At 69.4% G+C, this 54,377-nt stretch carries 56 protein-coding genes (2 of these 56 running past the window's edge); 30 read left to right on the plus strand and 26 right to left on the minus strand.

Annotated elements, in window-relative coordinates; all coding sequences use genetic code 11:
• The 3 genes from menC to CVO96_RS06065 form a co-directional block, all read left to right on the plus strand.
• Positions 1-722 carry the 3' portion of an o-succinylbenzoate synthase gene (menC, locus tag CVO96_RS06055; protein WP_103311438.1) on the plus strand. 388 nt of this gene lie to the left of the window's left edge, so the window shows 722 of its 1,110 coding nt (coding positions 389-1,110); its start codon lies beyond the left edge, outside the window; it ends in the stop codon at positions 720-722.
• Complete coding sequence (locus CVO96_RS06060; protein ID WP_103311439.1) at positions 722-1,540, plus strand: acyl-CoA acyltransferase; 819 nt, start codon at positions 722-724, stop codon at positions 1,538-1,540. Before menC ends, CVO96_RS06060 begins: the two co-directional genes overlap by 1 nt.
• 104 nt (positions 1,541-1,644) lie before the next feature.
• Positions 1,645-2,217: a single-stranded DNA-binding protein gene (locus CVO96_RS06065; protein ID WP_103311440.1), complete on the plus strand. Its 573-nt coding sequence runs from the start codon at positions 1,645-1,647 to the stop codon at positions 2,215-2,217.
• Between the two features lie 71 nt (positions 2,218-2,288).
• On the opposite strand, the gene CVO96_RS06070 is transcribed toward CVO96_RS06065, so the two are convergent.
• On the minus strand, positions 2,289-2,702 hold the full coding sequence (locus tag CVO96_RS06070) for a pyrophosphohydrolase domain-containing protein (protein WP_103311441.1): 414 nt from the start codon (positions 2,700-2,702) through the stop codon (positions 2,289-2,291).
• 512 nt (positions 2,703-3,214) lie between these two features.
• Positions 3,215-3,877 carry a metallophosphoesterase family protein gene (locus tag CVO96_RS06075; RefSeq protein ID WP_243398183.1) on the minus strand — a complete coding sequence of 221 codons (663 nt, stop codon included), beginning with the start codon at positions 3,875-3,877 and terminating at the stop codon, positions 3,215-3,217.
• A 113-nt stretch (positions 3,878-3,990) separates the two neighbouring features.
• On the opposite strand from CVO96_RS06075, the gene CVO96_RS06080 reads away from it, so the two are divergent.
• Positions 3,991-4,515 carry a GNAT family N-acetyltransferase gene (locus tag CVO96_RS06080; RefSeq protein ID WP_103311442.1) on the plus strand — a complete coding sequence of 175 codons (525 nt, stop codon included), beginning with the start codon at positions 3,991-3,993 and terminating at the stop codon, positions 4,513-4,515.
• Between the two features lie 143 nt (positions 4,516-4,658).
• A complete protein-coding gene (gene rocF, locus CVO96_RS06085) occupies positions 4,659-5,570 on the plus strand; it encodes an arginase (protein ID WP_103311443.1) in 912 nt (303 codons plus the stop codon).
• An 89-nt stretch (positions 5,571-5,659) separates the two neighbouring features.
• Here rocF and CVO96_RS06090 read toward each other — a convergent pair whose 3' ends face one another.
• A complete protein-coding gene (locus CVO96_RS06090; RefSeq protein ID WP_103311444.1) occupies positions 5,660-6,235 on the minus strand; it encodes a DinB family protein in 576 nt (191 codons plus the stop codon).
• Entirely contained in the window at positions 6,232-7,251 is a 1,020-nt protein-coding gene (locus CVO96_RS06095; RefSeq protein WP_103311445.1) for a tRNA dihydrouridine synthase, read from the minus strand. The genes CVO96_RS06090 and CVO96_RS06095 overlap by 4 nt, the downstream gene beginning before the upstream one ends.
• Before the next feature lie 159 nt (positions 7,252-7,410).
• Here CVO96_RS06095 and CVO96_RS06100 point away from each other — a divergent pair, with 159 nt between their 5' ends.
• Both CVO96_RS06100 and CVO96_RS06105 read left to right on the plus strand, forming a co-directional pair.
• Positions 7,411-7,947 carry a GNAT family N-acetyltransferase gene (locus tag CVO96_RS06100; protein WP_103311446.1) on the plus strand — a complete coding sequence of 179 codons (537 nt, stop codon included), beginning with the start codon at positions 7,411-7,413 and terminating at the stop codon, positions 7,945-7,947.
• 79 nt (positions 7,948-8,026) lie between these two features.
• Positions 8,027-8,494, plus strand: coding sequence for a DUF488 domain-containing protein (locus CVO96_RS06105; RefSeq protein WP_103311447.1), 468 nt, complete (start codon positions 8,027-8,029; stop codon positions 8,492-8,494).
• A 19-nt stretch (positions 8,495-8,513) separates the two neighbouring features.
• Here CVO96_RS06105 and CVO96_RS06110 read toward each other — a convergent pair whose 3' ends face one another.
• Entirely contained in the window at positions 8,514-9,290 is a 777-nt protein-coding gene (locus tag CVO96_RS06110; RefSeq protein WP_103311448.1) for an SDR family oxidoreductase, read from the minus strand.
• Between the two features lie 77 nt (positions 9,291-9,367).
• On the opposite strand from CVO96_RS06110, the gene CVO96_RS06115 reads away from it, so the two are divergent.
• The 3 genes from CVO96_RS06115 to CVO96_RS06125 are packed head-to-tail and all read left to right on the plus strand — an operon-like array spanning position 9,368 to position 10,334.
• Positions 9,368-9,613 (plus strand): hypothetical protein, encoded by a 246-nt coding sequence (locus CVO96_RS06115; RefSeq protein ID WP_103311449.1) that lies wholly within the window; start codon positions 9,368-9,370, stop codon positions 9,611-9,613.
• 50 nt (positions 9,614-9,663) lie between these two features.
• Positions 9,664-9,921, plus strand: a complete 258-nt coding sequence (locus CVO96_RS06120) for an AbrB/MazE/SpoVT family DNA-binding domain-containing protein (protein WP_103311450.1) — start codon at positions 9,664-9,666, stop codon at positions 9,919-9,921.
• Positions 9,915-10,334, plus strand: a complete 420-nt coding sequence (locus CVO96_RS06125; RefSeq protein WP_103311451.1) for a PIN domain-containing protein — start codon at positions 9,915-9,917, stop codon at positions 10,332-10,334. Before CVO96_RS06120 ends, CVO96_RS06125 begins: the two co-directional genes overlap by 7 nt.
• A 111-nt stretch (positions 10,335-10,445) precedes the next feature.
• On the opposite strand, the gene CVO96_RS20720 is transcribed toward CVO96_RS06125, so the two are convergent.
• From CVO96_RS20720 to CVO96_RS06135, 3 genes are all read right to left on the minus strand, one after another.
• On the minus strand, positions 10,446-11,078 hold the full coding sequence (locus CVO96_RS20720; protein WP_133161749.1) for a hypothetical protein: 633 nt from the start codon (positions 11,076-11,078) through the stop codon (positions 10,446-10,448).
• Between the two features lie 27 nt (positions 11,079-11,105).
• Positions 11,106-16,397, minus strand: coding sequence for a DNA polymerase III subunit alpha (gene dnaE, locus CVO96_RS06130; protein ID WP_103311452.1), 5,292 nt, complete (start codon positions 16,395-16,397; stop codon positions 11,106-11,108).
• 66 nt (positions 16,398-16,463) lie between these two features.
• On the minus strand, positions 16,464-17,558 hold the full coding sequence (locus tag CVO96_RS06135; RefSeq protein WP_103311453.1) for a bifunctional nicotinamide-nucleotide adenylyltransferase/Nudix hydroxylase: 1,095 nt from the start codon (positions 17,556-17,558) through the stop codon (positions 16,464-16,466).
• A gap of 148 nt (positions 17,559-17,706) precedes the next feature.
• On the opposite strand from CVO96_RS06135, the gene CVO96_RS06140 reads away from it, so the two are divergent.
• The 3 genes from CVO96_RS06140 to CVO96_RS06150 all read left to right on the plus strand — a co-directional run bounded on the left by CVO96_RS06140 (position 17,707) and on the right by CVO96_RS06150 (position 19,744).
• Complete coding sequence (locus tag CVO96_RS06140; protein WP_103311454.1) at positions 17,707-18,231, plus strand: YbjN domain-containing protein; 525 nt, start codon at positions 17,707-17,709, stop codon at positions 18,229-18,231.
• A 189-nt stretch (positions 18,232-18,420) separates the two neighbouring features.
• Positions 18,421-19,290: a DUF1206 domain-containing protein gene (locus CVO96_RS06145; protein WP_103311455.1), complete on the plus strand. Its 870-nt coding sequence runs from the start codon at positions 18,421-18,423 to the stop codon at positions 19,288-19,290.
• A 25-nt stretch (positions 19,291-19,315) separates the two neighbouring features.
• Entirely contained in the window at positions 19,316-19,744 is a 429-nt protein-coding gene (locus tag CVO96_RS06150; RefSeq protein WP_103311456.1) for a methylglyoxal synthase, read from the plus strand.
• A gap of 60 nt (positions 19,745-19,804) precedes the next feature.
• Here CVO96_RS06150 and CVO96_RS06155 read toward each other — a convergent pair whose 3' ends face one another.
• The 10 genes from CVO96_RS06155 to CVO96_RS06200 form a co-directional block, all read right to left on the minus strand.
• On the minus strand, positions 19,805-21,112 hold the full coding sequence (locus tag CVO96_RS06155) for an O-antigen ligase family protein (RefSeq protein WP_103311457.1): 1,308 nt from the start codon (positions 21,110-21,112) through the stop codon (positions 19,805-19,807).
• Between the two features lie 109 nt (positions 21,113-21,221).
• On the minus strand, positions 21,222-21,596 hold the full coding sequence (locus CVO96_RS21685) for a type II secretion system protein (RefSeq protein WP_103311458.1): 375 nt from the start codon (positions 21,594-21,596) through the stop codon (positions 21,222-21,224).
• Between the two features lie 289 nt (positions 21,597-21,885).
• Positions 21,886-22,257 (minus strand): type II secretion system protein, encoded by a 372-nt coding sequence (locus tag CVO96_RS06165; protein ID WP_243398184.1) that lies wholly within the window; start codon positions 22,255-22,257, stop codon positions 21,886-21,888.
• 62 nt (positions 22,258-22,319) lie between these two features.
• A complete protein-coding gene (locus tag CVO96_RS21690; RefSeq protein WP_103311460.1) occupies positions 22,320-22,694 on the minus strand; it encodes a type II secretion system protein in 375 nt (124 codons plus the stop codon).
• A 568-nt stretch (positions 22,695-23,262) separates the two neighbouring features.
• On the minus strand, positions 23,263-23,628 hold the full coding sequence (locus tag CVO96_RS06175; protein ID WP_103311461.1) for a hypothetical protein: 366 nt from the start codon (positions 23,626-23,628) through the stop codon (positions 23,263-23,265).
• Between the two features lie 283 nt (positions 23,629-23,911).
• Positions 23,912-24,574, minus strand: coding sequence for a ComF family protein (locus CVO96_RS06180; protein WP_341476184.1), 663 nt, complete (start codon positions 24,572-24,574; stop codon positions 23,912-23,914).
• Positions 24,571-25,122, minus strand: a complete 552-nt coding sequence (locus tag CVO96_RS06185; protein ID WP_103311463.1) for a hypothetical protein — start codon at positions 25,120-25,122, stop codon at positions 24,571-24,573. Before CVO96_RS06185 ends, CVO96_RS06180 begins: the two co-directional genes overlap by 4 nt.
• A 167-nt stretch (positions 25,123-25,289) precedes the next feature.
• Positions 25,290-25,748, minus strand: coding sequence for a hypothetical protein (locus CVO96_RS06190; RefSeq protein ID WP_103311464.1), 459 nt, complete (start codon positions 25,746-25,748; stop codon positions 25,290-25,292).
• Entirely contained in the window at positions 25,745-26,272 is a 528-nt protein-coding gene (locus CVO96_RS06195; protein ID WP_243398185.1) for a DinB family protein, read from the minus strand. Before CVO96_RS06195 ends, CVO96_RS06190 begins: the two co-directional genes overlap by 4 nt.
• Positions 26,273-26,304: 32 nt before the next feature.
• Positions 26,305-28,311: an endonuclease gene (locus CVO96_RS06200; protein WP_103311465.1), complete on the minus strand. Its 2,007-nt coding sequence runs from the start codon at positions 28,309-28,311 to the stop codon at positions 26,305-26,307.
• A gap of 201 nt (positions 28,312-28,512) precedes the next feature.
• Between CVO96_RS06200 and CVO96_RS06205 the strand changes: the two genes are divergently transcribed.
• On the plus strand, positions 28,513-29,700 hold the full coding sequence (locus tag CVO96_RS06205; protein ID WP_165795219.1) for a GGDEF domain-containing protein: 1,188 nt from the start codon (positions 28,513-28,515) through the stop codon (positions 29,698-29,700).
• 49 nt (positions 29,701-29,749) lie between these two features.
• Here CVO96_RS06205 and serS read toward each other — a convergent pair whose 3' ends face one another.
• Both serS and gatC read right to left on the minus strand, forming a co-directional pair.
• Positions 29,750-31,027 carry a serine--tRNA ligase gene (gene serS, locus CVO96_RS06210; protein WP_103311467.1) on the minus strand — a complete coding sequence of 426 codons (1,278 nt, stop codon included), beginning with the start codon at positions 31,025-31,027 and terminating at the stop codon, positions 29,750-29,752.
• Between the two features lie 70 nt (positions 31,028-31,097).
• Entirely contained in the window at positions 31,098-31,388 is a 291-nt protein-coding gene (gene gatC, locus CVO96_RS06215) for an Asp-tRNA(Asn)/Glu-tRNA(Gln) amidotransferase subunit GatC (RefSeq protein ID WP_103311468.1), read from the minus strand.
• Between the two features lie 85 nt (positions 31,389-31,473).
• On the opposite strand from gatC, the gene CVO96_RS06220 reads away from it, so the two are divergent.
• From CVO96_RS06220 to CVO96_RS06240, 5 genes are all read left to right on the plus strand, one after another.
• Positions 31,474-33,036 carry a serine hydrolase gene (locus tag CVO96_RS06220; RefSeq protein WP_103311469.1) on the plus strand — a complete coding sequence of 521 codons (1,563 nt, stop codon included), beginning with the start codon at positions 31,474-31,476 and terminating at the stop codon, positions 33,034-33,036.
• 76 nt (positions 33,037-33,112) lie between these two features.
• Positions 33,113-33,910: a hypothetical protein gene (locus tag CVO96_RS06225; protein ID WP_103311470.1), complete on the plus strand. Its 798-nt coding sequence runs from the start codon at positions 33,113-33,115 to the stop codon at positions 33,908-33,910.
• A gap of 239 nt (positions 33,911-34,149) precedes the next feature.
• Positions 34,150-35,370, plus strand: a complete 1,221-nt coding sequence (locus CVO96_RS06230) for a toxic anion resistance protein (protein ID WP_103311471.1) — start codon at positions 34,150-34,152, stop codon at positions 35,368-35,370.
• An 83-nt stretch (positions 35,371-35,453) separates the two neighbouring features.
• The gene (locus tag CVO96_RS06235; protein ID WP_165795220.1) at positions 35,454-36,239 is read left to right on the plus strand and encodes a phosphotransferase family protein; all 786 of its coding nucleotides are present in this window, start codon (positions 35,454-35,456) and stop codon (positions 36,237-36,239) included.
• 228 nt (positions 36,240-36,467) lie between these two features.
• Complete coding sequence (locus CVO96_RS06240; protein ID WP_103311473.1) at positions 36,468-37,370, plus strand: Ig-like domain-containing protein; 903 nt, start codon at positions 36,468-36,470, stop codon at positions 37,368-37,370.
• 58 nt (positions 37,371-37,428) lie between these two features.
• On the opposite strand, the gene abc-f is transcribed toward CVO96_RS06240, so the two are convergent.
• Positions 37,429-39,312, minus strand: a complete 1,884-nt coding sequence (abc-f, locus tag CVO96_RS06245; protein ID WP_103311474.1) for a ribosomal protection-like ABC-F family protein — start codon at positions 39,310-39,312, stop codon at positions 37,429-37,431.
• Positions 39,313-39,369: 57 nt separating this feature from the next.
• Between abc-f and CVO96_RS06250 the strand changes: the two genes are divergently transcribed.
• From CVO96_RS06250 to CVO96_RS06290, 9 genes are all read left to right on the plus strand, one after another.
• Complete coding sequence (locus CVO96_RS06250) at positions 39,370-40,974, plus strand: FecR domain-containing protein (protein WP_103311475.1); 1,605 nt, start codon at positions 39,370-39,372, stop codon at positions 40,972-40,974.
• Positions 40,958-42,442 (plus strand): sensor domain-containing diguanylate cyclase, encoded by a 1,485-nt coding sequence (locus CVO96_RS06255; protein ID WP_103311476.1) that lies wholly within the window; start codon positions 40,958-40,960, stop codon positions 42,440-42,442. The genes CVO96_RS06250 and CVO96_RS06255 overlap by 17 nt, the downstream gene beginning before the upstream one ends.
• A gap of 41 nt (positions 42,443-42,483) precedes the next feature.
• Positions 42,484-43,416 carry a pyridoxal kinase PdxY gene (gene pdxY / locus CVO96_RS06260; protein WP_103311477.1) on the plus strand — a complete coding sequence of 311 codons (933 nt, stop codon included), beginning with the start codon at positions 42,484-42,486 and terminating at the stop codon, positions 43,414-43,416.
• Positions 43,417-43,562: 146 nt separating this feature from the next.
• Positions 43,563-44,201 (plus strand): hypothetical protein, encoded by a 639-nt coding sequence (locus CVO96_RS06265; RefSeq protein ID WP_243398186.1) that lies wholly within the window; start codon positions 43,563-43,565, stop codon positions 44,199-44,201.
• A 134-nt stretch (positions 44,202-44,335) separates the two neighbouring features.
• Positions 44,336-45,514 (plus strand): phosphopentomutase, encoded by a 1,179-nt coding sequence (locus CVO96_RS06270; RefSeq protein WP_103311478.1) that lies wholly within the window; start codon positions 44,336-44,338, stop codon positions 45,512-45,514.
• The gene (locus tag CVO96_RS06275) at positions 45,514-46,212 is read left to right on the plus strand and encodes a hypothetical protein (protein WP_341476166.1); all 699 of its coding nucleotides are present in this window, start codon (positions 45,514-45,516) and stop codon (positions 46,210-46,212) included. Before CVO96_RS06270 ends, CVO96_RS06275 begins: the two co-directional genes overlap by 1 nt.
• 142 nt (positions 46,213-46,354) lie before the next feature.
• On the plus strand, positions 46,355-47,734 hold the full coding sequence (gene hisD, locus CVO96_RS06280) for a histidinol dehydrogenase (RefSeq protein ID WP_103311479.1): 1,380 nt from the start codon (positions 46,355-46,357) through the stop codon (positions 47,732-47,734).
• 24 nt (positions 47,735-47,758) lie between these two features.
• A complete protein-coding gene (locus CVO96_RS06285) occupies positions 47,759-48,007 on the plus strand; it encodes a hypothetical protein (protein WP_133161750.1) in 249 nt (82 codons plus the stop codon).
• A gap of 165 nt (positions 48,008-48,172) precedes the next feature.
• Entirely contained in the window at positions 48,173-48,991 is an 819-nt protein-coding gene (locus CVO96_RS06290; protein ID WP_103311481.1) for a phosphodiesterase, read from the plus strand.
• On the opposite strand, the gene CVO96_RS06295 is transcribed toward CVO96_RS06290, so the two are convergent.
• Complete coding sequence (locus CVO96_RS06295; protein WP_103311482.1) at positions 48,981-49,775, minus strand: SDR family NAD(P)-dependent oxidoreductase; 795 nt, start codon at positions 49,773-49,775, stop codon at positions 48,981-48,983. The two genes, CVO96_RS06290 and CVO96_RS06295, sit on opposite strands and share 11 nt — an antisense overlap.
• 109 nt (positions 49,776-49,884) lie before the next feature.
• Here CVO96_RS06295 and CVO96_RS06300 point away from each other — a divergent pair, with 109 nt between their 5' ends.
• Both CVO96_RS06300 and CVO96_RS06305 read left to right on the plus strand, forming a co-directional pair.
• Positions 49,885-50,457 (plus strand): 5-formyltetrahydrofolate cyclo-ligase, encoded by a 573-nt coding sequence (locus tag CVO96_RS06300; protein WP_103313328.1) that lies wholly within the window; start codon positions 49,885-49,887, stop codon positions 50,455-50,457.
• Positions 50,450-51,697 (plus strand): MFS transporter, encoded by a 1,248-nt coding sequence (locus CVO96_RS06305; protein ID WP_243398187.1) that lies wholly within the window; start codon positions 50,450-50,452, stop codon positions 51,695-51,697. Before CVO96_RS06300 ends, CVO96_RS06305 begins: the two co-directional genes overlap by 8 nt.
• A 493-nt stretch (positions 51,698-52,190) precedes the next feature.
• Here CVO96_RS06305 and CVO96_RS06310 read toward each other — a convergent pair whose 3' ends face one another.
• From CVO96_RS06310 to CVO96_RS06325, 4 genes are all read right to left on the minus strand, one after another.
• Positions 52,191-52,835, minus strand: a complete 645-nt coding sequence (locus CVO96_RS06310; RefSeq protein ID WP_243398188.1) for an SDR family NAD(P)-dependent oxidoreductase — start codon at positions 52,833-52,835, stop codon at positions 52,191-52,193.
• A 125-nt stretch (positions 52,836-52,960) separates the two neighbouring features.
• Positions 52,961-53,581 carry an NUDIX hydrolase gene (locus tag CVO96_RS06315; RefSeq protein WP_103311483.1) on the minus strand — a complete coding sequence of 207 codons (621 nt, stop codon included), beginning with the start codon at positions 53,579-53,581 and terminating at the stop codon, positions 52,961-52,963.
• A gap of 69 nt (positions 53,582-53,650) precedes the next feature.
• A complete protein-coding gene (locus CVO96_RS06320; protein WP_243398189.1) occupies positions 53,651-54,151 on the minus strand; it encodes a 2'-5' RNA ligase family protein in 501 nt (166 codons plus the stop codon).
• Positions 54,152-54,198: 47 nt separating this feature from the next.
• A protein-coding gene (locus CVO96_RS06325) for a PaaI family thioesterase (protein WP_103311485.1) crosses the window boundary here: on the minus strand, positions 54,199-54,377 show its final stretch. It continues 244 nt past the right edge of the window; 179 of the gene's 423 nt are visible here — the last part of the coding sequence; the start codon falls outside the window, past its right edge — the gene reads right to left on this strand; it ends in the stop codon at positions 54,199-54,201.

A 54,377-nucleotide genomic window follows, 5' to 3' on the forward strand; every position in this document is an offset into this window, starting at 1 on the left:
GCGTCGAGGTCGGCGTGAGCCTGGGCATCCAGGCTGATCAGGCCGCCACCGTGGACGTGGTGCGCCGGCATGTGGAGCAGGGCTACCGGCGCCTCAAGCTCAAAATCAAACCCGGCTGGGATGTGCAGCCGGTGCGCGCGACCCGCGAGGCCTTTCCCGACATCCGCCTGACCGTGGACGCCAACTCGGCCTACACGCTGGCCGACAGCGGGCGGGTGCGCGCGCTGGACGATTTCGACCTGACCTATATCGAGCAGCCGCTGGCCTGGGACGATCTGGTCGACCACGCCGAGCTGCAGCGCCGCGTGCTGACCCCGCTGTGCCTGGACGAGAGCGTGGCGAGCGCGCAGGACGCCCGCAAGGGCCTGGCGCTGGGGGCCGGACGGGTGATCAACGTGAAGGTGGCGCGGGTCGGTGGTCACGCCGAGGCCCGGCGCGTGCATGACGTCGCGCAGGCGTTCGGCGTGCCGGTGTGGTGCGGTGGGATGCTCGAAAGCGGGGTGGGCCGGGCGCACAACATCCACCTCTCGACCCTGCCGAATTTCACGCTGCCGGGCGATACCAGTTCGGCCAGCCGCTACTGGGCCACCGACGTGATCAACGAGCCGCTGGAAGCCGAGGACGGCCTGATGCAAGTTCCGACGGGGGCGGGCATCGGCGTAAGCCTGAACCGGGAGTTCATAGGGCAGGTGGCCGAACTGCACGAGGAGATGCGCCCCTGATGCCGGAGGGGGAGGCCGCCGCGCCCCGTCCTCACGCCACCGGGCCCTACGTCATCCGGGACGTGACCGATCCCTGGGCCCTGCGGGCGCTGGAGGGGGTTCAGGTGGCGGCGTGGGGCTACGCCGACCGCGAGGTCACGCCAGGCACGCTGCTGCGGATCAGCGCCGTGACCGGCGGGATCGTTCTGGGGGCCTACCCGGCGCAGGGAGAGGATCAGCAGACCCCGGTCGGGCTGGCCTTCGGCTTCCCGGCGCTGGCCGGCGGGCAGGCGTGGCACCACTCGCACCTGCTGGCGGTGCGGCCTGGGTGGCGGGGCAGCGGGCTGGCGGTGGCCCTGAAGCTCGCCCAGCGGGAACGGGCGCTGGCCCAGGGCCTGACGCGCATGACCTGGACCTTCGATCCGCTGCTGGCGCGCAACGCCCGCCTGAACCTGGGCAAGCTGGGCGCGGTCGCGGTGAGCTACCACCCCGACTGGTACGCGCTCTCGGACGACCGCGACTCGGCCTTCCCCGCCGACCGCCTGATGGTGGAGTGGGATCTGACCCGGCCCCACGCCGGGCGCCCCGCCCCGCCGCCGGACGGGCGGGTGGTGCTGGAGCGGCAGGGGGCCGGGCCGGGAACACCCCGCCTGGATCACGGGGGCGGGCCGCTGCTGGCCGAGGTGCCGACCTCGCTGGAGGCCCTCGACGAGGAGCAGCAGCGGGCCTGGCGCCTGGCCCTGCGCGGCGTGCTCATGGCCGCCCTGGAACGCGGCTACGCCGTGAGCGATCTGGCCCGCGAGGGCGACCGGGCCTACTACGTGCTGTCTCGCCGCTGACCCCTCCGACCCGGCCGCCCTGCCCGGCTGCCCTGTCCGGAGGGCGGTCAGTCCACCCCCATCCACCTCCCGGATGTGTTATGTTATTTACATAAGGAGGGCCTGTGTTACATATCGAATTCATCACGGATCTGGGGGCGCGAGTCATTGTGGATGTGGACAGCGCCGACAAGCTGCTGGATGTCCAGCGTCAGTACGGCCGGCTGGGCTGGACGAGCGGCGAGATTCCCAGCGGCGGCTATCAGTTCCCACACGACAACGAGCCCGATTTCGACTGGTCGCTGATCGGCGCCCGCAGGTGGACGAGTCCCGACGGCGAGGAGCTGGTGATCCACAGGGGCCACGCCTACCGCCGCCGCGAACTGGAAGCCGTGGACAGCCGCAAGATGAAGCTGCCGGCCGCCGTCAAGTACTCACGCGGCGCCAAGAGCACCGATCCCGAGCAGGTGCGCGAGAAGTCCGACGGCGAGTTCGAGTACGTGACGCTGGCGATCTTCCGGGGCGGCAAGCGCCAGGAGCGCTACGCCCAGCCCGGCCAGGGCCGTCCGGCCACCGGGCCGGCGCCGCGCCCCGCGCCCGCCCGCGCTCCCCAGGCGGCCGCCCCGCCAGCCGGGCCGGCCCCGGCCCAGCGCACTGCCGTCCTGGAGGCCCCCCCCGAGGACGAGACGCCGTTCTGAGCTCCGTGGCCTGACCACGCTCCGCCGCCGCCTGGAGATCACCCCAGGCGGCGGGTTCTCCTTTTCCTGGTCTACTCTCCCTGCCGCGACAGCACGCCTGCGACGTCGGCGGGCTGCCAGCCCTCCGGCTTGAGCAGTTTGCCGTCGGCGCGCCGGGGGCCGCTGACCTTGCTCAGATTGGCGCGGTGAACCTCGGCGAACACGGCGTCCGCATCTACCCCCAGCGTATCGAGCGCTCCGTAGGTGACATATAGCAGGTCGGCCAGCTCATGCGCCAGCGCCGCGAGGTCGCCGGGTTCCGCCCCCTCGCCCGCGTCCAGACGGGCGGCCAGCGCCGCAAACTCCGCCCGCACCTCGGCCACTTCCTCGTCGATCAGGGTGCGGCGCAGGGCCAGCTGCTGCGGGGTGGGCAGCGCCGGGCGCTCGGGCGAGGGCAGGCCGATCAGGCGGTGGAAGTCCCGCAGCTTCCGGGCGTTCGAGGTCATGGGCCATGCTAGGGGATCGGGCCTCCGTACCGGGGAGGGCGCGGACGGCGCAGGCGCCAGGCACGGCCTCCGTGCCCCACTCCATGCCCCCCAACAGAAACAGCGGCCAGGATCGCTCCTTGCCGCTGGACACTTCTGGAGTCGGCGGGTGGAGGGACTCGAACCCCCCAGAGGCCAGCATCAGCCCGCTCGCACGCCCGTTGGTAAAGGGGTGGGCGTCTCCCCCTCTGGCGTCCTGGCCGCGCCCCCCGACGCTCTGGTCAGGTGCGGGACAGGTTGCTTGCCAGGCGGAAGTATGGCCCGCTGGACGACTTACAGCGTGTGTTCTGTCCACAGCTAATCTTTAGCCACCTGAAGCAGACCCTTCATGCGGCGGCCGCGCCGGCTTCCACCCCCCAGGCTCCAGCCTGACCCGGACGCCTCCGCGCCACATGAGGGGTTCCCTGTCGACCCAGCGCTGGACATCCCGGCCCAGACGGTTCTGGACAGAGGGCAGGGGGCCGGAACGCGCTTCAGACCTCAATGACCCGGTAGCCGTAGGCGTTGATCACCCGCGCCCCCGAGGTCTCGTCCTGGTATTCGAGCTTCTTGCCCTCGTACTCGTGGATGTGGCCGTGGACGACCAGACCGGGCCGGCGGCGGTTCATGAAGCGGGTGATCTCCCGGCAGCCCCGGTGGGCGAAATCCGTGCCCGCATGTGGCCCCAGGGGCGGGGCGTGCGTGAGCAGCACGTCCACCCCCCGGCGTGCCCGCAGCGCCAGCAGGCCCAGCCCCCGCCAGGCCTCGAACTCGCTGTACTGTCCCTGTCCGTCGCGGCGGTAGCGGGGCGCGCCCCCCCAGCCCGCGATCCGCAGCCCCGCCTCCTCGACCACCCGGCCGTGTGCGGGAATCACGCCGCGCGGGGGAATGCGGCCATCGCCCTCGTTGACGTACTCGTTGGCGTGGTTGCCGTGCACGTACACGATGGGCACGGTGAGTTTGCTGGCCAGGAATTCCAGGTAGTAACCCGGCAGGTCGCCGGCCGCCAGCACGGCGTCCACGGGCGGGGCGCCCTGCGGAAACCCTTCCCGGTACACGAAGGGGTGCACGTAATCCGCCAGCAGCATCAGCCGCTTGCCCAGCGGCGGCGAGGCGTCCGGGCGGATCGGGGAGGGCTGGGGGGCAGGATCGGTCATGGAGGGGGGGCGGGCACCGGGGCAGGGCGGTGATTGACCCTACCGCATCTGGCCGGAGGGGGCCCGTGCGGGGCGCCAGCAGGTCGGCGAAAGACCGAGTTTATCCTGCGCCTGTGCCCCCGCTCTTTACACCCCGTTTAGTCCTGCTGCCCCTGAGCCGCGCCATGCTGGAGCAGCGGCTGATGCGGCCGTCGTTCGACCTGCGCTGCGAGACGCCTCAGGGCGCGCTGGACGTGCACTTCCCGCCCCAGTGGCCCGGCGACCCCCTGCCCCTCTACCCGGCCCTGCTGGCTGGCCTGCCCCCAGATCAGGACGAACTCCGCCTCACCTTCGCGGTCGTGACCCGCGCGGCCCCGGAGGCCATCGGACAGATCGGCACCCACGCGCCGCCCGACGATACGGGCGCGGTCGAGATCGGCTACGGCCTGAGCCCCTCCGCCCGGGGCCGGGGCTACGCCACCGAGGCCGTGGGTGCCCTGGTGCAGCACCTGCACGGCCAGGAGCGTATCCGGACGGTCACGGCCCAGACGGCCCTCGGCAACCGCGCCAGCGAGCGCGTGCTGGAAAAGCTGGGCTTCGTGCAGACCGGACTGGGCTGGAGCCCGGAGGACGGCGACCTGACGCTCTGGGCGCACTGAGGCTCTGGGCGAACTGAGGCTCTGGACACACCGGCCAGCATGAATATTCACCTGAATATCGGCGCCGGCGTGACACGCAGACGGCCAGAAAATATTGATGCAGCCGTAAGGCATAGCCCGGGCCAGCCCCTAAGCTGGTATTCATGGACATCTCCATTCTCGGCATTCCGATGGATCTGGGCGCGGGTCGGCGCGGCGTGGACATGGGCGCCTCGGCCCTGCGCAACGCCCAGCTGGCGCGCACGCTGCGCGACCTGGGCCACTCGGTCAGCGACCTGGGCGACGTGGGGGTCGCCATTCCCGAAACCCTGGACAAGCACGCCAACGGCGGCCTGGTCTTCCTGGAGCCCATCGTGGACGCCTGCCGCAGCGCCGCCGAGCGGATCGCGGCGCTGCCGGAGACCGCCTTTCCGCTGACGCTGGGCGGCGACCACAGCGTCAGCATGGGCACGGTGACGGGCAACGCCCTGCGCGGCGCTCCGGCAGGCCAGGGAGCGGGCACGCGGCTGGGCCTGATCTGGGTCGACGCCCACACCGACTACAACACGCCGACAAGCAGCCCCAGCGGCAACATCCACGGGATGCCGGTCGCGCACCTGACCGGCCTGGGCGACCCGCGCCTGACCGGCCTGGGCGGCGGCTGGCACATGCGGCCCGAGGACATCGTGATGATCGGCATCCGCTCGGTGGACACCCGTGAACGGGAGGCGCTGCGGGAGGCCGGGATCCGCGCCTACACCATGAAGGACGTGGATCAGCTGGGGATCACGCGGATCGTGGCCGAGACGCTAGAACGCCTGGGCGGCGTGGAGCGCCTGCACGTGTCCTTCGACGCCGACGCCCTCGACCCCGGCGTGTGCCCCGGCGTGGGTACCCCGGTGCCCGGCGGCCTGACCTACCGCGAGGGCCACCTGCTGATGGAACTGCTCTCCGAGTCCGGCCGCGTGACCTCGATGGACATCGTGGAGGTCAACCCGATCCTCGACACCCACAACCAGACGGCCGAGGTGATGGTGAGCATGGCCGCCAGCCTGCTGGGCCAGCGGATCCTGTAGGGAATGACGACAGCCGCCGGAGGCGCGTTCCCGGCGGCTGGTGCTAGAGGTGTGGGGAGCGAACCCGACTCCGCCCCCCCTGTGCAGGCTCAGCCCTCGTCGTCGGGGTCGTCCAGGCCCAGGCCCTCGACGCCGCCGCTCTGGGCGGCCGTGACGTGCGGGCGGGCGTAGCGCATGTAGTCCAGCCAGGGCGGCGTGTGGCCGAGCTGCCGGATCATCAGGGCGATCTGGGCGGTGTGGCGCACCTCGTGGGTCATGACGTGCCACAGCAGCTGATCGAGCGAGACCGTGTCGCTGGCGGGGTCGTCCTGCACCAGCTTGACCGAACGGTTCATGTCGGGTTCGCTGTCTAAGAAGGCCTGCGTCCGTTCGTTGACCTCGCGGCCGTAGTCGATGATCCAGGCCAGGTCGTACTGCGCCGCGTTCGGGGTCACCCAGTCGTGCGAGAAGCGGCCCTCGCGGGTCACGCCGTCGCCCCGCGCGATGTTGTGCACCCAGTGATCCTCCACGTCGGTCACGTGCAGCACCAGATCCTTGATGGTGTGGAAGCGGTCGCCGGACTCGATCAGGTCGCGGTCAAGATCGGCGGGCGGCAGGGCCCGCAGGAAGTTCCACAGTTGCGTGCGCGCAGCGGACAGGTAGGCGTAATACTCGCGGACGTTCATGAGTGATGCACAGCATACCCCGGCGCGGGCGGGCTGGCCGTCTCAGGTCCAGTTGGGGCTGCTCGATCTGCATCGTCCAGCAGCGGCGCCAGCACCCGGCGCACGTCCCCGGCCGTCACGACCTGCACCAGCGCGTCCCGCAGCTCGGGGAATTCGGGCAGGTAGGCGGGCAGCACCTTGCGCAGCGGGCGCAGGGTCAGACGGCCGCTCTCGTCGTCGTAGAAGGCGGTCTGCAGTTCGGCGTGGCGCAGGGCGGTGCGGGCGCGGGTGCGGGCGTCCGGCCAGGCGTCCTCGCCCGTGGCGAGCGTGCGGAAGATCCAGGGGTTGCCCACCGCGCCGCGCCCGATCATGACCGCCGCCACGCCCGTCTTCTTCCGTGCGTTGGCCTGGGCGGCGGTGGTCACGTCGCCGCTGCCCACCACCGGCACCGGTACGCTGGCGGCCACCCGCGCGATCGCGTCCCAGTCGGCCTCGCCCGTGTAGCGCTGGGCGCTGGTGCGGCCGTGCACCGTGATCAGCGCCGCGCCGGCCTCGGCCAGCCCCTGCGCGACCTCCAGCGAGCGGTCGCTGTCCCAGCCCAGGCGGATCTTGGCGCTCACGTCCAGCCCGGTCGCTTCCCTCATGGCGCGGATCAGCGTGAAGGCGACCTCCGGGGTCTGGAGCAGGCAGGCGCCGCCCTTGCCCCGGATCTTGGGCACCGGACAGCCCATGTTGAGGTCGATGGCCGCCGGGGCGAACCAGGCCTCGGCCCGCGCCACCGCCGCCGCGAGCACCTCCGGCTCGGCGCCGAAGAGCTGCACCACGCGGCCCTGCTCGCCGGGATAGGGGCGGCCCAGGTTCAGCTTCTCGGTGTCGCCGCCGCCCATCAGCCCGCGCGCGCTGATCATCTCAGAGACGGTCCACAGTGCTCCGTGTTCGCTGGCGAGCTGCCGCATGGGCGCGTCGGAGTAGCCCGCCATGGGGGCCATCACCGCGCCGGCGCGGGTCAGTCGGGAGGCGTAGAAACCAGCGGTCATCCCGAGAGGGTAGCGTACCCCCTCCCCCCGGATGTGAACCCAGTCTCAATCCCCCCGAACGGCGGATTTCACCGATGCCTGACCCTGGCGGGCGTATGCTCAGAGACGTCCAGTCATGACCACATCACAGACCGCTTTTGCTGGACGGGAGGCTCGCCCTTGATCGCCACCCCGCTGGCGCTGCACCACGCGCCACTGCTGCACGCCCTCTACACCGCCACTCCCGGATACTTCGCGCTGCTGGGCACCCGCGTTCCCAGCCTGAGCGACGTGCAGCGCGACGTGGAAATCGCCCTGCTCGATCCCCGCCGCCACCTTGAACTGCTGCACGACGACCAGGGTGAGCTGATCGGCAGCCTGGATTCCAAGGTGGATTACCCCGAGGCCGGCGACCTGACCATCAACCTGCTGCTGATCCGCGAAGACCACCAGTCGCGGGGCCTGGGCAAGCAGGCCGTGAGGCACCTGGAGCGGCGCGTGCCCGCCCGCACCACCCGCGTCCTGGCCTCCGTGCTGGGCGACAACCCGCGCGGCGCCCGCTTCTGGGAACGCCTGGGCTACGCCTTCACCCTGGACGCCCGGCCCGCCATGACCTGGTACGCCAAGTCCGTCAACCAGCTCGCCCGCCGCCCCGACGAGAAGCGGCCAGCAGAAAAACGGCCCGGCGACAAGCAGATCCGCGTCGCCAGCGACTGAACCGCCCGGCACCAGGGGCCAGGGGCCGCCCCGGACGACCACCACGGTCATCCCGAGCGGCCCCCGTTACTTTGGAGTCATGACCGAGCCCCCGCAGACCGCGCCCACCCTGCTCACCATCGGCTACGAGAACGCCGACCTGCACGCCTTCCTGGCGACCCTGAGCGGGCATGGCGTGACCCTGCTGGTCGACACCCGCGAGCGTGCCCAGAGCCGCCGCCGGGGCTACAGCAAGACGGCCCTGGGCAGCGCGCTGCAAGAACAGGACATCGGCTACCGCCACCTGCGCGACCTGGGTACGCCGCCCGGCATCCGCAAGGCGTACAAGCTGGACAAGGATTTCGGCGCGCTGAAGGCCGGCTACACCCTGCACCTCGCCACACAGCAGGCCGCGCTGGAGGAACTGGGCGCCCTGGCCGCGCGGGAACGGGTCTGCCTGCTGTGCTACGAGGCCGACCCCCAGGAATGCCACCGTTCGCTGATCGCCGCGCGGCTGCGCGAGCTGGGGCTGGTGGGCGCGGTGGAAGACCTGACGGTAACGGGCTAAGCGCCCGCCGCCCCGACGCTCACGGCCAGCCGCCCTCGTTCAGCGGGGTCACGATGACCTCGTTCAGGACGAGTTCAGAGGGTGCGGCGCACATCCAGACCAGCAGGGCCGCCACGCGATCCGGTGGCAGCGAGTCGCTGGGCGCCTGGGGTTTGCGGTCATCGCCATGGCGGTCGTCCGGGCTCCACTGGCCCCACGAGGTCGCCATGCCGCCCGGATACACCACCGAGGCGCGGATGCCGTGCGCCTTCCCCTCAGCAGCCAGCGACTGCGTGAAGCCCCCGAGCGCGAACTTGGAGGCACAGTACGCGCTGGCGTTCGCCCAGCCGCGCTTGCCCGCCACCGACGACACGTTGATGATGGTGCCGCCGCCCCGCCGCTGCATCGGCCCGAACGCCGCTTTTGCCAGCAGAAAGGGAGCGCGCAGGTTCACGTCCAGCACGCGATCCCAGTCCTCGGCGCTGAGCTGAGCCACCGGCCCCGGCACGTCGGTGCCCGCGTTGTTGATCAGGATGTCGAGGCCGCCCAGCTCGGCCATTCCAGCCTCGGCGGCCCCCGTGAGTGCCCCGGCATCGGCCAGATCGACCGCCGCCACATGGGCACGGCGGCCCAGGGCGCGTACCTCGGCGGCCACGGCGTCCAGATCGCTCTCGCTGCGGGCGAGCAGGATCAGGTCGGCCCCCGCCCCCGCCAGAGCCAGCGCCACCGCGCGGCCCAGCCCACTGCTGGCCCCCGTGACCAGCGCCACTTTCCCGCTCAGGGTGCCGGGCGCGACTTCATACGGTGTCTGTGTCATGCGGGAAGTCTGGCAGAGGCGGGCCAGGTGGGGGCGGGAGGCTAAGGATGGGTGAGGGTTCGGGCGTAAGCTGAAGCATGAGCGAGGACGACGCCCGGACAAAACAGGATGGACGTGCGATCTTTGCCGCCCTGACCAGCTTTGAAGAGATGCCAGAGCGTGAGCAACCGGAGCAGCAGGAACGGGACTGGTCGCTGTGGGATGGGTCGGACGAGGCGCTTGCCCGTGCCTACGCCGATGCCGCTGAGGAGATGAGGCAAGACCCACCGCTCGATATGGACGTGTCACACGGGCTAGAACCGGAAGACTCACCGTGGACGTAGGACTGCGGGCACGTCACATACCTTCTGCCCGATTTCGGTCAAAGTAGGGTATGACTGCCAGACCACACTACGATCTGAAACTCCAGGCACAGGGGCGCGTCGTCGTTCCGCAGGCTGTTCGCACCGATCTGGGTGTGCAGGAAGGTGACGACCTGCTCCTAGTCAAGACCGATGACGGCTACCGCCTGACCACCCGCAGGGCGCTGATCCAGAGTGCCGTGGGCATGTTGGCGCGCGACGATGGACGCGACATGACTCAGGAACTGCTGGACGAACGACGCCAGGAAGCGCAGGCGAAGGGATGGTAAAACAGCCTCCCTCGACACCCGCATTGCTGGACGCCAGCGCCATCCTGGCCCTCTTACGTGGCGAAGTCGGGAAGGACGCCGTTCTAGCAGCATTGGAACAGCGCCCCTGCTCGGTCAGCAGCGTGACCCTGACGGAACTGGAGGGTAAAGTGATCGGTCGGGGAGAGTACACGCCCATGCAGATTCGCGCCGCACTGGAGACTGTAGCCCCCCTGATGACCGAGCTGGCGTTCGACGCTGCCTGCCGGGAGAAGGCCACCTTCTACTACGCCCGCAAGAATCCCTACAACCTGAGCCTGGGCGACGCGGCGTGCCTGGGCACCGCCGAAGCACATGGCATGAGCGTGCTGACCGCTGAGGGCAACTGGGCGAACTTACCTGACCTGGGCGTAAACGTGGAACTGATCCGGTAGCCCGCCCAGCCCACCCGCACAAGCCCCAGCATGGGCTGGAAATTACTAATTTTTTCTACATTACTTCGATGGCTTACTATGCGAATAACAGTCTGAACGACTTAATGACATTTACTCTGAGTTAACAATTGTTTTTATTCTTCTCATCTCTTCTTTATCTTTTTCACTATCCATCATATACTCCGCATGGCGGAACATTAACTTTAGTGCGGGCTTCATTCGTCTGAGTAGACCCTGTCTCGACGTATCTAAAGTATGTATCGTTATTTCACCATTTTCGGAGATTGCGCCTTTAAGAATAACTATATTCATGACAGTTCCGGCTAAGACTTTCAGAATTAGCATGGCAATATAAAACAGTACAACCATACAAACTACAAAATATACTTGTTCCCAGATCGCCGCTCCTTCTATGGCCATGGTTTTCTTTACTGGAAGTAGTAGGAGTGATATTATACCAGCCTGAATACAAGTAATTAGCATTCTAAATTGCTCATTACCAATTTTCATGATCCGCAATGCTAAATCCTCAGCAGATTTTTCGTAGTTTCTTGCAAGCGCGTATGTATTACTTACAGTTAATCCGACAGACGCCGCCAAACCAAAGATAAAAACTGGTAGAAGCACTGATGTATCAAATACAGCCATAGCAAGAAACCAACAGGCATATACAATAAAGAGTAATACAAACATAACAAACATGAACTCAAACCATTCATAAATTCCGTGTAAAAATTTCAGCATTCTGCCTCCACTAGCTAACTCGGTGCGCTATGCTCGCATTCCCCCGCCCCCGTTCTGCTTGTTCATCCACGCCGGCGGCTTCGGCGCGAAGCGGCCCAGGATGGTCTGCTGGTCATAGGCGAGGTAGGCGTCGGCCCAGGGGAAGGTCTGGTTCAGCACCCGGATGGCGTCGGGGCTGCCCATGCCGTGGTCGAGCTGGTAGATCACGAACTGCTCGGGCGTCTCCAGACGCAGGTAGGTGGGCATCGAGCCCGCGTGTTCGTCCAGCACGCTCTGGAACTCTCCCACGGCGTCGGGGCTGGCGGTTTCCAGGTCGATGGTCACGTACATGACCTTGGGCACCTCGGCCAGCTGCTCCACACTGACCAGTTCCTCGGCGATGGCGCGCAGGCCGCCGTCCTCGGATTCCAGTTCCACGATCACCAGGGCGGGCGTGTCGTTCACCAGCTTGTCCTGAATGCGGTCGTAGGCGCGGGAAAAGGCGACCAGCTCGGTCTGCCCGGACTCGTCGGCCAGGATGAAGCGGGCCATCATGCCGCCGGACTTGGTGGGCTTCTTGACCACGCTCTCGACCATGCCCGCCAGCACGGCTTTAATCCGCTTGCCGGGGGCGACGTTCTGGGTGGTGAACCACGTGTCGAGGTCGGAGATGCGGCAACTGGCGGCCTCGCGCAGCCCCTCGTGCTGCTCCAGCGGGTGCCCGGAGATGTACAAGCCCAGCGCCTCCTTCTCGATGGCGAGGCGTTCGAGGTCGGTGTACGGCGGCACGCCCGTTTTCAGGGCCGGTTCCGGGGCGACTTCCTGCGCGCCGAACAGGGCGTCCATGCCGCTGGAGGCCATCGCGGCGGCGCCCTGCGCCCAGGTCATGGACTCTTCCAGGCTCAGCGAGAGCTGCCTGCGCTCGCCGAACTGGTCGAAGGCCCCCGACTTGATCAGGCTTTCCATGGCCTTGCGGTTGCAGACCTTGTGGCCCAGGCGCGAGCAGAAGTCCGCGAGGCTCTTGAAGCGCCCGGCGCGCTCGCGTTCCTCCAGAATCCTCAGCACCGCGCCCTCGCCTAATCCCTTGATGGCGTACAGCCCGAACAGGATCTCCGCGCCCTGCACCACGAAGTCCGCCCCCGAGCGGTTGATGTCCGGCGGCAGCACCTTCACGTCCATCTTGCGGGCGTCGCTGATGTACTCGGCCACCTTGTCGGAATCCTTGCGCTCGACGGTGAGCAGGGCTGCCATGAACTCGACGGGGTAGTTGGCCTTGAGCCAGGCGGTCTGGTAGGTGATGACGCCGTAGGCGGCCGAGTGGCTGTTGTGAACGATCAGGTCGTTCGCCACGAAGTTATGCGTGCCAGGCACTTCCAGATCGTAGGTCTGTGCCTCGCCGGCAGGTTCGATAGACGTGATCGTGTCCCAGTACAAGTCGTCCGAACAGGCATCCAGCAGTTCCGGGGACTCGAAGAACTCGCCCAGGGTCTGGATGGTCGTGCGGCGGAAGCCCTTCTTGTGGGCTTTGGGCGTGCCGTAGAACTCCTTGGTACACACTCCGCTCCGGGCCTCAATCTCTCGCCAGCCCAGGCCACTCGCGACCTTCGCGGTCTGCACAAGAGCTTTGACGCTGGCAGGTAGGGTGTCGATGGTCTCACGGCCCAGCGGCGCGGCGGCGTAATAAGCGCGCAGCGCATCCAGTTGGGTCTCGCGGCCCACCAGATGCGGCGCGACGACCTCCAGAAAGCGGTCGACACTGCGGCGCCCGACCAGATGCACGGTGTAGCCGATACGCCCGGCCGTGTCCTCGCCCCGCGTGTAGGTGAAGTGCTTCTGCGTGACCTTGCCGATCATGCCCAGGCGCAGCAGCACATGCGCCAGATCGTCGGCCAGTTGCCGCGAGGAAGTGGCCGCGTAGGGCGTCGTGTTGCCCACTCCGAACAGGAAGCCGTCGCCCGACCAGTAGCGGCCCAGCAGCACGGCCAACGAGGCGTTGGTCATGCGGAACGCGGCGGCGGGCAGGCCCTTCTCGGTGGCCTTCACGTCGACCATGCCCAGGTCTTCCAGCCACAGCCGCACGCCCGACTTGCCGCCCGCACTGCCCCGGATGCCGCTGCCCAGGTAGACGTCGTGGACGTTCTGGCGGTCGGCGCGCAGCTTCACGCTGGGGCGGGTATTCGGGAACGCTTCGGCCAACGCCACCATATCGGCCACCTGCACGGGGCTCTGGCTGTACAGATAGGCGCCGTGCGGGTGGCAGGTGTTGCCCTCGGCCAGAATCCAGCCCAGCAGGGCGGCGCGGTGCTCGGGCCAGGCGTCGGCCCCCAGTTCGGGAAGGCGGGCGGGTGCGGCGATCCGGTCGCCGGCCTTCAGGTCTTCCACGTTCCGCCAGCCGTCCAGCGTCAGCAGCGGGTGGTTGCCGGTGGCGCTCAGCTCGCGGCCCAGCGCGGTTCTGACCCGGAAAACCGGCTTCACACCGTTGTCGAAGAACTGGCCGGTGGTGCGCAGTTCGATCCGGTAGGCAGCATTCACGCTGGGCAGCGCCACGGGCAGGCCCTCGCGGTACAGGTCATCTATGCGGTGCAGCTCTCCGCCCGCCACAGGCACGCGGGTTTCGCCCGTCAAACACTTATTGAAGCCGTAATTCGCAAACGCATCCAACAAATCGAAGAGTTTATTGGCTTCTTCCTTGGGAACATTATTCCCCCCGGCCCCTTCCACGAAGATCTGGCGCTGTTTCGCCATCTCCGCCGTGTCCTTCTTGCCCATCGCGCGGCGCAGCAGATCAGCGCCGCCCAGCGAGAAGCCCGCGACCTCGGAGGCGATCTGCATGATCTGTTCCTGGTACACGGGGATGCCGTAGGTCTCGGCCAGGATCTTCTCCAGATACTGCGCGGAGGTGGGGAAGCCGTCGCGCACGTAGTCGACTTCTTCCAGCCCGTGGTGGCGCCGGACATAGGTGGGGATGTTCTCCATCGGGCCGGGGCGGTACAGGGCGCTCAGGGCGATGATGTCGGCCAGCCGGCGCGGCTTGAGGCGGCGCGAGGCGTCGGCGATCCCGGCGCCTTCGAGCTGGAACACGCCCTTGGTGTCGCCCCGGCTCATCAGCTCGTAGGTCTTGGCGTCGTCGAAGGGAATGGCGTCGAAGTCGATCTCGATGCGCTGGGACTCGCGCATGATCCGCTTGGCTTCATCCAGGAAGCTCAGCGTCCGCAGGCCCAGGAAGTCCATCTTGATCAGGCCGATGTCCTCGACCGCCTTCATGTCGTACTGACAGACCATGCCCGCGCCGGAGGTGTCGCGCATGACCGGCACCAGATCGGTCAGCTTGTCGCGCCCGATGACCACCCCGGCGGCGTGCACCGAGGCGTGGCGGGTCAGGCCCTCCAGCTTCTGCGCGAACTCGTAGGCTTCCAGCAGCTGGGCATCCTCGGCCAGCAGCGCCTGGATGTCGGGCACCGAGTCGCGCGCCTGATCCAGCGAATAGCTCTTGCCGAACTTGATGGGGATGAGCTTGGAGACCTTATCGACCTTGGCGTACTCCAGGCCCATGACGCGGGCCACGTCCTTCAGGCAGGCCTTGGAGGCCATCGTCCCGAAGGTGGCGATCTGCGCCACGCGGTCTTCGCCGTACTTGTCCTGCACGTACTGGATGACTTCCACGCGGCGGGCGTCGTTGAAGTCGATGTCGAAGTCGGGCATGGAGATACGATCCGGGTTCAGGAAGCGCTCGAACAGCAGCTCGAATTCCAGCGGATCGAGGTTGGTGATCCGCATGGCGTAGGCCACCAGCGAGCCTGCGCCCGAGCCACGCCCCGGCCCCACCGAGATGTCCTGATCCTTGGCCCAGTTGATGTAGTCCGCCACGATCAGGAAATAGTCGGGAAAGCCCATGTTGTTGATGACGCTCAGCTCGTACTCGGCGCGGCGCAGCAGCACCAGCGCGTGCCGGTGGTGCGCGCGGCAGGTCGTCTCCTCCTCGCTGCCGGGGTCGAGGCGAATGGCAGTGTCGCTCGCCTCCCCCTTGGAGCGCTGCCAGTCGGTGCAGGCGTAGTCTGGGAGCGGCCCCGCCTCGCCTTCCTGTTCCATGACCTCCAGCGCCGGATACAGGGTGTACTTCTCCCCCGCCGCCTTGCTGCGCGCCTCCCACTCGGAACCCAGGAAGGCCACCAGGATCAGCAGCGTGTCGAGGTCGCAGGTGCGGGCGTCGCAGCCGTTCGTTCTGGAGACGACCCGCGCCCGCTCCTTCGGTTCCAGCGCGGCCAGACTTCTCGTCGCGTACTCGCGCAGCAGCGCCTCGGTGACGTGGTGCGGGTAGCGCCGCAGGCTGCCGGCATACGTCTGCACGCGCAGTTCCTCGGCCATCGTGCGGCCCTCGGGAATGGGCAGGGCGGGCATCTGGTACACGCGCTTCTTGCCCACCGGCAGGTCGACGTTGCACATGGCGGCGATCCGGGCGGTGTTGTCGAAGGGCTCCTCGCCCCACTCCGAGACCGGCAGGGCGGCCTGCATCTCGTCCAGCGTCTTGACATAGAAGTCGTTGCACTGGAAGCGGAAGCGGTTCTCATCGGCCAGCATGGCCTTGGTCTGGATGGCGAGGAGCGTGTCGTGGGCGGCGGCGTCCTCCTTTTTCACGTAATGCCCGTCGTTGGTCGCCACCAGCCCGATGCCCAGCTCCTGCGCCCAGGCCTTCAGGATGGGATTGACCTTGGCCTGCAGGTCGATGCCGTGGTTCTGGATCTCGATGAAGTAGTTCTCGCCGAACAGATCGCGGTACCACATCAGCCGCTGCTTGGCCTCGTCCTCGCGGCCCATCACGATCAGTTGCTGCACTTCACTGCCCAGGCAGCCTGAGAAGGCGATCACGCCCTTGTGGTGCTCCTGCAGGAGTTCGTGGTCGATGCGTGGCTTGTAGTAATAGCCCTCGGTGTAGCCCCGGCTGCTCAGTCGGCAGAGGTTCTGGTAGCCCTCGAAGTCGCGGGCCAGCAGGGTCAGGTGGAAGATGCCCTTCTCGCCGCTCACGCCGGGCTTCTTGTCGCGCCGCGTGCCCATGCCGGGCACCACGTAGGCTTCGTAGCCCAGGATCGGCTTGACTTCCAGAGCGGTCGCGTAGTTGTAGAAATGCACCGCCCCATGCATGTTGCCGTGATCCGTCATGGCGCAGGCGGGGTCGTTGGGCGTGACCTCCTTGACCCACTTGAGCAGATCCTTGAGCTTGGCCGCGCCGTCCAGCAGGGAGTACTGCGTGTGCTGGTGCAGGTGGGCGAAGCGGGGTTTCTTGTCGCAACAGGAGCCGTCGGGCAGATGAATGTGTGGGGCAGTCGGCTCGGCGGCGGTCATGGGCACAGTCTAGGCCGGGCAGAGTCGCGCTGTCGGTGAGGTTCGGGGCTTGACGGCCCCCCCGCCTCAACCCCGCATCAAAAAGTGCTCGATGATCGCGTGGTGATCCTCGAAGAACAGCTCGGGGTGCGCCAGAGCCTCGCTGAGCGGCAGCCACAGCGCCTCGCTGGCGTCGCTGCCGCCATGCAGGGTTGGCAACTGGCCGATGCCCAGGTCGAAGTGGAAGGCGTGCGTGACTGTGCGCCCGCGCAGGCTGCGATCCGGGTAGTCGAAGACCTGCGTGGCGCGGAGTTGTGCCCCCAGGTCGATGGACACGCTCAGGCCGGTCTCCTCGCGCACCTCGCGCACGGCGCAGGCCAGCAGGGTCTCATCCTGTTCCAGAAAGCCGCCGGGCATGGCGAGGCGCCCGCGCCCCGGCCGGTGCCCCCGGCGGATCAGCAGGACGTGGCCGCTGCGGGTGATCACGGCGTCGGTGGTCACGAAGACCGGCGCAAAGGGCGCACTCTGCCACGCCGCGCGGTACTCGCGCAGGTAGTCGTATTCGGCGCGCAGGTCGGCGTACTCGGCCGTCTCCTGGAAGCGGGTCATGAAGTCGTGGACGGCGGGGGGCACCATGCCCCGCACGTCGTCCAGGCGGCCCTCGAAGTAGGCGCGGCGCACGTCGGTGGCCGACAGCTCGCTCACCACATGGGTGGGAATGAACTCCCAGCTCGGAAACGAGCGCAGGTAGTACGAACTCTCGTCCTTGATGTGGCCGATCAGGGCGATGTCGCTGCTGCCCCGCGTGTGGTGCTGCACGCCGCGCTGCACCTCGCTGAGCCACAGCGCCTCGTTGTAGAAGTAGTCGCGCACGTGCACGAACAGCACGCGCGTTTTCGGCACCCCCGCCGCCCGCAGCATCTCCAGCGTGACCTCCTGACGTTCCTCGGCGGTGAACGGATTTTTGGTGTTGCGCGCCGCGCGGGCCGAGCCGATCACCACGATCAGCTTCTGCACGCTCTGCAGCGCCTCCAGCATCACCAGCAGATGCGCCTGGTGCGGGGGCTCGAAGCGGCCGATATACACCCCGAAGGTGCGCCGACGCCGGGCCGGGCCGGGGGGCGGAGCCGAACCGGCGCTCAGGGCTGGATCGGTCGGCGCAGACTCGAGCGGGGCGGGCATGGTTCTCATCTTCACTCGCCTGATGAATGAGTTGGATGAGGTTCCGTCGGCTCTCTGTTCAGCACCGGAAGCTGAGGCTCGTGGTCTACACCACTTTGCCCGCCTGAGCTTCTTCATCCTGGGTTCAGGAACACGGTACAGTGACCCCATGCCCAGACTTGCCCAGTTCAGACCTGCCCAGTCCAGACCTGCCCTGTCGGCCCTGTCCATCGCTCTTCTGATCGCCGGCGCCGCGCAGGCGGGCGGGGCGGGCGCGCCGGTGGCCGGCGCAGGACAGATCCAGGCGGCCACCCCCGCCGCCGTGGCCGCCGGGCTGCGCGAGGCCGGCCTGAAGGTCACCATGAACCCCACCGAGCCCGACGCCGACCCGAGCATGACCGTGGTCTCCGGCAGCTACGAACTGCAGGTCTGGCTGAGCGACTGCAAGGCCGGCAGCTGCGCCCGCGTGACCGCCAGCACCTCCTGGGACTACTCCGACAAGGAAGATGACCTCGACACCGACCTGGCCAACGAGTGGAACTCCAACTATTACACCCAGGCCTACATCTACGAGGGCAGCTATTACCTGGACTCCACCATGCCCCTGCGCGGCGGCTACACCCGCGCCGCCCTGAAAGCCTGGATGGCGGACTACCTGAGCGACGTGAAGGACTTCGAGGGCGAACTGCCCTGAGCGTGAGAGGTTTGAAGGTTGAAGGAGATGTCTAACCGTCTAAAGGTCGAACCGTCTGAAAACGGCATCCGGGCCGTCCTTTCTGTTCGACCGTTCGACTGTTAGACCGTTCGACCCCTACCCCTCAAGAGAGCGCAAAGACCGCCCGCATCCAGTCCGGTGGGGGTGCGCCGCACACTGAGCACCACGATGACCGACCTGAAACAGACTGGACGGAAGGTGGCGGGGGACGTTGGGCAGGGAGTCCGGAACGCGGCCCACCAGGCCGCCCCGGGGCTGGAGGCGCTGGCCCGCTTCGGCTACGCCAGCAAGGGCGTGGTATACGGCACGGTCGGCTTCCTAGCCCTGAGCGTGGCCCTGGGCCGGGGCGGCGCCACCACCGACACCCAGGGCGCCCTGCTTAGATTGCAGGATCTGCCCCTGGGCACGCCGCTGATCTGGGGGCTGGTGCTGGGACTGGTCGGCTACGCCCTGTGGCAGCTGATCCGGGCCGGCCTCGACCCCGAGCGGCAGGGCACGGGGGGCAAGGGCATCGTCAAGCGCAGCGGCTACCTGCTGAGCGGGCTGGCGAACATCGGCCTGGCCCTGTTCGCCGCGCGGCTGGCAGGCAGCGGCGCCGCCCAGCGCAACCAGGACAGCGAGGCCCAGGCGGCCGGACAGGTGCTGAACCTGCCGGGGGGTCAGGTCTGGCTGGCGCTGGCCGGGGTCGTCCTGCTGGCGGTGGCGGCCAACCAGCTCTACAGCGCGTACGGCGCGAAGTTCATGAAGCGCATGGCCTTCACCGACCTGGGGGCGCGCTCCCAGGGCACCCTCAAACGCATCGGCCAGGTGGGCATCGCCTCACGTGGCCTGCTGATGGCGATCATCGGCGTGTTCCTGCTGATCGCCGCCTGGCGCCACTCGGCGGCCACCGCCCTGGGCATCTCCGAGGCCCTGACGTGGCTGCGGGATCAACCTGCGGGGAATGTCCTGCTGGGATCGGTGGCGGTCGGAACCCTGTGTTACGGGGTGTGGTGCGTGGTGCAGGCGCTCTACCGGCGGGTGAAGGTCGAGGGCTGAGTCCGGGGCATGGAACAATGACGCCATGACGTCCGCCCTCACCCCCACACGGCAGGTCGCCCTGATCGCGCACGACAAGAAGAAGCTGGAGCTGGCGATGTTCGCCCTGAGTCACCGCGAGGTGCTGGCTCGCTTTCATCTGGTCGCCACCGGCACCACGGGCGGCATCCTGGCCAAGCAGACCGGCCTGAGCGTGGAGCGGGTGCTATCGGGGCCGCTGGGCGGCGACCAGCAGATCGGCGCCCGACTGGCCGAGGAACGCGTGCTGGCCGTGTTCTTCTTCCGCGACCCGCTGACCGCCCAACCCCACGAGCCGGACGTGAGCGCACTGGTGCGGCTGTGCGACGTACACGACATCCCCCTGGCAACAAACCCGGCGAGCGCCGAAGCATTGATGCTGTGGCTAAGGGAGCAGGGGGATCAGAGGACAGGCAGTGGGTCTGCCCTGCTATAGAGGACAGACACTCCTCCAGGCGTATGTCGAAGCCAGATTGACATCACCACATCTACGTTCCTAGACAGGATTGGTGGAGCGGATGTCTCGCCTGGCGGAAAGCAAGGCCACCAAAATCATCACTATAGGCAGCACGGTGACACTATTCATCCAGAACACATTGAAGATCAGGAGCGCGACGACGCTCACTCCTACTTCCAGATATCTTGAACGGCTACGCCAAATGATGATCAGAATCCATGCCAGCCAGGCGGCTGGATAGACGAGGCCATATTGCACTGCCATATCCAGATACTCGTTATGAGCTTTATCGTTGACAATCTGCTGCTTATTGAAGAAGTCTACCGGCCCAAGACTTCCCTTGGTAACAACGTAAATGCCAGCCGTATCCTGCTCTAGCGTGTATGAAAGGCGGGGATCTCGAATCTTGGGGATCAGGTAGGCGCGCACCTTTGGGTCGTTCTGCCAATCGGCATACCGGTCAAAGGCCCGCTTGAATCCGCCTGTACCCCAACCGAGCAGCGGTCTGGACTCAATGGCCCGGACAGCGATTGTCCAGAGCAATACTCGGCCAGAATCCGGAGACTCAAAGTGTCTCGTCCGATCAGGATTTGGAAGGGCCAAGCCAATGCCAAACCCGGCCACGAGGATCACGGCAGGCCAGAAAAGCGGCTTGAGTTTACTCAAGGATGGTCGGAACCAAATCAGCCCGATGAGACCCGCTAAGCCAAGGCCCAGCCAAGCGGCGCGCGTCTGGGCCACCGCGAATACAAGCCCAACCAGGAGGAGCAGAACTGCAAGCCACCGCCTGTCCCTCGGCTTGGCAGAGCCACGAATGGAGGCCAGCCCTATTGGGATCATCACCATGAGAAAGGAAGCCAATGAGCCCCGGTTACCAAACGTACTGCCTGGCTGGGCGTCCGCAGCGTCCCCACTAAGAAGGGTCGCCAGAACCGATGCGGGAGAAAAATACTGGAGAAGTGCGATTACCAGTGGGATGAAGACGTACGCTGGCCAGAACTGGCGGAAGGTAACGACAAGGTTTGGGTCGGATTCGAAAGACGCTCTGGCCATGAGATACCACGCGAACAGCAAAACCAGAGTCACAGGGCCTTCCAGCCGTCCCCCGAGAGCCAGCAGGGGCACGCCGTTGACCGCGTCGCTGACAGAGGCCAGCACCACCAGAACGCCAATCCAGAGATCGGAGCGTCGGAGAGAGATAGCGCGGTACTGCCCACGCAATACGAACAACAGCACGAAAGCTGTCAGGGTTAGCAGTTTGGCGTAGAGGAACACCACGACACCATCCGAGCGGATAGGAAGCATGGCTACTGGAAAAAGAATCAGGAACGCGAGCAGGGGATTCATGCCATTCACCCGATTGAGAGGCCCACACCTGATGAGGCGAACGTCAGGAGAAGGAGCGAAATGGAAGTTGGGGATGCGCTTGCATCCCCAACGTATATCGGCGGCGACCTTAGTAGGTCTTGGTGACCTTGACCGCGTTGGTGGAGGTCGAGACGATGGTGTAGCGGCCGCTCGTGGCGTCGTAAGCCACCGTGCAGCCGGAGACGGAGGCGGGCAGCGCAGTCGGTGCGCCTTCAGCCTGCAGGGGCGCAGCAAGGCAGTCAGAGACGCCCTTGAGGGTGGTCTGCTTGGCGGCGGTGTCGGCAGCGGTGTCGGCGGCGGCGATCCAGGTGGCGACCTGGCCGGCGAAGGCGTTGTTGGCCGTGTCGTTGGCACGCTTCCGGGCGTTCAGCACGTTGGGGATCAGCACGGCGGCCAGGATGCCGATGATGGCGATGACGATCAGCAGCTCGATCAGGGTGAAGCCTTGGGTTCCGTTCTTCATGGTGTGCTCCTGGGCCGTCCGGTGGGTATAGGTACCGGGGGGCCGGGTATTGCATTCGCAGGTCAAAAGACTCTCCTGCTGATTATCAGAATACGTCTGAAATCTCACATTCCTCTTACGAGATCTCTCCTCAGGCTGACGTAAAAGCTGTTTCACAGGCCCCTGAGACACGCTGTTCGAACTGACAGTCTTTTCAATCTAAGGTGCAGGAAGTACGTCTTCAGAGTTTTTTCTACGCAGTAGACGGATGAGCGATTATGCTGGAGACAGAGGAGCGTGGAAGTACAGTTTAAAGACTGGATATGAACATTCGACCGTCGTACAGCGTCACCTGCACATCGAACGTTCCATCGGATTTCACATTTACGAGACAAGAGCTGACATTTTTTGGCAACTCGAGTGATCCGCCCTCATTCGCATAAATTTGATCCGTACAACTACTTGGTAGGTTACTAACCTTCCTCGTTTGATCGCCACTGAGCCAGGACGTCGCCCAGGTGTTCATCTGTCGGGCGTAGGCTCTTGCAGCCGTATCGAGCGCACGTTGTCTGGCATTAAAGATATTTGGGATGAGAGCGGCCACCAGGATGCCGATGATGGCAATGACGATCAGAAGTTCAATAAGGGTGAAACCTGCCGTCGATTGGAATGGAGTGTGCACGAGACCTCCTCTATAGAGAGACGAGGGGGTGCACCCGCACCCCCTCGTCCTCCACATTGGGTTTAGTAGGTCTTGGTGACCTTGACCGCGTTGGTGGAGGTCGAGACGATGGTGTAGCGGCCGCTCGTGGCGTCGTAAGCCACCGTGCAGCCGGAGACGGAGGCGGGCAGCGCAGTCGGCGCGCCTTCGGCTTGCAGCGTCGCAGCGATGCAGGTGTTGACGCCCTTGAGGGTGGTCTGCTTGGCGGCGGTGTCGGCGGCGGTGTCGGCGGCGGCGATCCAGGTGGCGACCTGGCCGGCGAAGGCGTTGTTGGCCGTGTCGTTGGCACGCTTCCGGGCGTTCAACACGTTGGGGATCAGCACGGCGGCCAGGATGCCGATGATGGCGATGACGATCAGCAGCTCGATCAGGGTGAAGCCTTGGGTTCCGTTCTTCATGGTGTGCTCCTGGGCCATCCGGTGGGTATAGGTACCGGGGGGCCGGGTATGGCGTTCGTGATCGGGTTCCCCCCGCTCACAAAATCCACTGTATTGAAGGGTTCCTTACAACAGCCTCACAATCGGGCGGCGATCTGTGCCGGTTTTGCCTTTAAGTTAGGGGGCCTCATACCCCCGCCCGGCCGACGAGATTCAGGGCTTATGACCGCCCCAGACGAATGATTTCTCGTTCGGACTCGACAGAACGAACCCTTGAAAGACTTCGCTCTCTGACCAGCAGGAGTCATCAGGGCGCGACCAGAGGTATGGGTAAGGCTGGATGGTCTGCGTTCACTGCACGTGCATTCAGCCTTCGTATCTGCCTGCCGTCGCAACTTCCTCTGAATCAGGGTTAATCCAGCCGTCAGGCACGGGTCGGCACCCGTGCCGCCTGCCCTGCTTCCAGGATTTCCCGACGGCACGCCAGGAGTCGATCCGCACCGAACAGGCACGGAACAGATCTGCCCGGCAGGAGACCAAAAAAACCGGCCACCTCCAAAGAGTGGTGGCCGGGGCATCTCGACTCTCTCTACTGGATCAGATCTGGGTCACCCGCAGGACGTTCCGAAAACGAATCGTCTGACGGGCTTCCGGGTGGGCGCTGGTCGGGAGATATCGGCTCTGCTGGAGACCCTGGGTCGGCTGAGGCAGTGCTGAGGACGCCCGTGACCGTATGGGCCAGTCGGCCCGTCAGCTGTGCGTGGTGCTCCCGCGTGATCCGCAGGGCCACCCGGCCGGTCAGGTACAGCGCGCCCAGGCTGTGGGCGTTGGCCCGCTGGACATCTCTCAGATACACGGTGAAGGTGCGGCCGAGGTGCTGGAAGCGCACCTGATCGGACGTCCCGGGCACCCAGCTCAGGTGCAGGTCGAGGGCGGAAGTCGGGTTGGACGGCATGGAGCCTCGCAGTGCCGGGCGGTGGAAAGGTTCCACATCGGGCGTGCCCAGCCCCTGAGGCTTTCACACCTTCATGATGGGCAGGATTCCGGATGCCCGTGGGGTCTCTGGTGAGTACCTATAGATAAGGAGAGGTGCAGCTGGCCGACGGATGGAGGGGTGGGTTCCACTCCCCTGTCCCTCAGAGCCGCTCAGCCGACATGGGCGGCGCGACCCATGGGAAAATGCACTGCGTGGCTGCCACCTGCTGGGGCCGCCCCTCATCCCCCTTGACTCTGCACGCTCACCGAGCCACCACGGCGGCGTAGACCTCGTCCACCCCCGCTTCCAGCAGCGCCGCCTGACAGGCCGATAGGGTGGCCCCGCTGGTCAGCACGTCGTCCACCAGGAGCACCGGGCCGGGCAGGCTCAGGCGGGCCGCGAAGGCGCCGGCCATGTGATCCCGACCCGAGGCGCGCTGTCTCGATTGCTGGCGCGTGGCCCGGGTGCGGCTCAGGGCGTTCACGCAGGGCAGCCCGAGCGCCCCGGCGATCGCCTGGGCCAGCAGTTCGGCCTGATTGAAGCCCCGCTGTCGCTGCCGGCTGGGATGCAGCGGCACGAAGACCACCGCCTGGATTCCCCAGGTCGCCGGCACGCCCCCTGCCAGCGCCGACCCCAGCACACCGGCCAGATCGCGGGAACGCCCGAACTTCAGGGCCCGCACGGCGCGGCGCCGCACGCCCCGGTACTCGCCCAGCGTGACCAGATGCGGCGCTGCACGGGGCCGCAGGGGACTGTGGGACTCCACGCGGGGCCGCAGGCGGTCGCGGCACGCCCGGCACAGGCCCACCTGGGCGCCCAGTTGCGCGCCGCAGCCGGGGCAGGCCTGGGGCAGCAGCGTCCGCAGCCAGCCGCCCAGCCAGCCAGGCAGCCAGCGGGGCAGTCGGGGGCGCCGGTCAGGGGTCAGGAGGGGGCCACTCCGCTGGGCTCCGTCCGGCCCGGCTCGTCGGGGTGCAGTTCATCCAGAAAGAGCGGGGGCTGGGTGGCCTCGATCAGGGTGAAGGCCGTGCTCAGGCCATCGGGGTCGAGCATGGGGGCGGCCAGGGTGAAGCAGGCGAGGTGGTGGGTGCAGACCCGCTGCACGCCGGCCTCGCCCAGCCGCAGGCGTTCGCTGGGGGTCAGCAGGGCCGCGAAGGCGCGTGGCTCGCCCAGCGCGGGGTGGCTGCCCTCGCGGATGGCCGCGCGCAGGAAGGCGGCGACCTCGGCCGGGTTGAGCCAGAAGCCGAACATCAGGGTGTCCGAGAGGTCGTCCAGGCGGCGCATCTGGGCGGGGTTCATCCCCTGCCGGATCAGCGAGCGGGCCAGGGTCTGCCGCTCCAGCCGCAGTCCGGCGTACTCGGCCAGCCCCAGCTGTGGGCCGGCCGGGGCCACGCGGCCCCCCACGGCGGCGCGAACCCGATAGGCCAGCACGTATCCCTGGAATTCGCTGAGCAGTTCGCTGACGGGCGCGGCCATGCGGCCCAGTCTAGGGGCTGCCGGGCCGCTTTCCGTGGCCTATTCGCCAAAGGTGAAGGGTGGGGGGTCGAACCGTCTCAAGGTCGAACAGTCGAACAGCGAAGGAGTCCACCCCTTCCTTTCCGTTAGATCGTTCGACTGTTTGAAGGTTTGACCTCTCCGGAGATTCACTCCAGAATGTATTTCACGCCTTCCTCGAAGGCCACACGCTCCGTGTCGTGGCGCGCCAGCACAGCGTTGCGGCGCCAGGGCACCCACTCGGTACGGCCATCGGCGCTGCGGAGGAAGCCGCGCCGGCCGACCTCCAGATAGCGGGCCTGGGCCTGCAGCAGCGCGGTCAGACCGGCGCGCACGGTCTGGGGGTCGCGCAGGGGGCCGGTCAGCCGGGCCGAGGGCACGGGCAGGGTGGACAGCTCCACGATCGCCCCGTCCGCCACCGCCTTCGTGGGCGAGGGATGGGGCCGGTACAGCTCGACATGGAAGCCGTCCAGCACCAGCAGGGCGCTCAGCGCCTCGGCCTCGGGCAGCGGCTGGGTGAACGCCACGTGGATGTCCAGCTCGAAGCCGCGCACACCCTTGTCGGGGCGGGGCTGACCCGGCGCAGGGGGATCGGGCGGCCGGGTCATGCGCGGGCTCCCGCTTCCAGCAGCTCGCGGTGGTGCCGGACGTGCGCGGTGAGCGAATTCAGCCAGGCCACGGCACCGATCTCCCCCAGGAAGGGGTGCCAGAGGGTGCGGCCGGGACGGTCGTGAACCCCGGCCGCCAGCTCCAGCAGGGCGGCACGGTGCGCGGCCCAGGCGGTCTCCAGCTCCCCCCAGGCCAGCCCCGCCTCGCCCGGCTGGGCGAACTCCGGAGCCTGGCGGCGACCCTCCCGCAGCGTTCCCGGCACGTGCGGCAGGGGACGCAGCTCGCGCTCCGAGAGCAGCAGGCGGATGGCGCGGCGTCCGGCCTCGCCGATCAGGATGACGTGCTCCGCTTCCTGGGCGGGCGACCATGCGCGGCCCGGCTGGGGGCGCTGCCAGTCGGCCTGCCGGGTGCGGAGGTGGGCCTCCAGCGCGCCGAGTTCGTGGGCCAGGGCGGCGGCTGGGCCGGTATCCGGGCGGGTGCCCGGCACCTGCGGGCTGCCGGAAGGGAGTGGGGCGGGCATCATGGGCGCAGTGTAGAACCCCCCGGCGGGGCTGCCTAGCGGCCCAGTCCTTCAGAAAAGTCGGTCTGTGCCCCCCAGTCCGGGCGGTCGATCAGGGGATTGCGGTTGCCTTGGCGCTGGAAGATCGCGGCGTTGCGGTGGCGCTCCCACTCGGCGGGGGGCCGGGCCGCGTGCCAGTTCAACAGGATCTGTAGGTGGCGGGCACTGTATTGGCGGATCACGCCGGGGTAGCGCAGCAGGAAGTACAGCGTGGCGCGGGCAGCCGCCCCCTTGCCCTGCGCGGGCTCGAACTCGCCGGGCTCGCGCCGCCCGCACTCGGAGCGGATCACCTCGCCGTAATCCGGGAAGTCGGCGAAGGGCGTGTTGCCCCGGAAGGCGTTGCAGTCGGGCTCGCAGGCGAAGAGGTGGTGCAGGTCGCCGCGCATGGGCTCGCGTTTGCCGAACCAGCTCTGCGGCACCACATGTTCGCAGTTGTAGGGCAGGGCGTCCTCCAGGGCCTCGGCGTTCAGGCCCTCCTGCGCGGCGAGCTGCTGGCGCCGCCGCGACGTGGCCTGATCGGCGGCGACGAACGCCTGGGACGAGTGGCCCCGCCCGCTGTACAGGCTGCGGAGCTGCCCGTCGGGCCAGAGATCCACCCAGGGATAGACCTCGGCGGCCGGGTCGTAGTGCGGCATTCTCACATGGGTGCGGGTGAGCAGTTCGGAGAGGGCCAGGAAGCGCGCCCTGGGCTCCGGTTCCGGGGACAGGCCGGCGTAGTAGGCGCGGGCATCGGCCTCGTCCTGCGGGGGCAGGTAGGGGCGGGCCGGGGCCGGGGGCTGGGGAGCGACCTCGGGGCCACCGACCCGGACGCGCAGGGTCACGGGCCAGGACGCCACGCCCTGCGCGTCGGGGGTAATGGTGCCGAGGTCGAGGGTGCCGAAATCTACAGTGCCGAAATCTATAGTGCCGGGGTCGAGGGCCGGGGCGCCTTCAGGCCGGGGCTCCCCCGGCAGGGCGGCCAGGGCCGCAGCCTCCGGCGGGCCGACGGGTGCCGGGCGCCGGGCGGCCAGCACCGCCCTCACCAGCTCGCTGCCCTGGGCGTCCGGCCGGGCCCGCAGGTCGTCCAGCAGGCGGCTGATCCGCACACCCTCGTTGGCGATCCAGTCGATCAGGGTGTCGGGGTCGCCGGGCTGCAGGGGCTGGCCGTCCCGGCGCAGCACGCGGCCCTGGTCGTCGGTGCGGGGCACGCCGGAGTGGTGCAGGGCCACGACCTCCCAGGCGTCGTTGAAGACGGGGCTGCCGCTGGAGCCGGGCGCGGTGTCGGTCTCGTAGTGCAGGAAGTCGGGCAGGCGGTCGACCAGGCGGTTCTCGCGCAGCGCCACCTGCTTGGGCTCGCCGCTGGGGTGCTGCACGATGCTCAGGGCCTCGCCCAGCACGTTCTTGTCGGCGCTGCCGAACAGCGGCAGCCAGCCCAGGCCCGCCGCGCTGCCCTGCACGGCCACCAGCGTGTAGTCCAGCGGCACGGAGGTCAGGAAGAGCGCGCCCGGGTCGAGCTTCAGGGTGAGCGGCGTGCGCAGGGTGCCGTCGGGACGCAGTTCGTAGTCGAACTCGATCACCGAGGCGGCCGCGCTGGCGGCGTCCTCCAGCACGTGGTGGTTGGTCACGATCACCTGCGGGCTGCACAGCCAGCCGGTGCCGAAGCCCAGCGTTCGCCCCCGGTCGTCGCGCAGCACGATGCGCCCCACCGCCCGCGAGGCCGAGCGGGCCTGATCCAGGTAGGCCACCCCGACCAGATCGTTGGCGCCCAGCACGCGCTCCAGTCGCAGGCGGGCGTCCTCGGGCAGCCGGGCGGCGACCGCGCCGGCCTCTTCCCGGCCGTGCGCGATGGCGGCCGCCTCGGGCTGGGGCACCCCCAGGCGGGACAGGCGGGCCTCCAGCCGGTCCGGAGTCTCAGCGGCCAGGGGGCCACCCACGTTCAGGCGTTCCAGGTGCAGGGCCCGTTCCCCGCCCCGGCCCTCGAACCGGGCCTGCGTTTCGTCCAGTACCTCGCGGGGGATGTCCATGCTCCAGGGTAGCATTCTGTTCCGGAGAGAAAACGGACTCCGTATTCTGCTCGGACGGTCAGTAGAACCGACGGTCTGAGTCCTGGTCGGTTCTGGAGGAAGGACGCCATGCTCGCCTGTGCGGAACCCGGCGCCGGTCTCCCGGTGCAGAAATTGAATGCCTGGATACGAATCCGATTCCGCAGTGCATTACATTGCGATATGCACCCGGCTCCCGGACAGCGCGGGCCACCGCCGCTGCCTCCCTATCTCCAGCCCAGTTCGTACAGCGGCCTGCAGCGCACCCCTCCGGAAATCCGGGAGGAACTGCGCCGACGCCTGTACCTCGCGGCGCTGTTGCTGGGCCTGGCCGTGCTGCTGGCCTTGTGGCTGCTAGAGACCCCGACCTCCGGCGCGCGGCTGGCCATGCTGACCTATCCCCTGCTGATCCTGGTGTGCCTGTGGGGCCTGTACTGGGTCTACACCCGCCGGCCGCTGCGGCTGCTCGAGCGGGGGCTGTACGCCGCGAACACCCTGGCCGTGCTGGGCCAGTTCGCCTCCACGTCCAGCGGCTTCAGCGGCGACGTGCCCCTGCAGATCGCCAGCACCCACCTGCTGCTGATCGCCAACGCCATCCTGGGCTACCTGATCTTCAGTATCCGCCGGGCGGCGTGGCTCAGCGTGGGCAGCTTCGCGCTGGGCGTGGGCGTCAGCACCCTGGCCCTGTGGCAGCGCGGCGAACCGGCGCTGGGACTGGTGGCCACCCGGCTGCACGTCTCGACCTCGACCCTGCTGCTGCTGGTGTACGCCCTGGCGTGGTACCGCACCAGTTTCCTGCAGATGTACGACGAACGCGCCCTGCTGGAGCGTCAGGCCCTGACGGACCCGCTGACCGGGCTGCCCAACCGCCACGCCACCTACGCCGCCATCGAGCAGATGCTGGAACAGTCCCGCGCAGGACAGCCGGGCAGCGTCGTGCTGTTCGACGTGGATCACTTCAAGCGGATCAACGATACCCACGGCCACCCCACGGGCGACCGCGTGCTGATCGATCTGGCGACCACCCTGCGCCAGCACCTGCGGGAGCAGTGGGGTGAGTCCGGCACGCCCGGCCGCTGGGGCGGCGAGGAGTTTATCCTAGTGCTGCCCGGCCTGACCCTGGCCGAGGCCACCGCGCTGGCCGGCAGCCTGCAGTTCCTGCTGCTTTCCCAGGCCCATCCGGCCGTCGGGGTGGTCACGGCCAGCTTCGGCGTGAGCGCCGCCGAACCGGGCGACGACCTGCGCCGCCTGACGGCCCGCGCGGATCACGCCCTCTACGCCGCTAAGGCGGGGGGCCGCAACCGGGTCGTGACCCATCCGGGCGAGGCGGGGGCCGCCGGACTCACGCCCCAGGAATTGATGGACGCCTGAAGTCCGCCCCGCGCTCAGGGTTCAGGCGTCTGGGTTCTGAACCCGGGGGTCAGCGCACCGGACGGCCCAGGCTGGCCCGGCCGCCCAGATAGGGGCGCAGGGCCCCCGGCACGCGGACGGTGCCGTCCGGCTGCTGGTGGTTTTCCAGCAGGGGCACCAGGATGCGCGGGGTGGCGATCCCGGTGTTGTTCAGGGTGTGCGCGTACACGAGCCGGCCGTCCTCGCCCCGGTAGCGCAGCCCGGTGCGGCGGGCCTGCCAGTCGCCCAGGTACGAGCACGAGTGGGTCTCGCGGTACAGGTTCTCGCTGGGCACCCAGGTCTCGATGTCGTACATCAGCACCTTGCCGGCGCCCATGTCGCCCGTGCAGTTCTGCACGACGCGGTAGGGCAGCTCCAGGCCGCGCAGCAGGTGCTCGGCGTTGCCCAGGATGGTCTCGAACCAGCCCAGCGCCTCGGCCTCGTCGGCGCGGCAGATCACGTACTGCTCGACCTTGCGGAACTCGTGCACGCGGATCAGGCCGCGCACGTCCCGGCCCGCGGACCCCGCCTCACGCCGGAACGCCCCGCTGATGGCCGCGAAGGTGACCGGCAGCTGCTCCAGGCCCAGCTGCTCGCCGGCGTAGAGCGAGTTCACGGGCACCTCGGCGGTGCCGGCCAGCATCAGTTCGTCGCCCTCCAGCTTGTACACCGAGTCCTCGTCGCCGGGAAAGTGACCGGAATGCACCAGGGTCTCGGGCCGCACCAGCGCCGTGGTCGAGAGCGGCGTGAAGCCCCGCTGCGCCAGCACGTCCAGCGCGTACATCTGCACGGCCATCTCCAGCAGCGCGGCCTCGCCCTTGAGCAGATACGAGCGGCTGCCCGACACGCGGGCCACGCGTTCGGGGTCGCTCCAGCCCTGCTGCTCGAGCAGATCGACGTGATCGAGCGGCGTGAAGGCGAACTCCGGCAGGGTGCCCTCGCGGCGCAGTTCCACGTTGTCGGTGTCGTCGCGGCCCACCGGCACGTCCGGATGGGGGATGTTGGGCACGCGCAGCAGCAGTTGGCGCAGCTGCTCCTCGTGGGCGCGCAGGGCGGGTTCCAGGGCGCGCAGTTCCTCGGCCAGATCCTTGCCCTTCTGGATCAGCGCCGCCCTCTCCTCGGGGGTGGCCCGGGGCACCAGCCTGGCGTTGGCGTTGCGCTCGGTCTGCATGGCCTCGACCCGCTGCTTGACGGCCAGCAGCTCACGGTCGAGGCCCAGCAGTTCGTCCAGATCGAGGTTCACGCCCTTGACCCGGATCGCCTCCTTCACGGCGCCGGCGTGTTCGCGGATGAATTTCAGGTCGAGCATCACAGCCCCCAGAGACGCGTGAGGGTGGGCCGACGGAGCGGGGGGCCGCTCCTGAGATCAAGGCCAGCCATCAGTCGGTGTCCACCGTGCGCGGCACGCGGATGAAGCCGCCTTGCGTCTCGGGCGCCAGGGCCAGGGCCACGGCGCGCGGGAAGACCTCGCCGGGCAGGTCGTCGCGTAGCACGTTCAGCAGGGTCACGGGGCGCTGCATCTCCTCCACGCCGTCGGTGTTCACCTCACCGAGCTGTTCGAAATAGCCCAGGATGCGCCCCAGGTCGTCTTGCATCCCGGAGCGCTCCTCCGGGGTCAGTTGCAGCCGGGCAAGGCTGGCCAGGTGGTCGATCTGGGCCGCGTCAATCATGCCCCGGAGTATAGAGGTGCGCCGGTTCCCGGTTGGGCGACCCCACCCGGCGCAACCTTGTGCGCGGACACGGCGTATCCGGAGCATGGACACCCTCCTGAAGCTGGCCGCTGGCGTGGCCCTCGTCGCCCCCGCCCTGCTCGCCTCCGCCCAGGCCCAGGAGACCGTGCCCACGCAGGAAGGGACGATCACGCGCCTGCTCTCGGCGGCGGAGATCCGGCCGGAGTGGTTCGCGCCGAGCTTCCTGGCGCAGGTGCCCTTCGAGACCATCGCCGGGCAGCTCTCGGGCATCCGCACCTCGTATGGCGCCTTCGTGCGGCTGGAGACCCTGGAGGGCCGCCCGCTGGCGGTCTACGAGCGCGGCACGCTGATCGTCACGCTGGCCTCGCTGGACGCCCAGGGCCGCCTGACCGGCTTCGGCGCGGTGCCCGGCCCGGCCCAGGCCCCGGCAGCGCAGACCCCGGCCACGCCCGCCCCGGCCCCCAGCCCTTCAACCGCCGCCGAGAAGGAGAGCGCCGCCGACCGGCTGAAATCGCTCTTCGCCACTGATCCCGTGGACACCGCCCGCTTCAGCCCCGACTTTCTGGCGCAGGTCAGCGCGGCCGAGCTGACCACCCTGTTCGCCACTCTGAAGGCCCAGTACGGTGCACTGAAGAGAGTCGAGGTCAGGGTCGGCTGGCGGCTGATCTTCGAAAAAGGCGAGCTGGACGTGACCTCCTTCGCCGTAGACGCGCAGGGTCTGATCTCCAGCCTGCTGCTCCGTCCGGTCGTTCCGGAGACCACCTTTGCCACGCCCGAGGAGGCCCGCGCCGCCTTCGCCGCCCTGCCCGGTCAGGTCTCGCTGCTGGTGCAGGAGGTCGGGGCCCCGGCCACCCAGACCTCACCGGCCGCCCGGATCGACCTGAACGGCGGCCGGCTGCTGGCGGTCGGCTCGGCCTTCAAGCTGGCGATCCTGGGTGAACTGCAGGCCCAGGTCGGGCGCGGCCTCCGGGCCTGGACGGACGAGATCGAGCTGGCGGACGCCGATAAGAGCCTGCCCAGCGGCACGCTGCAGGACTCCCCCGCCGGCACCCGCTTTACCCTGCGCGACCTGGCCGACCGCATGATCCGCGACTCCGACAACACCGCCACCGATCTGCTGCTCAGGGCGGTGGGCCGCGCGGGCGTAGAGGCCCGCCTGGGCCAGAGCGCCATGCCCAGTACCCGCGAAGTGTTCGCCCTGAAAAATCCCGCGAACATCGAGCTGCTGCGCGCCTACCGCAGCGCCGGGCTGAACCGCGAGGCACGCCGCGCGGTGCTGGCCCAGGCGGGATCGGCCCCGCTGCCTGGGGTCGACCTCTTCGCCCGGAACCGCACGACCGCGCAGGACGTGGAATGGTTCGTCAGCGCCCGCCGCCTGTGCGCGCTGATGGCCGATGTGGCCGCCCTGCCGGAGACCCGTCTGAATCCCGGGGTCGCCACTCCCGGCGAGTTCAGGAGCGTCAGTTATAAGGGGGGCAGCGAGATCGGCGTGCTGAACCTGACCACGCAGGTCACGACCCAGGCGGGAACGACGTGGTGTGTCAGCGCCACCTGGAATGCCCCGTACCCCCTGGACGAGGGTCAGTTCGTCAGCCTGTACGCGGGGGTGCTGCGGCTGCTGCGCTGAGTGCCGGGGGCGGCGCCCGCCGCTTTCTTTACCCGTCCTCACCCATGATCAGCCCCGGCGCGGCAGGGTGGGAGGTATGAAGAAGCACCTGATTCTGGCGGCGCTGCTGAGCCTGGGCGCCCCGGTTCTGCCCGCCCTCGCCCAGACCACCCCCACGTCGGCGGCCGCCCTGCCGTCCGGGTACACGCGCACCCAGCTCGAGGCCGTGACGCCGCTGCTGAGCGACCTGAAGACCCTGCAGTCCAGCCGGATCGACCTGGCACGCGGCCGCGTGGTCGTGGTGGGCCTCTCGGCGGTGGATCGTCTGGCCCTGATCGTAAAGCTGCGCCAGGCCGGGCTGCCGAGCGGCGTGGTGGACTACCAGACCGCCGAGCAGGCCGGCGTGGGGCCGGAGATCGCTCCGGTGAGCCCCGCCCCCACGAGCCCCGCTCCTACCAGCCCGGCGCCCAGACCGGCCACCCCGGTCACGTCCAGCCTGCCCGCGACCAATCCGCTGCTGGCCACGCCCCACCGCGCCGCGCTGAGCGGCCCGGCCACGATCCGGGCCGGCGAGGCCGGGCTCTGGAGCTTCACCCTGACCAACAGCGGCGCGGCGCCCCTGCGGCTGGCGCACGGGGCCTGCGATGTGCGCTTCGAGGTCGTGAACGCCGCCGGTCAGGTCGTGCGGCCCAATCCCCGCGACACCCTCTGCACCCAGCAGCTCGTGATCACCGACGTGGCCCGGGGCGAGACCCGCGAGGTACAGAAGGTGCGCTGGGAGGGCCTGGATGCCCAGAATAAACCCCTGCCGGCCGGCACCTATACCCTGCGCGCCGTGTTCAGCGGGGCGGGCGTGCGGAGCAGCGTGGCGACCCTGCAGGTGCGCGTCCAGTAAAAGTCCGGACACATACGGAGGGGGCGCCGGCTGAACCAGGGAGGCGCCCCCTCCGCCTTTTGCCGGATGCAACCCTTCATGATCCGGGTGCGTAATGGGGGCATGAAAAGGATTCCGATTGAACGGGTTCGTAGAACCCGGAAAATCCGAGCGGATGCGAGCAGGAAGAGCTACGGGCTTCGCGGAATGGAGACGCCAGCGGTGCATTCCCGCTGGTGGCGTAGTGAAGCGGAGGCCGTATGAGCGACGGCACGCCCGGCCCCCTGACCCCGCCCGATTCGATCCTCCAGGCGCCGGACGCCGTGCCCAGCGTGCAGGCGCAGGACACGCCCGAGATGGTGCCGCTCTCGGACGCCGACCGGGCACGACTGGAGCAGATGGCCCGCGCCTTCGCCGAGGACGTGCTGGGCGCCGGCACCCACAGCCCCGAATTCAAGCGCAAGCTCGACGCCGTGCATGAGCTGGGCCTGCCCGAGCAGCGCGCGGCGGCGCAGAGTTCCAACCGCATGCTGGAGCGGCCGCTGCGCGCCACCCGGGTGGGCGCGCTGGCCGAGGGCAGCGACATCCTCAGGTCGCTGACCGACCTGCGCCGCACGGTCGAGGATCTCGACCCCAGCCGCGCGCCCACGCCCCGGAGATTCTTCGGCAAGCTGCCCGGCGGGAAGAAGGTACAGAACGCGCTCGATAAATACCAGAGCGCACAGGCCCACCTGAACGGCATTCTGGAGGCGCTGTACCGCGGTCAGGACGAACTGCGCCGCGACAACGCGACCATCGAGACCGAGAAGGTGCACCTGTGGGAGACCATGCAGAAGCTCCGGCAGTACGCGCACGTGGGCAAGGCGGTGGACGAGGCCCTCACCGGCCGGCTGGCCCTGCTGCAGCAGAGCGACCCCGAGAAGGCCCGCATGGTCAGCGAGGAACTGCTGTTCGCCGTGCGCCAGCGCGTGACCGACCTGCTGACCCAGCTCGCCGTGAGCATCCAGGGCTACCTCGCGCTCGATCTGGTGCGCCGCAACAACCTCGAACTCATCAAGGGTGTCGACCGCGCCACGACCACCACCGTCAGCGCCCTGAAGACCGCGCTGATGGTCTCGCAGGCGCTGGGCACCCAGCAGGCCGTGCTCGGGCAGGTCACCGCCCTGAACGACACCACGGGGCGCATGATCGGCTCCACCGCCAAGCTGCTGCGCGAACAGTCCACCGAGATCCAGCGGCAGGCGGGCAGCGCCACCGTCGATCCGCAGATCATCCAGGGCGCCTTCCGCGAGGTCTACGGCGCGCTGGACGCCATCAGCGCCTACCGCCAGCAGGCGCTGGAGCGCTTCCGCGACACCATGCAGGTACTGGATAAAGAGGTGAACCAGGCGCAGACCTATCTGGATCGGGAGCGCCAGCAGGTCTCGCGCGAACTGGCGCAGGATCTGAACGTGACCGAGAAGGGTGAGCTGAAGGTCTGAACGCACTTCCGGCGCTGGACGCCGACGCCCGCGCCCTCCTCGGCCCGGCGGCGCGGCTCCTGGCGACCGGGGCGAGCTGCGCGGTGTACACCGACGGCGCGCGCGTGCTGCGGCTGGCCGCCCCGAGAGCGGGCGAATCGGCGCGCCTGACCGTGCAGGCGGCGATCCAGCGGAGCCTGATCGCTGCGGGCGTGCCCACTCCGCAGGTACTGGAGGTCGGTACGCTCGACTCGGGCCGGACGTACCTGCTGGAAGGGCTGGCCCAGGGAGACGACTCCGGCCCTGCTGCTCAGGGCTGGGCCGATCTGGGCCGCGCGCTGGCCGCCCTGCACGCCCTGCCACGCAGCGGGTACGGCCTGCTGGAAGACCGGGACGACGAACTCCGCGGCGTGGCCCGGACGCTGGGGGGTGGACTGCTGAGCCGCCTGAACCTGACATGGCCCTTCGATGCCTCCGACCCGAACGCGCAGGCGCTGATCGCTGCCGCTCCCGATCTCCTGGCCCCGCTGCTGGACGTGCGGGCGGAACTCCTGGGCCTTACCGGGCGACCGGCGGCGCTGTGCCACACCGATCTGCACGGAGAACAGTTCCGCTGGCAGGGCGGCCGGCTCACGGCGCTGCTGGATTTCGGGGACGCGGCCGTCGGCCCGCCGGAATGGGACGTGGCGAGTCTGGCGTTCTTCCACGGCTGGCCCGTGGCGGCGCAGGTCGCCCACGCCGCCGGATGCCCCTGTGGCCGCGAGGCGGCGCTGTTCGGCCTGCTGCTCTCGCTCCACCACGCCCACCGCGCCACCGCCCTCAGGCGTCCGGATCGCCTGGACAGGGCTGCCGCGTTCGGCCGGAGCTGTGCCCGTCGGCTGACTCCCTGACTCCGGGCTGCGCTCCCAGGGAGCCCTGAGGCCGATCCAGCCTCTATGACGCATGTGACCGGGATGATCAGGAGGTGTCAACCACCCGCCGGGCGCCCTCGGATTTCAAATGTTTCATTGGCGGGGCTTTCACGTTGCTGTAACGCCCCGGATGAGAGATTGACGTTGATCATCCTGATCGCCGACGAACATTCCGTCTGAGCCGTCTCTCAGAAAGGTGGGTATCTCATGTTGCAAACTTCCGCTGTCCGCCGTACCACTACCGCCGCCCTCGCCCTGACCGTGTCCTTCAGCCTGATGGCCTGTAACAACAACACGGCCCCTGTCCCCAGCAACATCACCTCCGTGACCGTCAGCGCGGACAAGACCAGCCTGGCCATCGGTGAGACGGCTCAGGCCGTCGCCAATGTCGTTGTGACCAACAACGCCGCCAAAACGGTCACCTGGTCGACCACCAATGCGAACGTCGCCACCGTGAACGCGAGCACCGGCGAAATCAAGGCCGTGGCCGTGGGCAATGCCGATATCGTCGCGACCTCCACCGTTGATACGGGCAAGAAGGGCAAGGTCACCATCACCGTGACGGCCGCTCCTGCCCTCACCACCGCCAAGATCAGCTTCCGTCCGGCCAGCGCGCCGACCGTGTCTGGTTACACGGTGAACACCGGCGCCGCGTTCGACGGTACCAGCGGCTGGGTGCAGGAAGGCACCAAGACGCCCCTGGACATGACCGCCAACACCCGCTACCGCGACGCGGCTGCCGACACCACGAACATCGTGCAGGGCCTGGAGCCCCGCCAGTACGGCCAGCTGCAGATGCAGTGCGGCACCCCCACGACCGGTAACCCCTGCTCGGCGGGCACCCTGACGTCCGGCGCCTTCGAGTACAAGGTGGTCAACGGGAAGTACAACGTGACCGTCAGCGTGGGCGATTCCGACAAGCGCAACACGAACAGCCTGTACGCGATCAACGTCGAAGGCGCGAGCGCCATTGCCGCCTTCGCGCCCACGGCCGGCCAGTTCAAGACCGGCTCGGCGCTCGTGACCGTGAGCGACGGTTTCCTGAGCATTGACGCCGTCGGTGGCAAGAACACCAAGCTCAACTACGTCGACATCACCCCGGCTCCCTGATCCAGACGGAACCCAGGCAAGCGCCCCCCACATCCGGGGGGCGCTTTCTTATTTCGAGTTATCCGCCCTTCGCTTCCACCTCAGCCTGCTTTTCGCTCCAGGCGTGCATCTTCTCTTCCAGGCGCACTTCCAGATCGTGGGCAGCCTGCCCCAGCGCGGCGTAGTCGGCGCCCGGCCCGGCGGCTGCCAGCGCGCGCTGGGCCGCTTCCAGTTCGGCCTCCAGGCGGGCGACCTCGGCCTCCAGGCCCTCGACCTCGCGCCTCAGGTGCCACAGGCCCTTGCCCCTGGGGGCGGCGGGGCGGGGAGCGGGCGGGGCGAGCGGGGTCTCGGCCTGCACCTGCGCGGCCGTGCGGTGTTTGGCCTTGTAGTCGGCCCAGCCGGGGTACTCGTAGAAGGCGCCGTCCTCGATCAGCCAGATGCGGTCGGCCAGCCCCTCGATGAAGGCGCGGTCGTGGCTGACCATGATCAGGGTGCCCGCGAAGGCCTCCAGGGCGACCTCCAGCGACTCGACCATCTCCATGTCGAGGTGGTTGGTGGGCTCGTCGAGAATGAGCAGGTTGTGGTCTTCCTGGGCCAGCTTGAGCAGCGCCAGCCGCGCCCGCTCGCCGCCCGACAGGATGCGGGCGGGCTTGTCGTGCTGGTCGTAGGGGAACATGAAGATGCCCAGCAGGTCGTGGGCCTCGGCGTCCTTCTGCACGTACTCGCGGGCCACGTCGTAGAGGGTCTGCTCCGGCTCCACGCCGCGCAGCGCCTGGTCGTAGTAGCCGGTGGTCACGCGGGCGCCGCTGAGCAGCCGCGCCCGGGGGTCGTCGCTGCTGTCCAGGCCCAGCAGGGCGCGCAGCAGGGTGGTCTTGCCCGCCCCGTTGCGCCCGATGATGGCGATGCGCTCGCCCCGGCGCACCTGCACGCTCACGTCCTCGAACAGGGTGCGGCCCCCGACCCGGCGGGTCAGGTGACGGGCGTCGAGCACCACGTCGCCGCTTTCCGGGGCGTGGAAGACGATCCGGGTGGTGCGTTCCTGGGGTGGGGGCGCGGCGCCGGCCTGCGACTTGAGCCGCTCCACGCGCGACTGCATGGCCTTGGCGCGGCGGGCCAGCTTGCTCATGCCCAGGCCCCAGATCTTCATGCGGTCGGCGCTCTGCTGCAGCGAGGCGATCTGCCGCGACTCGATGGCGTGCCGGGCGGAGAGCTGTTCCAGTTCGGCCTCCAGCGTCTCGCGGAAACGGGTGTAGTTGCCGGGATAGACCTTCAGGCTGCCGCCGCGCAGGTAGGCGGTCTCGTTGGTCACGGTATCGAGGAAGGTGCGGTCGTGGCTGATCAGCAGCACGGCCCCCGGGTAGCGGCTCAGGAAGCCCTCCAGCCACTCGACCATCACTATGTCGAGGTGGTTGGTGGGTTCGTCGAGCAGCAGCACGTCCGGGTTCTCGACCAGCAGCGCGGCCAGGCCCAGGCGGGTGCGCTCGCCGCCGCTCAGGCCCGTGGCGGGGTCATGTTCGCGGCCCCGGAAGCCGAAGGCCAGGGTCACGGCGTCCTTGCGGCTGCGGCGTTCGAAGCCGCCCCGGCGGGCGTACTGCTCCAGCAGTTCCTCGTGGCGCAGGATGCTCTCGTGGGTGCCGCTGTGCATGGCCTGGGCCGCCCGCTGCAGCTCGGCCTCCAGCGCGTCGAGGTCATGGAAGGCGGCGTCCAGCACGCTGTCCACGGTGGCGCCTTCGGGGAAGACCGGATCCTGCTGGAGCGCCCGCACCCGGACATTTGGCCCGCGCCGCACCACCCCCCCATCGGGGGTCAGGCTGCCGGTCAGCAGACGGAACAGCGTGGTTTTCCCCGCGCCGTTGCGGCCCACCAGACCCACCCGGTCGCCGGGCTGGACAGCGAAAGTCACGTCTTCCAGGACACTCAATGGCCCGTACTCTTTGATGGCGTCCTGTACAGCAACAAGCACGCCCTTTAGTATACCCGCGTTTGGATAAATGTCAGATTTTTCTCGTAAACTGAGGGTGTGAGTTTTTCGTCTTCCATCTCCGTCTCGCCGCTGCGGCGTCGCCTCCTGGTGCTGGCCCTCGCGGCGCCGGGCACCCTGGCTGCGGCGCAGAGCGCGTCCGGCCCCCTGACGCTCAGCGAGGCGCAGGGCAGCGTGGAGATTCAGGGCAAGGACAGCGTGTGGGTTCGCGTGAGCGGGCCGCTGGGAATCACCAGTCCGCTGCGGGTCGGCACCGGGCGGGGGATCCTGCGCGCCGGGGCCAGGGGCGAGATCGTGATGGGCAGCGCCTCGCAGTTCCGCTTCTACCGCGACGAGGCCGACCTGACCTCGGGGCGCTTCTTCCTGCGTGGGCCGGTGGCGGTGCACGTGCAGGGCGTTCATCTGGTGATGGAGGGAGCGGGCGAGGCGCGCGTGGATCTCAGCGACAGCACCCGCCGGGTGGCCGTGATCAGCGGCGCGCTGCGCCTGGCCCTGCCGGGCGGGGTCGAGCAGCTCAAGGCCGGGCAGCAGCTGGCCCTGAAGGGCAGCCGGATCAGCGCCTTCAAGGAGGAAGACCCCTGGTACGCCTCGCAGTTCCGCGGCCCGGGCGACGCGGTCATCGAGGCCACGCGCGGCCCGGTGCGCCTGCGCTCGGCGCGGCTGGGCATCGCGGGCAGCGCCACCACGCCTGCCCTGATCGGCGATCCGCTGGAACCGGGCGCCCGGCTGACCACCGACGCCGGGGCCTGGGCCGAGGTCGGCTTCAGCGGGGGCGGTTACCTGCGCCTGAATGAAAGCGGTGAACTGAGCGTACTGAGCGTGGAGCGCACCAGCACGGGCCGGGAAGTCCTGCTGCGGCTGGAGAAGGGCACCGCCTGGAACGTGGTCGAGAAGGGCCAGGGCGGCTACCGCATCGACACCCCGCTGGTCAGCACGGCGGTGCGCGGCACGGTCTTCCGGGTGGACGCCAGCGGCGTGGTCAAGGTCTTCGAGGGCCAGGTGGTCACCCCCAGCGACGGAGACCAGCCCATCGCGCAGGGCCAGCAGCGCACCTCCGCCGGGGGCATCGGGGGCCTGCAGCTCGACGCCACCGACAAACTGAACCAGGCGCTGGACGCCGAGCGGGCCGTGCCGCTGATCCTGAGCCTGAGCCGCAGCGGCGTGGGGGGCCGCCCCCTGAGCCTGCCCGAACTGGCCCTGGAGGCGCGCAGCCTGCCGGGCGCCGCCGTGAGCGTCACGGTGGCCGGCCAGACCGTGCCGGTCAGCGGCACGGACGGCCTGTACCGCCTGGAGCGCCTGAACCCCAGCCTGCCCGAGGGCGTGTACCGCGTGCGCATCAATGCGCGGCGCTCCGGGCAGAGCGTGAGCCAGACCCAGCTGATCCGCATCGACCGCACCCCGCCCGCGCTCGAAGACCTGCAGCTGACCCGCGAGGGCCGCGTGCTCAGCCTGAGCGGCCGCCTGCGCGACGCCAGCGGCGGCCCCCTGACGGTCACCGTCAAGGTGGGCACGCAGGTCACCACCCGTTTCGGCGGCGGCGAGCAGACCTTCCAGTACCTCCTGCCCAACCTGACCCCGGATCTTCCCGTGAGCGTCAGCGTGCGGGACGAGGCCGGCAACGAGACGAATGCGCTTCTCCCCTGAGCGTTCGCTGGCCCTGCTGACCGCTCCGGTCGCCGCGCTGCTGGCCGGAGCGCTGACCCTGGCGCTGCCCGACAACACCCGGCTCTGGGACGCCCTGAACCGCAGCCTGCCCGGCCCCGCCGACAGCCGGGTGGTCGTGGTGGGCATCGACGAGGCGTCCCTGCGCGACTACGGCCGCATCGGTACCTGGCCGCGCGCCCTGTACGGTCAGGCCCTGAACACGCTCGACCAGGCCGGGGCCAGCGCCATCGGCATCAACGTGCTGCTCAGCGACCCGGCGGTGGGCGACTCCCAGCTGGCCGACGCCTTCAGCCGGCCCAACGTGGTGCTGGCCACCGGGCCCGGCGAGCCGACCACCCTGCCCAACCCGACCTGGAAGTCCCCGGCGGGCGTGAGCGCGCTGAACATCAGCCCGGACGGCGTGGTGCGCTCCTTCCAGACCGCCTACCCGACCGGGGACGGAGCGGGCGCCGCCGCCAACTCGCTGGCGCCCAGCTTCGCCCGGCAGCTGGCGGTAGCCGCCGGCCGGAACGTGCCGCTGGACACCACCCCACGGCTGCTGCGCTCCACCTCGCCCGATCCCCGCCGCCTGCCGGTGCTCTCCTTCCGCGACGTGGTGAACGGCAACGTGCGCTACGGCGACCTGCAGGGCAAGGTGGTGGTGCTGGGCCTGACCGCCAACGGCCTGGGCGCCCCCGCAGTGCGGGACATCAGCGGCGAGAGCGTGCCGGCGGTGGAGATGCAGGCCCGCGCGGTGAGCAGCCTGCTCAGCCCGCCCTTTACTCATCTGCGCTGGGAACTGCTGCTGCTGCTGGGCGTGGCCGCCGCCGTGGGCGCGGTGCTGGCGCGCGGCCTGTGGGGCTTCGCCATCGCCACCCTGATGCTGGCCCTGGCCGTGCCCCTGTGGATGATGAACCTGCTCCTGCCCGGCGTGACCCTGTCGCTGTGCGCGATCCTGGGCACCGCCCTGGTGATGCTGGAACGCTGGTGGAACCTGCGGAACCTGAGTATGCGCGATCCCCTGACCGGCTTCGGCAACCGCCTGGCCTTCACGCGCGCCGTCGAACACCGCTGGCAGGGCCGCGGCGAGCGGCCGCTGGGGCTGCTGCTGGTCGATCTGAGCGGCTTCCGCAAGGTCAACGACCAGTATGGCCACGCCGCCGGCGACGAGCTGCTGCGCGAACTGTCGGGGCGCATCCTGAAGCACAAGCGCCGGGGCGACCTGATCTTCCGCTGGGGGCCGGACGAGTTCGCGGTGCTGCTGGACAACACCGGCCCGCAGGAACTGGCGAGCATCACCCAGGGGGTGCAGGAGTCGCTGGACGCCCTGAACTACCGCGACCTGCCGCTGCGGGTCAGCGTGGGGGCCGCCCGCACCGGCCCGGAGATCCAGACCCCGGGCGAACTGGTGGAGGCCGCCAGCCGCAGCCGCTACCGCGTGAAATACCAGCGCCAGGGGCGGGACTGAGCCCAGGCACAGGGAAGCGGGGCAACGCTATGCTCTGAGCCATGAGCGCTTCCCCGTCCCGCCCCGCCCCTGCGCCCGAGCGGCCACGGAGCGTCCTGAGTATCCAGTCGTGGGTCAGTTACGGGCACGTGGGCAACGCGGCCGCCGTGTTCCCGCTGCAGCGCCTGGGCTTCGAGGTCTGGGCCATCCATACCGTGCAGTTTTCCAACCACACCGGCTACGGGGCCTGGACGGGCGCGGTCTTCCCCCCCGAGCAGGTGGCCGAACTCATGGAGGGCATCGAGGCGCGCGGGGTTCTGGGAGAGTGCGACGGCGTGCTCAGCGGCTACATGGGCTCCGGCGGCACCGTGGCGGCGGTGGTGGACGCCGTGCGGCGCGTGCGGCAGGCCAACCCGGCGGCGCTGTACTGCTGCGACCCGGTGATGGGCGACGTGGGGCGCGGCGTCTTCGTGCGCCCGGAGCTGCCGGAGCTGCTGGCCCGGCAGGCCGTCCCGGTGGCCGACATCGTCACGCCCAACCAGTTCGAGCTGGAACTGCTGACCGGGCAGCGCGTGGATAACCTGGAGCACGCCCTGGCCGCTGCCCAGGTTCTGCGCGCCCGGCTGCGCGCCGACGGCCCCCGGATCGTCGTGGTGACCAGCCTGACCCGCAGCGACGCCCCGGCCGGCAGCATCGAGACCCTGGTGCTCACGGGCGGGGGGGCCTGGCTGTGCCGCACCCCCCTGCTGCCCCTCGACCCGCCGCGCAACGGCACGGGCGACGCCATCAGCGCGCTGTTCTTCGGCCACTACCTGCGGACGGGAGACGCCGCCCTGGCGCTGTCGCTGGCCATGAGCGCCCTGTACCGCGTGCTGGAGCGCACCCACGCAGCCGGCACCCGAGAGATCCAGCTGGTGGCGGCCCAGGACGACCTGCTGCAGCCGGGGCAGGTATTCCCGGCCGAGCCGGTTCCGGTCAGGGCCGATCCCGCGTAAAGCTGTGCCGACTGGCCCTACAGAGGGCCCCACCCCCCTTTAGGAATCCCCCATGAGACGAGGCTCTTGGCCAGCTCAGGGTCAGTCAAAGGGCACTTACAGGGCTTCTCATGGTGACCTGGAGTCGGCCCCGGACACTATGAGACATGAAACACATTATGTTCCCGACCGTATCGGCCGCCGACGCTTTCGTGGCTGAAATGCAGCAGCGTGGCATGAGCATGGGCAACGCCACCTACACCCGCCGGGGCAGCATGGACACTTCCGCTGCGGGCAGCAGCACCATGGGCAGCGACACCACCTACGCCGGGGAAGCCGGCGCCGGCGCCGAAGACGCCGGTGCGGGCGCTGTGAAGGGCACCGGAGTCGGGGCTGTGGCGGGCGCCGCGGCCGGCTTCCTGGGCACCGCGGGCGCCATCGCCGCGGGGGTCGCCACGGGCGGCCTGGCCGTGCCGGTGATCCTGGGCATGGCCGCCCTGGGCTCGGGCGTGGGCGCAGCGGTCGGCGCGACGGGCGGCGCCATGGGCGTCGACGAGAACCACGACGGCCGCACGGCGGACGCCGGCGACCACCGCTACGAAGCGAGCGACACCCACTACGACCGCATGGACTCCACGGTGAGCAGTGGCGGCCGTGTGGTGGCCGTGGAAGACACCGTCTCGGCCGACGTGATGGACGCGGCCGCCCGCCACGGCGGCGAGGTCGTGGACGCCGGACAGCACGTGTCCCGCATGGGCAGCTCCAGCATGGGCGCCGCGGGCATGAGCGACACCACCTCCCGCTGACCCACGACCGCCTGAGCCCTCCCCCCGTCTGACCTTCCCGAAGCCCCTGCCGCCCCATGCGGTGGGGGCGGTTTCGTGGGGTCAGGCGGGCGCCGGGCGCAGGGGCCGGACGGTGGAAGCTCTAGACTGTCTCCATGCTGCTGACCATCATCGTGCTGGATTCCGTGGGGGCCGGCGAGTTGCCGGATGCCCAGGCCTTCGGCGACCGGGGAGCGCACACCCTGAACCACACCCTGGAGGCGGCCCCCGTGGCGTTGCCGAACCTCTCGCGCCTGGGCCTGGGCCACGTGCCGACCGTCCAGACCAGTCCGCAGACGATTGAGCGCCTGCCCGCCGAGGGCGGCTATGGCCGGCTGCGCGAGGTCAGCCCTGGCAAGGACACCTCCACCGGGCACTGGGAATTCATGGGGGTGCAGCTCGAGCACGCCTTCCAGGTCTTCCCGGAGGGCTTTCCCCCGGCGGTCATGGAGCGCTTCGACGCGGCGACCGGGCGCGGCCACCTGTGCAACCGGCCCTACTCCGGCACCGACGTGATCCGCGACTTCGGCGAGGCGCACCTGAGCAGCGGCGAGCCCATCGTGTACACCAGCGCCGACTCGGTCTTCCAGATCGCCGCGCACGAGGACGTGGTGCCGCTGGAGACCCTGTACGCGTGGTGTGAGGCGGCGCGAGGGCTGCTGCAGGGCGAGTTCGCCGTGGCGCGCGTGATCGCCCGCCCCTTCCGGGGCGACTTTCCCTTCGAGCGGGCCGGCGAGCACCGCCGCGACTTCAGCCTGACCCCGCCGCCCACCGTGCTCGACGCCCTGAAGGCGTCCGGGAGCGCCGTGATCGGCATCGGCAAGATTCCCGACATCTACGCCCACCAGGGCTTCACCGAGGAGATCCACACCGACGACAACGCCGACGGGATCGCCAAGACGGTGGCGCGCATCCGGCAGGCCGCCCGAGACGGCACGCACGGCCTGATCTTCACCAACCTGGTCGACTTCGACTCGAAGTTCGGCCACCGCCGCGATCCGCAGGGCTACAGCGCCTGCCTGGCCCAGTTCGACGCAGCCCTGCCGGAGATCCGCGCCGCGCTGCCCCAGGACAGCGCCCTGCTGATCATCTCGGATCACGGCAACGATCCCACCTGGCCGGGCAGCGACCATACCCGCGAGTACGGCCTGCTGCTGAGCGTTCGCCCCGGCGGGCCGGCCGGCGTGGATCTGGGCGAGCGCGCGACCTTCGCGGATGTCGGCGCCACCGCCGCCGAGGCGCTGGGCGCCGTGTGGACAGGGCCGGGTGAGAGTTTCTGGACACGCCTGAACTGATGCAGGCCGCCCTGGACAGCGGGGCCACGGGCAGCCCCGAACGCGGCCCCGAGGCCGGGCCGGGCCCGCTTCGCCTGGGGCCGGAGAGCTTCAGCCTGACCCTGACCCTGGGCGGGCGCTACGCGGGCGAGCAGCACTGGCAGCTGCAGCCCGAGCGCGGCGCGCTGGTCGCCCGCGTGCAGACCGACTTCGGCGGCGTGCTGCCGGAGATCCGCCGCCTGCAGACCAGCCGCCTGCACCTGCGCCACCTGACCAGCCTGGGCTACGCCGAGGGCGACGGCCGGGGCGGGCGCGCGACCTTCGAGACCTCCTTCGACCGCCGCGCCGGACTGGTCACGCTCAGGCAGGGCCGCGACGAGGCCAGCGCGCCGCTGACCACCGACTACCACGACCCGGTCAGCCTGCTGCTGTGGCTGCGAACCCTGGGCGAGGGCGCCCCCGAGCGGGCCCACGCCCAGCTCACCGGGGGCCGCGTGCTGATCCAGCGCCTGCCCGAGAGCGAGATCGCCGGAACCCCCAGCCTGGGCTACTTCCTGCGGCCCGGCAACGCCTACGTGTACGTGGAGCGCGACGCGCCGCGCCGCCTGCTGCGTCTGATCCAGCCGACCGACTTCGGGCCGGTGGAGGCCAACCTGGACGCCCAGAGCGCGCCGGCCCGCCGGCCCGAGCGCTCCGAACGCCGCCGCCGCCGACATTGACGTCCATCCTGTCCCGGGCACCGGATCTGCCCGCTGGGCCCAGCGCGCGGTCGCCCGGCCGAACCGGGCCGCCGCCCAGCCCCTGACCGCTGTTCACCTCCTGCTGTTCGCCCCGCCCTGCCCCACGACCCTGGAGTGCCCCATGCAAGTGCTTGAAGGAACCGCCGCCCGCGCCGCCCTGACGCGCAGTTTCAATGAAATTCCCGTGCCGGACTCCGTGCTCGCCCGTATCGAGGCGACCTTCGGAGAACGCCTCAGCCCCACGGCGGTCGTGGAGCGCATCCTGGCCGATGTCCGTGAACGCGGCGACGACGCCCTGCGCGACTGGACGGAGCGACTCGACGGCTCACGCCCCGGCGCGCTGGAGGTGAGCGCCAAAGAACTGGCCGGCGCGAGCGTGCCCGGCGACCTGCACGCCGCCATCCGCACGGCCATAGCGCGGGTGCGGGCCTTCTACGAGCAGCAGCCCGCCCACGGCTTCCTGAACCACGGCCCGGACGGCGCGCTGGGCCAGCTCGTGCGGCCCATCGGGCGCGTGGGCGTGTACGTGCCGGGCGGCCTGGCGCCGCTGATCAGCACGCTGATCCACACGGCCGTGCCCGCCCAGGTGGCCGGCGTACCCGAGATCGTCGTGGCGACCCCGCCGGACAGGGGGGGCCGGATCCACCCCGCGATCCTGGTGGCGGCGCGCGAGCTGGGCCTCACGCGGATCTTCCGGCTGGGGGGCGCCCAGGCCATCGGGGCGCTGGCCTACGGCACGTCCAGCGTGCCCGCCGTGGACAAGATCGCCGGGCCGGGCAACCTGTTCGTGGTGATCGCCAAGCGGCTGGTCTTCGGGCAGACCGGCATCGAGAGCCTGCCCGGCCCCACCGAGACGCTGGTGGTCGCCGACGACTCCGCCGATCCGCGCTTCGTGGCCGCCGACCTGCTGGCCCAGGCCGAGCACCTGGGGGCCGAGCCGGTGCTGGTCTCCACCAGCAGAGGGCTGCTGCTGCGGGTGCAGGCCGAACTGGGCGGACAGCTCGAGGCCCTGCCCGAACCCAACCGGAGCTGGGCGCGCGACTCGCTGGCCGCGCGCATGAAGGTCGTGCTGGCCGCCGATCTGGACGAGGCGCTGGAGTTCTCGAACCTCTACGCCCCCGAGCACCTGTGCCTGCTGACCCGCGACCCCTGGAGCCTGCTGGGCCGGGTGCAGCGGGCCGGCGGGGTCTTTCTGGGCGAGCACTCGATGGAAGCGCTGGGCGACTACGTGGCCGGCCCCAGCCACGTCATGCCGACCGGCGGCACGGCGCGCTTCATGAGCCCGGTCAACGTGCGCGATTTCCAGACCATCATCTCGGTGGTGGGCGTCAACGAGGCCACGCTGCGGCGCATCGGCCCGGCGGGCGTGACCCTGGCGCGCGCCGAGGGTCTGGAGGCCCACGCCCGCGCCATCGAGAGCCGGCTGACGCAGGAGGAGGCCCCCCCCGGCAGCCCCCCCAGCGGTGGGGCGTTCAGGAAAGGGCGCTTGAAGAAGCTGTAAGACGCCGTGTGGCAGGGTGAATCCATGAAGGATGAAGCCGTTCCCCTGAGTCATGTCCTGCACCTCCTCCCCCCCTCCAGCGGCGTCCGGCTCGAAGCCCTGCAGCTGCGGGGGATCGAGGTGCAGTGCCTGACCCACAGCGGCGCCCACGGCCCCGTCAACTATCTGGTGGGCCGCGTCGGCGGGCGGACGATCCGGACCTCCCTCCATCCCTGGATCGCGCCGGCCCTGGTGCAGGAGTTCGTGACCCTGGCCGAAGCGCTGATGAACTGAGTCTCCAGCCGGTACAGCCCACAGCCCCTCCAGCCCCACCGCCCCCAGTCACCCGCTGGGGGCCTGACGGTGCCCGGGGCTCACACCCGCCAGCATCCAGATGAACGGAGAGTCACAATGAACCGTGGCGGCGCCCCAGATCAGGCCCGCCCCCGGAGGTGACCCATGCTCATCGCCCAGCTCAGCGACCCGCACATCGACCTTGAGCGCCCCCACAAGGCCGCCGCCTTCGGGGAGGCCGTGAGGCACCTGCTCGGGCTGCCCATGCGTCCGGACGCGCTGATCATCACCGGCGACTGCACCGAGCACGGCCACCCTGACGAGTACGGCGAGTTCCAGGCGCTGCTGCGGCCGCTGCCCATGCCGGTGTACCTGGTGCCCGGCAACCACGACGACCGCGCCGAGATGCTGCGCCGCTTCCCCGCGCCGGCGGGCGCCCTGCCGGGCTTCCTGCAGTACGTGGTGGACGACTTCGCCGTGCGCCTGATCGGCCTGGACACCCAGATTCCGGGGCAGGGCCGCGGCGAACTGGACGCTGGCCGCCTGGAATGGCTGGACGCCCGCCTGAGCGAGGCCCCGGAGCGCCCCACCCTGATCTTCATGCACCACGCGCCGCTCAAGACTGGAGTTCAGGTCATGGACGCCCTGGGCCTGGACGGCAGCGCCGAGCTGTGCGAGACCCTGCTGCGCCATCCGCAGGTCGCGCGGATCGTGACCGGACACGTCCACATGGCCCTGACCCAGCGCTTCGCCCATACCACCGTGATGACCTGTCCCGGCACCGACGCCACGCTGCAGCCCGACCTGTCCCAGCCCAGGAAGATGGTCGTGCAGTACCAGCCGCCGGTCTGCCTGCTGCACGCCTGGAGCGAGGCCACGGACCTGCTGACCTTCACCAGCCTGATCGGCGACGTGCCCTGGACGGTGCTGCACGACGGCCAGACCTGGGCGCCGGCCCAGCCCGGCGCGCCCCTCAGGTCGTGACGTTCAGCCAGCCGCCGTCCACGTAATAGGTCGAGCCCACCGAGTAGCTGGCGCGCGGCGAACACAGGAACACCGCGAAATCCGCGATCTCCTCCGGGATGGCGAAGCGGCCGATGGGCGCGTTCTCGTGGGCGATGTTCTCCAGGTAGGCCTCCCAGGTCTGCTCCTTGCCCTCGGTGAGGAGCCGGGCGGTCTTCTGCCAGTCGGGGGTCATGACCAGCCCCGGACTGAGCGCGTTGACCCGGATGCCCTGAGCGATCAGTTCGTTCGCCAGACACTTGGAGAACATCACCAGCGCGGCCTTCGTGACGTTGTAGATGGGCTCGTAGCCCAGCGGCTGGGACGCGCAGATCGAAGCGTTGTTGAGGATCACGCCCCCGCCGCGCGCCGCCATGCCCGGCGCCAGCGCCCGCGAGAGCCGCACGGCGGCCATGACGTGCAGCTCCCAGTAGTGCTGCCACTTCTCGTCGGGCGCCCCCAGGATGGTCTCCTCGCTGCCGGTGCCGGCGTTGTTGATCAACAGGTCGGCGCCGCCGTACTCGGCCCCCACCGCCTCCACGAAGCGCTCCAGGTCGGCCGCCACGCTGACGTCGGCCGCGACGCCCAGCACCCGCACGCCGAACGCCTGCCGGATCTCGTCCGCCACGCCGGAGAGCCGCTCCTGGTTGCGCGCACACAGCGCCAGATGCACGCCCTCGGCCGCCAGCCCGCGCGCCACCGCCCGCCCGATGCCCACACTGCCGCCCGTCACGACCGCCACCTTGCCCGAGAGTCCCAGATCCATGCGCCGCTCCTTTGGCCGCCGCCTCCGGCCGGCCCCCCGGGGGGAGCCCGCACGGAAGGGAGCCGGGTGAACCCCCACATCGTAGTCCCCGGCTGACACAATGCTCTGGATGCTCCTGCCTCCCCCGATCGCGTCCAAAGCCGAGTGGCGCGAGTGGGCCAGGAAAACCCGCGCCGAGCATTCCGACGATTCCGACCTTCTCGTGACCCACCTGCGCGCCTTCCTGCGTGCCCGGGGCGTCCGCCGCGTCCTCGCCTACCGCGCCCTGCCCGGCGAGCCCGACGTGTCCGCGCTGGAAAGCGACTTCGAGCTGCTGGCCCCGCGCGCCCGCTTCCGGCCCACGCCGCGCCTGACCCTGCACCCCTGGGCCAGCGCCACCGAGCCGAGTGCCTTCGGCGCCCTGCAGCCGCCCGCCGACGCCCCGGAGGCCCCGCTGGACACGGTGGACGCCGCGCTGCTGCCGGGCCTCGCCTACGACCGGCGGGGGGTGCGCCTGGGCTCCGGCGGCGGCTTTTACGACCGCCTGCTGCCGGGTTACGCCGGACTGACCGTGGGCGTGACCTGGGCCGGGCTGATCGTGCCCGGGCTGCCGGCAGAAGCGCACGACTGCCGGGTGGCCTGGCTGGCGACGGAGGCGGGAGTTCGTCCGGCTCAGCCCAGCCCGGAGCCGCGCCGTGGCTAGGGGCCTGCAGCTGCGCGCCCTGGCCGGGCTGCCCCGCAACGCCCGCAACGCGATCCTGATGGAGCCGCTGTGGGCGGTCTTCGGCACCGTGGTGCTGTACTACGCGCCGCTCTACATGCGCTCGGTGGGGCTGACCAGCCCCCAGATCGGGCTGCTGGGCTCGCTCACGCTGGGCCTCTCGTTCCTGTTCCAGGCCATCGCCGCGCCGGTCACCAACCGCGTGGGCCGCAAGCGCACCACATTGATCGGCGACCTGATCTCCTGGACGGTCCCGATGGTCGTGTGGGCCACGGCGCAGAGCTTCGCCGCCTTCGCGGTGGCCGCCGCCCTGAGCGCCAGCGGGCGCATCGTATCGCTGTCGTGGAGCCTGCTCGTCATCGAGGACGTGCCCGAGCGTGAGCGCGCCCGCGTGTTCGGCATCCTGGGCCTGATCGTGACGGTCTGCGGCCTGCTGACCCCGCTGGTCGGGCTGCTGATGGCCCGCTACGGCGTGACCGAGACCATGCGGGCCTACTACGCGCTGGGCGCGGTGGGCATGACGGTCATGTTCCTGTGGCGCAACGCGATCACCGACGAGACGAGAAGCGGCGTGGCGGCGATGGCCCAGCACCGCGGGCTGCATCCCCTGGAGAGCGTGCGGCACACGCTCAGGCTGGTCTCCGGTCTGCGCTCGTACCCCGGCCTGCAGGGCATGACCGCCTTCTACCTCCTGACGATCTTCATCGAGCAGCTCAGCCTGTTCCAGATCCTCTACCTGCAGGAGACGCTGCGGTTCAGCGCCCAGACGCTCTCCTACGTGCCGGTCGTGGGCGCGGCCGTGACGGTGGGGCTGTACGCGCTGGCCCTGCCCCGGCTGGCGAAGCTGCCGCTGGGCCGCACGCTGGTCGTGGTGCGCGCCCTGGCCCTGGTCGGCGCCGGAGCGCTGCTGCTGGTGCCCGCCGGGAACGTGGCCCTGATGCTGGGGGTGGTCGGGATCATCGGCGGGGCCACCTTCCTGACCCAGACCTACCGCGAGGCGGCCCTCTTCAGCCGCCTGCCCAGCGAGGGCACCGCCGACCTGTATTCGGCCGTGCAGACCCTGACCCTGCTGTGCTCCATTCCGGCGGCCGCCCTGGCCGGGGCGATCTTCGCCGTGTCGCCGCACAGCCTCTTCGGGCTGATCGCGGCGCTGTGCGCCCTGCTGCTGTGGCTGGCGGTATGGCTGGCGAGGCGCGAGGGTCGGGTCGCTCGTGCGGCCTGAGCACTGGTGCGGGCAGCGTTGAGACGGATTAGTCGAGCGAGCGGTGGATACGGCGGTGTTCGCCCCTTGCTTCTGAATTGTGTGGGGCGAAGGTGCGGTCACGCCTGTTTGGGGAAAGGCGTGCAGAAGGTGGGTGCCTGCGGCGCTGCCCCACCCCCCAGCCCCCTACCCCAGAGGGGCCACGTCTTCGCCGCGCCGGGCGGCCGGCGCGTTGCCGCTGTCCCTGTGCACGCGCCTGGAACCTGGTGGCGGGGGAGCCAAGCGCTGCGCTCGGCAAAGTGTCAATCGGGTGTAGCGGCTGGGCTTATGCGCCCGTCTGTGGAAGCGTAAGAATTGCCATCGGTGCTGTTGCTGTCACTGCCCGCGCGCTGCGCGCACGACGGCTTTCGGTAGCGGGGCAGGGTGGGCCGCTTCGGTTTGTTCACAGTCTGACGTTCTGGACGGCCCATCCTGCGTGGGGCCAGCCCTCTGGCGGCAGTGTCCTCACTCCCCATCACATCCGGAGTTCGCTTTCCCCCGGCCCGGCCCGATCCTGCACGATGGCCTGGGCGACCCGTTCGGGGGCAATGGCGCCCTTCGGAGCCTTACCGACCTGCGTCCACAGCCCGGTATCGACCGCTGGCGGGAGCACCAGCACGATGCCCACGCCGCGCGCTTCCAGGCGGGCGACCTCGGCGGCGCGGGCCAGGGCGGCCTTGCTGGCGGCGTACTGCGAGAAGCCGCGCGCCGTGACCAGCTCGGGCCGCGCGCCCAGCAGGTAGATCCGCCCCCCGGCGTTCATGCGCCCCAGCCCATGCTTGAGCACCCACAGCGCCCCGAAATAGTTGGCGTTCCAGACCGCCCGCACGTGCCCCGGATCGGCGTCCTTCAGGGGCTCTGGCAGGGCCACGCCCGCCGCGTACACCAGCGTGTCCAGCGGGGCCTGCACGCTGTCCAGCAGGGCCTTGACATGGCTCTCGTAGCCCAGGTCGGCCACCTTCGCCGCCGCGCCGAGTTCGTCGGCCAGCGCCTGCAGCTTCGTTCCGTCGCGTCCGGACAGCGTGAGGGTGGCCCCGCTCCCCGCCAACGCCCGCGCCGTCGCCGCGCCGATGCCGCCCGTGGCGCCCAGGATCAGGGTGTTCAGAGGAGGAGTGGTCATGGGGCCAGTAGACGAGAACCGGACAGGGAGAACGGTACGGAGAGACACGGACTGGCGAGGAGAGGAGCGGCGACGGTGGCGACGCGCCCCTCCCCCCAGTCCAGCCCCACTCAGTCCAGATCCACTCAGTCCAGATCCACGCCCAGCTCCGGCTTCTGCGCCAGCTCCACCATGCGCCGTACCTGCTCCGGCAGAGTGCGCCCCAGGCTCAGGGGCGGCAGGTCATCCACGCCGAACCAGCCACTCTGGGTCGTCTCGATGTTGGCGGCGTGCCCCGTATCCGCGCCGATCAGCTCGCACAGGATGTTCAGCTTGTAGACCGACCACAGATCCGGCGGGTGTCCATGCTTGTCCTTGTCCAGCACCCCCAGCAGACGCACGGCCTGCACCTCCCGCCCCGTTTCCTCGCGCACCTCGCGCACGGCCATCTCGCGGGGGCTCTCGCCGGGGTCGGCCCAGCCGCCGGGCAGGCTCCACAGGCCGTCGGCGCGCTCGCGGGTCAGCAGCACCTCGCCGGCCGCGTTGAGGACGACCACGCGCACGTCCACCTTGGGGGTCAGGTAGCCGCGCTCAACCCTCAGCAGTCCCGAGACCTCGGCGGGCGCCTGCCCGGTCTGCTCGGCCAGCAGGTCGGCGGTCAGGGCGAGCAGGCGCGTGTAGCGCTCGCGGTCGTAGTCGTCGCGGGTGTAGGTCAGGCCCGCCTGGGCGATGGACTGCAGTTCGCGGAGCTGCGCGAGGGTGGGCATGGGGGCTCCTTCGGAGGGTGATGGTCGATGGTGGATGGTGGATGGTCTTTTTCCATCCTCCATCACCCATCAACTATCCCCCTTTCCCAGCGGCCACGTCTCCACCGGCTGGTACACCCCACCCGGCCCCGGCTTTCTCATCAGGGCGACCTCGTGGGCAGTGAAGGTGAGGGGCTGCTGCTCCAGATCGCCAAATGCGGCGCGAGCCTCCAGCAGCAGCGCCCCCAGGTCGAGGCCGCGCCGCGCCAGGGCCACCGAGAGGTGCGGGGTCATCTGCGGCCCCTCGTAGCCGAAGCGCTGGGCCGGCTGCAGGGCCTCCAGCAGCGCCAGATGCAGCCGCACGGCGTCCGGGCTGGCGACCTGCAGGTACAGCGCCGTGCCGTTGCGGAACAGGCGGGGGCCGCCGATGCCCAGGGCCACGGGCGGGAAGGCCGCCACCACCCGCCGCGCCGCCCCGGCCCAGGCCAGATCGGCGTCCAGCCCGCTGCGCGCCTTGACGGTGACGTGGGACACGGCCGCCGCATCCTGCAGGCCGTGGGCGCGGCGGAACGCGGTGACGCGTGAAGTCATGTCCGGCCCGGGGAGCACGGCGAGGAGACAGGACGGCGACATGCGGTCTACCGGGGGCGCACCGGCACCATCGTCGCGGTCATCACGGCGATCAGCTCGTCGGCGCCGCCCCGGCCGGTGGCCCAGGCTTCGGCGATACACACGGTCTGGGTACGGCCCGATTTGAGCACGCGCCCCCGGGCGGTCACGTCGCCGCGGGCGGGGCGCAGGAAATTGACCTTGAACT

The organism is Deinococcus koreensis, from assembly GCF_002901445.1.
GTDB lineage: Bacteria > Deinococcota > Deinococci > Deinococcales > Deinococcaceae > Deinococcus > Deinococcus koreensis.

Excerpts from the sequence above, each read along its gene's own strand:
- CVO96_RS06240 (WP_103311473.1), top strand. The coding sequence starts at position 36,468 with ATGTTGCAAACTTCCGCTGTCCGCCGTACCACTACCGCCGCCCTCGCC.
- CVO96_RS06225 (WP_103311470.1), top strand. The coding sequence starts at position 33,113 with ATGAAGAAGCACCTGATTCTGGCGGCGCTGCTGAGCCTGGGCGCCCCG.
- CVO96_RS06150 (WP_103311456.1), top strand. The coding sequence starts at position 19,316 with ATGACGTCCGCCCTCACCCCCACACGGCAGGTCGCCCTGATCGCGCAC.
- CVO96_RS06155 (WP_103311457.1), bottom strand. The coding sequence starts at position 21,112 with ATGAATCCCCTGCTCGCGTTCCTGATTCTTTTTCCAGTAGCCATGCTT.
- CVO96_RS06075 (WP_243398183.1), bottom strand. The coding sequence starts at position 3,877 with ATGACCGATCCTGCCCCCCAGCCCTCCCCGATCCGCCCGGACGCCTCG.
- gatC (WP_103311468.1), bottom strand. The coding sequence starts at position 31,388 with ATGATTGACGCGGCCCAGATCGACCACCTGGCCAGCCTTGCCCGGCTG.
- CVO96_RS21685 (WP_103311458.1), bottom strand. The coding sequence starts at position 21,596 with ATGAAGAACGGAACCCAAGGCTTCACCCTGATCGAGCTGCTGATCGTC.
- CVO96_RS06095 (WP_103311445.1), bottom strand. The coding sequence starts at position 7,251 with ATGACCGCTGGTTTCTACGCCTCCCGACTGACCCGCGCCGGCGCGGTG.
- CVO96_RS06205 (WP_165795219.1), top strand. The coding sequence starts at position 28,513 with ATGCACCCGGCTCCCGGACAGCGCGGGCCACCGCCGCTGCCTCCCTAT.
- CVO96_RS06315 (WP_103311483.1), bottom strand. The coding sequence starts at position 53,581 with ATGCCCACCCTCGCGCAGCTCCGCGAACTGCAGTCCATCGCCCAGGCG.
- rocF (WP_103311443.1), top strand. The coding sequence starts at position 4,659 with ATGGACATCTCCATTCTCGGCATTCCGATGGATCTGGGCGCGGGTCGG.
- CVO96_RS06230 (WP_103311471.1), top strand. The coding sequence starts at position 34,150 with ATGAGCGACGGCACGCCCGGCCCCCTGACCCCGCCCGATTCGATCCTC.
- CVO96_RS06265 (WP_243398186.1), top strand. The coding sequence starts at position 43,563 with ATGAAACACATTATGTTCCCGACCGTATCGGCCGCCGACGCTTTCGTG.
- CVO96_RS06110 (WP_103311448.1), bottom strand. The coding sequence starts at position 9,290 with ATGACACAGACACCGTATGAAGTCGCGCCCGGCACCCTGAGCGGGAAA.
- CVO96_RS06220 (WP_103311469.1), top strand. The coding sequence starts at position 31,474 with ATGGACACCCTCCTGAAGCTGGCCGCTGGCGTGGCCCTCGTCGCCCCC.
- CVO96_RS06195 (WP_243398185.1), bottom strand. The coding sequence starts at position 26,272 with ATGATGCCCGCCCCACTCCCTTCCGGCAGCCCGCAGGTGCCGGGCACC.
- CVO96_RS06185 (WP_103311463.1), bottom strand. The coding sequence starts at position 25,122 with ATGGCCGCGCCCGTCAGCGAACTGCTCAGCGAATTCCAGGGATACGTG.
- CVO96_RS06320 (WP_243398189.1), bottom strand. The coding sequence starts at position 54,151 with ATGACTTCACGCGTCACCGCGTTCCGCCGCGCCCACGGCCTGCAGGAT.
- CVO96_RS06310 (WP_243398188.1), bottom strand. The coding sequence starts at position 52,835 with ATGACCACTCCTCCTCTGAACACCCTGATCCTGGGCGCCACGGGCGGC.
- CVO96_RS06090 (WP_103311444.1), bottom strand. The coding sequence starts at position 6,235 with ATGAACGTCCGCGAGTATTACGCCTACCTGTCCGCTGCGCGCACGCAA.
- CVO96_RS06175 (WP_103311461.1), bottom strand. The coding sequence starts at position 23,628 with ATGCCGTCCAACCCGACTTCCGCCCTCGACCTGCACCTGAGCTGGGTG.
- CVO96_RS20720 (WP_133161749.1), bottom strand. The coding sequence starts at position 11,078 with ATGCTGAAATTTTTACACGGAATTTATGAATGGTTTGAGTTCATGTTT.
- CVO96_RS06140 (WP_103311454.1), top strand. The coding sequence starts at position 17,707 with ATGCCCAGACTTGCCCAGTTCAGACCTGCCCAGTCCAGACCTGCCCTG.
- CVO96_RS06285 (WP_133161750.1), top strand. The coding sequence starts at position 47,759 with ATGAAGGATGAAGCCGTTCCCCTGAGTCATGTCCTGCACCTCCTCCCC.
- CVO96_RS06255 (WP_103311476.1), top strand. The coding sequence starts at position 40,958 with ATGCGCTTCTCCCCTGAGCGTTCGCTGGCCCTGCTGACCGCTCCGGTC.
- CVO96_RS06070 (WP_103311441.1), bottom strand. The coding sequence starts at position 2,702 with ATGACCTCGAACGCCCGGAAGCTGCGGGACTTCCACCGCCTGATCGGC.
- CVO96_RS06190 (WP_103311464.1), bottom strand. The coding sequence starts at position 25,748 with ATGACCCGGCCGCCCGATCCCCCTGCGCCGGGTCAGCCCCGCCCCGAC.
- pdxY (WP_103311477.1), top strand. The coding sequence starts at position 42,484 with ATGAGCGCTTCCCCGTCCCGCCCCGCCCCTGCGCCCGAGCGGCCACGG.
- dnaE (WP_103311452.1), bottom strand. The coding sequence starts at position 16,397 with ATGACCGCCGCCGAGCCGACTGCCCCACACATTCATCTGCCCGACGGC.
- CVO96_RS06125 (WP_103311451.1), top strand. The coding sequence starts at position 9,915 with ATGGTAAAACAGCCTCCCTCGACACCCGCATTGCTGGACGCCAGCGCC.
- CVO96_RS06105 (WP_103311447.1), top strand. The coding sequence starts at position 8,027 with ATGACCGAGCCCCCGCAGACCGCGCCCACCCTGCTCACCATCGGCTAC.
- CVO96_RS06270 (WP_103311478.1), top strand. The coding sequence starts at position 44,336 with ATGCTGCTGACCATCATCGTGCTGGATTCCGTGGGGGCCGGCGAGTTG.
- hisD (WP_103311479.1), top strand. The coding sequence starts at position 46,355 with ATGCAAGTGCTTGAAGGAACCGCCGCCCGCGCCGCCCTGACGCGCAGT.
- CVO96_RS06115 (WP_103311449.1), top strand. The coding sequence starts at position 9,368 with ATGAGCGAGGACGACGCCCGGACAAAACAGGATGGACGTGCGATCTTT.
- CVO96_RS06120 (WP_103311450.1), top strand. The coding sequence starts at position 9,664 with ATGACTGCCAGACCACACTACGATCTGAAACTCCAGGCACAGGGGCGC.
- CVO96_RS06145 (WP_103311455.1), top strand. The coding sequence starts at position 18,421 with ATGACCGACCTGAAACAGACTGGACGGAAGGTGGCGGGGGACGTTGGG.
- CVO96_RS06135 (WP_103311453.1), bottom strand. The coding sequence starts at position 17,558 with ATGCCCGCCCCGCTCGAGTCTGCGCCGACCGATCCAGCCCTGAGCGCC.
- CVO96_RS06200 (WP_103311465.1), bottom strand. The coding sequence starts at position 28,311 with ATGGACATCCCCCGCGAGGTACTGGACGAAACGCAGGCCCGGTTCGAG.
- CVO96_RS21690 (WP_103311460.1), bottom strand. The coding sequence starts at position 22,694 with ATGAAGAACGGAACCCAAGGCTTCACCCTGATCGAGCTGCTGATCGTC.
- CVO96_RS06060 (WP_103311439.1), top strand. The coding sequence starts at position 722 with ATGCCGGAGGGGGAGGCCGCCGCGCCCCGTCCTCACGCCACCGGGCCC.
- CVO96_RS06300 (WP_103313328.1), top strand. The coding sequence starts at position 49,885 with ATGCTCCTGCCTCCCCCGATCGCGTCCAAAGCCGAGTGGCGCGAGTGG.
- CVO96_RS06275 (WP_341476166.1), top strand. The coding sequence starts at position 45,514 with ATGCAGGCCGCCCTGGACAGCGGGGCCACGGGCAGCCCCGAACGCGGC.
- CVO96_RS06295 (WP_103311482.1), bottom strand. The coding sequence starts at position 49,775 with ATGGATCTGGGACTCTCGGGCAAGGTGGCGGTCGTGACGGGCGGCAGT.
- serS (WP_103311467.1), bottom strand. The coding sequence starts at position 31,027 with ATGCTCGACCTGAAATTCATCCGCGAACACGCCGGCGCCGTGAAGGAG.
- CVO96_RS06290 (WP_103311481.1), top strand. The coding sequence starts at position 48,173 with ATGCTCATCGCCCAGCTCAGCGACCCGCACATCGACCTTGAGCGCCCC.